Annotated in this window: 49 protein-coding genes and 1 pseudogene; 21 read left to right on the top strand and 29 right to left on the bottom strand. The window is 51.9% G+C overall.

What is annotated here, in order from left to right; translation table 11 throughout:
* A partial coding sequence (locus tag ACE41H_RS25325; RefSeq protein WP_511055615.1) for an Rpn/YhgA-type helix-turn-helix domain-containing protein occupies positions 1-123 on the top strand: 123 nt, incomplete at its 5' end.
* Between the two features lie 311 nt (positions 124-434).
* Here the strand turns inward: ACE41H_RS25325 and ACE41H_RS21045 are convergent.
* From ACE41H_RS21045 to ACE41H_RS21070, 6 genes are all read right to left on the bottom strand, one after another.
* Positions 435-587, bottom strand: coding sequence for a glycosyltransferase (locus tag ACE41H_RS21045; RefSeq protein ID WP_375357523.1), 153 nt, complete (start codon positions 585-587; stop codon positions 435-437).
* Positions 588-664: 77 nt separating this feature from the next.
* Entirely contained in the window at positions 665-1,102 is a 438-nt protein-coding gene (locus ACE41H_RS21050; RefSeq protein WP_375357524.1) for a hypothetical protein, read from the bottom strand.
* A gap of 437 nt (positions 1,103-1,539) precedes the next feature.
* Positions 1,540-2,631 carry a glycosyltransferase family 2 protein gene (locus ACE41H_RS21055; protein ID WP_375357525.1) on the bottom strand — a complete coding sequence of 364 codons (1,092 nt, stop codon included), beginning with the start codon at positions 2,629-2,631 and terminating at the stop codon, positions 1,540-1,542.
* A 198-nt stretch (positions 2,632-2,829) separates the two neighbouring features.
* A complete protein-coding gene (locus ACE41H_RS21060) occupies positions 2,830-4,962 on the bottom strand; it encodes an SGNH/GDSL hydrolase family protein (RefSeq protein ID WP_375357526.1) in 2,133 nt (710 codons plus the stop codon).
* A 108-nt stretch (positions 4,963-5,070) separates the two neighbouring features.
* On the bottom strand, positions 5,071-5,619 hold the full coding sequence (locus ACE41H_RS21065) for a hypothetical protein (RefSeq protein WP_375357527.1): 549 nt from the start codon (positions 5,617-5,619) through the stop codon (positions 5,071-5,073).
* Positions 5,620-6,296: 677 nt separating this feature from the next.
* The gene (locus ACE41H_RS21070) at positions 6,297-6,593 is read right to left on the bottom strand and encodes a DUF6809 family protein (protein ID WP_375357528.1); all 297 of its coding nucleotides are present in this window, start codon (positions 6,591-6,593) and stop codon (positions 6,297-6,299) included.
* Positions 6,594-6,789: 196 nt separating this feature from the next.
* On the opposite strand from ACE41H_RS21070, the gene ACE41H_RS21075 reads away from it, so the two are divergent.
* Complete coding sequence (locus ACE41H_RS21075; protein ID WP_375357529.1) at positions 6,790-7,014, top strand: helix-turn-helix domain-containing protein; 225 nt, start codon at positions 6,790-6,792, stop codon at positions 7,012-7,014.
* Positions 7,015-7,185: 171 nt separating this feature from the next.
* On the opposite strand, the gene ACE41H_RS21080 is transcribed toward ACE41H_RS21075, so the two are convergent.
* From ACE41H_RS21080 to ACE41H_RS21105, 6 genes are all read right to left on the bottom strand, one after another.
* On the bottom strand, positions 7,186-8,277 hold the full coding sequence (locus ACE41H_RS21080; protein WP_375357530.1) for a glycosyltransferase family 2 protein: 1,092 nt from the start codon (positions 8,275-8,277) through the stop codon (positions 7,186-7,188).
* Between the two features lie 1,050 nt (positions 8,278-9,327).
* Positions 9,328-11,244, bottom strand: a complete 1,917-nt coding sequence (locus ACE41H_RS21085) for an alpha-helical endospore appendage domain-containing protein (protein WP_375357531.1) — start codon at positions 11,242-11,244, stop codon at positions 9,328-9,330.
* Positions 11,245-11,356: 112 nt separating this feature from the next.
* Positions 11,357-11,500 (bottom strand): hypothetical protein, encoded by a 144-nt coding sequence (locus tag ACE41H_RS21090; RefSeq protein ID WP_375357532.1) that lies wholly within the window; start codon positions 11,498-11,500, stop codon positions 11,357-11,359.
* Positions 11,493-11,828, bottom strand: a complete 336-nt coding sequence (locus ACE41H_RS21095; protein ID WP_375357533.1) for a YolD-like family protein — start codon at positions 11,826-11,828, stop codon at positions 11,493-11,495. The genes ACE41H_RS21090 and ACE41H_RS21095 overlap by 8 nt, the downstream gene beginning before the upstream one ends.
* A 337-nt stretch (positions 11,829-12,165) precedes the next feature.
* Positions 12,166-13,803: an AIPR family protein gene (locus ACE41H_RS21100; protein WP_375357534.1), complete on the bottom strand. Its 1,638-nt coding sequence runs from the start codon at positions 13,801-13,803 to the stop codon at positions 12,166-12,168.
* Positions 13,804-13,875: 72 nt separating this feature from the next.
* Positions 13,876-14,187, bottom strand: a complete 312-nt coding sequence (locus tag ACE41H_RS21105) for an MTH1187 family thiamine-binding protein (RefSeq protein WP_375357535.1) — start codon at positions 14,185-14,187, stop codon at positions 13,876-13,878.
* A gap of 365 nt (positions 14,188-14,552) precedes the next feature.
* Here ACE41H_RS21105 and ACE41H_RS21110 point away from each other — a divergent pair, with 365 nt between their 5' ends.
* On the top strand, positions 14,553-16,886 hold the full coding sequence (locus ACE41H_RS21110) for a ribonucleoside-diphosphate reductase subunit alpha (protein WP_375357536.1): 2,334 nt from the start codon (positions 14,553-14,555) through the stop codon (positions 16,884-16,886).
* Between the two features lie 53 nt (positions 16,887-16,939).
* The gene (locus ACE41H_RS21115; RefSeq protein WP_375357537.1) at positions 16,940-17,971 is read left to right on the top strand and encodes a ribonucleotide-diphosphate reductase subunit beta; all 1,032 of its coding nucleotides are present in this window, start codon (positions 16,940-16,942) and stop codon (positions 17,969-17,971) included.
* A 78-nt stretch (positions 17,972-18,049) separates the two neighbouring features.
* Here the strand turns inward: ACE41H_RS21115 and ACE41H_RS21120 are convergent, their stop codons facing one another.
* A complete protein-coding gene (locus ACE41H_RS21120) occupies positions 18,050-18,211 on the bottom strand; it encodes a hypothetical protein (protein WP_375357538.1) in 162 nt (53 codons plus the stop codon).
* Positions 18,212-18,273: 62 nt separating this feature from the next.
* Here ACE41H_RS21120 and ACE41H_RS21125 point away from each other — a divergent pair, with 62 nt between their 5' ends.
* Complete coding sequence (locus ACE41H_RS21125) at positions 18,274-19,170, top strand: SDR family oxidoreductase (protein WP_375357539.1); 897 nt, start codon at positions 18,274-18,276, stop codon at positions 19,168-19,170.
* Between the two features lie 14 nt (positions 19,171-19,184).
* Here ACE41H_RS21125 and ACE41H_RS21130 read toward each other — a convergent pair whose 3' ends face one another.
* Positions 19,185-19,964 carry an HAD hydrolase-like protein gene (locus ACE41H_RS21130; RefSeq protein ID WP_375357540.1) on the bottom strand — a complete coding sequence of 260 codons (780 nt, stop codon included), beginning with the start codon at positions 19,962-19,964 and terminating at the stop codon, positions 19,185-19,187.
* Between the two features lie 170 nt (positions 19,965-20,134).
* On the opposite strand from ACE41H_RS21130, the gene ACE41H_RS21135 reads away from it, so the two are divergent.
* A complete protein-coding gene (locus ACE41H_RS21135) occupies positions 20,135-20,632 on the top strand; it encodes a hypothetical protein (RefSeq protein ID WP_375357541.1) in 498 nt (165 codons plus the stop codon).
* Between the two features lie 734 nt (positions 20,633-21,366).
* Here the strand turns inward: ACE41H_RS21135 and ACE41H_RS21140 are convergent.
* On the bottom strand, positions 21,367-22,293 hold the full coding sequence (locus ACE41H_RS21140; RefSeq protein ID WP_375357542.1) for a transposase: 927 nt from the start codon (positions 22,291-22,293) through the stop codon (positions 21,367-21,369).
* A 441-nt stretch (positions 22,294-22,734) separates the two neighbouring features.
* Between ACE41H_RS21140 and ACE41H_RS25330 the strand changes: the two are divergent.
* The 3 genes and pseudogenes from ACE41H_RS25330 to ACE41H_RS21150 form a co-directional block, all read left to right on the top strand.
* Positions 22,735-22,900 (top strand): annotated as a pseudogene (locus ACE41H_RS25330) (RNA-guided endonuclease InsQ/TnpB family protein); the annotation flags it as partial.
* Positions 22,901-23,250: 350 nt separating this feature from the next.
* Positions 23,251-24,186, top strand: coding sequence for a hypothetical protein (locus ACE41H_RS21145; RefSeq protein WP_375357543.1), 936 nt, complete (start codon positions 23,251-23,253; stop codon positions 24,184-24,186).
* 149 nt (positions 24,187-24,335) lie between these two features.
* Positions 24,336-25,280: an ArsR/SmtB family transcription factor gene (locus tag ACE41H_RS21150; RefSeq protein ID WP_375357544.1), complete on the top strand. Its 945-nt coding sequence runs from the start codon at positions 24,336-24,338 to the stop codon at positions 25,278-25,280.
* Here the strand turns inward: ACE41H_RS21150 and ACE41H_RS21155 are convergent.
* From ACE41H_RS21155 to lepB, 6 genes are all read right to left on the bottom strand, one after another.
* Positions 25,267-26,355: a lactonase family protein gene (locus ACE41H_RS21155; protein WP_375357545.1), complete on the bottom strand. Its 1,089-nt coding sequence runs from the start codon at positions 26,353-26,355 to the stop codon at positions 25,267-25,269. The two genes, ACE41H_RS21150 and ACE41H_RS21155, sit on opposite strands and share 14 nt — an antisense overlap.
* Positions 26,356-26,507: 152 nt before the next feature.
* Complete coding sequence (locus ACE41H_RS21160; protein ID WP_375357546.1) at positions 26,508-27,707, bottom strand: MFS transporter; 1,200 nt, start codon at positions 27,705-27,707, stop codon at positions 26,508-26,510.
* Between the two features lie 120 nt (positions 27,708-27,827).
* Positions 27,828-28,160 carry a chaperone CsaA gene (gene csaA / locus ACE41H_RS21165; RefSeq protein ID WP_375357547.1) on the bottom strand — a complete coding sequence of 111 codons (333 nt, stop codon included), beginning with the start codon at positions 28,158-28,160 and terminating at the stop codon, positions 27,828-27,830.
* Positions 28,161-28,335: 175 nt separating this feature from the next.
* Positions 28,336-29,448, bottom strand: coding sequence for a DUF4179 domain-containing protein (locus ACE41H_RS21170; protein ID WP_375357548.1), 1,113 nt, complete (start codon positions 29,446-29,448; stop codon positions 28,336-28,338).
* A complete protein-coding gene (locus tag ACE41H_RS21175; RefSeq protein ID WP_375357549.1) occupies positions 29,415-29,879 on the bottom strand; it encodes an RNA polymerase sigma factor in 465 nt (154 codons plus the stop codon). Before ACE41H_RS21175 ends, ACE41H_RS21170 begins: the two co-directional genes overlap by 34 nt.
* Before the next feature lie 212 nt (positions 29,880-30,091).
* A complete protein-coding gene (lepB, locus tag ACE41H_RS21180; protein WP_375357550.1) occupies positions 30,092-30,637 on the bottom strand; it encodes a signal peptidase I in 546 nt (181 codons plus the stop codon).
* Positions 30,638-30,832: 195 nt separating this feature from the next.
* Between lepB and mprF the strand changes: the two genes are divergently transcribed.
* Positions 30,833-33,475, top strand: coding sequence for a bifunctional lysylphosphatidylglycerol flippase/synthetase MprF (gene mprF, locus ACE41H_RS21185; protein WP_511055614.1), 2,643 nt, complete (start codon positions 30,833-30,835; stop codon positions 33,473-33,475).
* 412 nt (positions 33,476-33,887) lie between these two features.
* Here mprF and ACE41H_RS21190 read toward each other — a convergent pair whose 3' ends face one another.
* On the bottom strand, positions 33,888-34,514 hold the full coding sequence (locus ACE41H_RS21190) for a nitroreductase family protein (RefSeq protein ID WP_375357551.1): 627 nt from the start codon (positions 34,512-34,514) through the stop codon (positions 33,888-33,890).
* Positions 34,515-34,767: 253 nt separating this feature from the next.
* Here ACE41H_RS21190 and ACE41H_RS21195 point away from each other — a divergent pair, with 253 nt between their 5' ends.
* Both ACE41H_RS21195 and ACE41H_RS21200 read left to right on the top strand, forming a co-directional pair.
* Complete coding sequence (locus ACE41H_RS21195; protein ID WP_375357552.1) at positions 34,768-35,205, top strand: disulfide oxidoreductase; 438 nt, start codon at positions 34,768-34,770, stop codon at positions 35,203-35,205.
* A gap of 24 nt (positions 35,206-35,229) precedes the next feature.
* The gene (locus tag ACE41H_RS21200) at positions 35,230-35,736 is read left to right on the top strand and encodes a CcdC family protein (RefSeq protein WP_375357553.1); all 507 of its coding nucleotides are present in this window, start codon (positions 35,230-35,232) and stop codon (positions 35,734-35,736) included.
* A gap of 107 nt (positions 35,737-35,843) precedes the next feature.
* Here the strand turns inward: ACE41H_RS21200 and map are convergent, their stop codons facing one another.
* Positions 35,844-36,590 (bottom strand): type I methionyl aminopeptidase, encoded by a 747-nt coding sequence (gene map / locus ACE41H_RS21205; protein WP_375357554.1) that lies wholly within the window; start codon positions 36,588-36,590, stop codon positions 35,844-35,846.
* Between the two features lie 302 nt (positions 36,591-36,892).
* Between map and ACE41H_RS21210 the strand changes: the two genes are divergently transcribed.
* The 4 genes from ACE41H_RS21210 to ACE41H_RS21225 all read left to right on the top strand — a co-directional run bounded on the left by ACE41H_RS21210 (position 36,893) and on the right by ACE41H_RS21225 (position 40,990).
* On the top strand, positions 36,893-37,594 hold the full coding sequence (locus ACE41H_RS21210) for a GntR family transcriptional regulator (protein WP_375357555.1): 702 nt from the start codon (positions 36,893-36,895) through the stop codon (positions 37,592-37,594).
* A 106-nt stretch (positions 37,595-37,700) separates the two neighbouring features.
* A complete protein-coding gene (locus tag ACE41H_RS21215) occupies positions 37,701-39,062 on the top strand; it encodes a GntP family permease (RefSeq protein WP_375357556.1) in 1,362 nt (453 codons plus the stop codon).
* Between the two features lie 42 nt (positions 39,063-39,104).
* Complete coding sequence (gene gntK / locus ACE41H_RS21220) at positions 39,105-40,652, top strand: gluconokinase (protein WP_375357557.1); 1,548 nt, start codon at positions 39,105-39,107, stop codon at positions 40,650-40,652.
* Positions 40,653-40,747: 95 nt separating this feature from the next.
* Complete coding sequence (locus ACE41H_RS21225; protein ID WP_375357558.1) at positions 40,748-40,990, top strand: hypothetical protein; 243 nt, start codon at positions 40,748-40,750, stop codon at positions 40,988-40,990.
* A 58-nt stretch (positions 40,991-41,048) separates the two neighbouring features.
* Here the strand turns inward: ACE41H_RS21225 and ACE41H_RS21230 are convergent, their stop codons facing one another.
* From ACE41H_RS21230 to ACE41H_RS21240, 3 genes are all read right to left on the bottom strand, one after another.
* A complete protein-coding gene (locus ACE41H_RS21230; protein WP_375357569.1) occupies positions 41,049-41,159 on the bottom strand; it encodes a sporulation protein YjcZ in 111 nt (36 codons plus the stop codon).
* A gap of 111 nt (positions 41,160-41,270) precedes the next feature.
* Complete coding sequence (locus tag ACE41H_RS21235) at positions 41,271-42,095, bottom strand: serine/threonine protein kinase (protein ID WP_375357559.1); 825 nt, start codon at positions 42,093-42,095, stop codon at positions 41,271-41,273.
* Positions 42,096-42,219: 124 nt separating this feature from the next.
* On the bottom strand, positions 42,220-42,891 hold the full coding sequence (locus tag ACE41H_RS21240) for a MerR family transcriptional regulator (RefSeq protein ID WP_375357560.1): 672 nt from the start codon (positions 42,889-42,891) through the stop codon (positions 42,220-42,222).
* 401 nt (positions 42,892-43,292) lie between these two features.
* Here ACE41H_RS21240 and ACE41H_RS21245 point away from each other — a divergent pair, with 401 nt between their 5' ends.
* Both ACE41H_RS21245 and ACE41H_RS21250 read left to right on the top strand, forming a co-directional pair.
* Complete coding sequence (locus ACE41H_RS21245) at positions 43,293-44,246, top strand: L-lactate dehydrogenase (RefSeq protein ID WP_375357561.1); 954 nt, start codon at positions 43,293-43,295, stop codon at positions 44,244-44,246.
* A 123-nt stretch (positions 44,247-44,369) separates the two neighbouring features.
* The gene (locus ACE41H_RS21250; RefSeq protein ID WP_375357562.1) at positions 44,370-44,612 is read left to right on the top strand and encodes a hypothetical protein; all 243 of its coding nucleotides are present in this window, start codon (positions 44,370-44,372) and stop codon (positions 44,610-44,612) included.
* Between the two features lie 91 nt (positions 44,613-44,703).
* Here the strand turns inward: ACE41H_RS21250 and ACE41H_RS21255 are convergent, their stop codons facing one another.
* Positions 44,704-45,630: a transposase gene (locus ACE41H_RS21255; RefSeq protein WP_375357563.1), complete on the bottom strand. Its 927-nt coding sequence runs from the start codon at positions 45,628-45,630 to the stop codon at positions 44,704-44,706.
* A 700-nt stretch (positions 45,631-46,330) separates the two neighbouring features.
* On the opposite strand from ACE41H_RS21255, the gene ACE41H_RS21260 reads away from it, so the two are divergent.
* Positions 46,331-48,082: an alpha-glycosidase gene (locus tag ACE41H_RS21260; protein ID WP_375357570.1), complete on the top strand. Its 1,752-nt coding sequence runs from the start codon at positions 46,331-46,333 to the stop codon at positions 48,080-48,082.
* Between the two features lie 78 nt (positions 48,083-48,160).
* Here ACE41H_RS21260 and ACE41H_RS21265 read toward each other — a convergent pair whose 3' ends face one another.
* Both ACE41H_RS21265 and ACE41H_RS21270 read right to left on the bottom strand, forming a co-directional pair.
* On the bottom strand, positions 48,161-49,312 hold the full coding sequence (locus ACE41H_RS21265; protein ID WP_375357564.1) for a response regulator: 1,152 nt from the start codon (positions 49,310-49,312) through the stop codon (positions 48,161-48,163).
* A gap of 67 nt (positions 49,313-49,379) precedes the next feature.
* Positions 49,380-52,451 (bottom strand): hybrid sensor histidine kinase/response regulator, encoded by a 3,072-nt coding sequence (locus ACE41H_RS21270; protein ID WP_375357565.1) that lies wholly within the window; start codon positions 52,449-52,451, stop codon positions 49,380-49,382.
* A gap of 206 nt (positions 52,452-52,657) precedes the next feature.
* Here ACE41H_RS21270 and pdaA point away from each other — a divergent pair, with 206 nt between their 5' ends.
* The gene (gene pdaA, locus ACE41H_RS21275) at positions 52,658-53,455 is read left to right on the top strand and encodes a delta-lactam-biosynthetic de-N-acetylase (RefSeq protein WP_375357566.1); all 798 of its coding nucleotides are present in this window, start codon (positions 52,658-52,660) and stop codon (positions 53,453-53,455) included.
* Between the two features lie 119 nt (positions 53,456-53,574).
* Complete coding sequence (locus ACE41H_RS21280; RefSeq protein WP_375357567.1) at positions 53,575-54,183, top strand: hypothetical protein; 609 nt, start codon at positions 53,575-53,577, stop codon at positions 54,181-54,183.
* Positions 54,184-54,467 lie beyond the last annotated feature (284 nt).

Raw genomic sequence — 54,467 nt, forward strand, 5'->3', positions numbered from 1 at the left:
GAACAAAAGAAAGCCATGGAAATTGCCAGAAATATGCTGGCTCTGGGCATAGAAGTGTCCATCATTGCCAAAGCCAGCGGCCTCTCCGAAGCCGTGGTCCAATCGCTCAAACCCAACCCTTAATAAGAGCATTCAACGGATCTGCTATAAGAACGATCCCATCGACGTAACACATCTAAAACAGTGTGAGCGGCCTAAGAGATAGGGTATAACGAAAAGAATATATAATGGCTAAACCCGCATAGATTGCGGGTTTTTCTTTTCATGCGCTGGGCTACGCTGGCATCGACGCCATATTAACTGGCGATGACCATACTCCCATGTTACACCAGTCGGGACGTCAATGCTTATTCCCGGTAAATTTGAACATGTGCGGTTTACGAAGAACCGGAATTCCTTGATATGATGCGGGTTTTCGGCGTATAAGATCGTTTTTAATACTTGGCCTCATTCACATCCATCGCTTCATCCGCAGCCAGCCAGTGAATCCAATCCCCTGTCGCTTCATCCAGCCCCCGGTTACGGGCCACCGCGAAGCTGCCCTCCCATGGCATCTCAATCACTTTGGCCCCGAAGGCTTTGGCCACCCTTCAGGTTCATATATACGTCTGAAGGGTGGCGTATAGGCGCAGCTATGTCCCGTTAGACGGCGAGACTAACTAGATTAAGCCAGCTTAATGACACTTACAGCTGAGTTACCAATGTTAGATCCTCCTACAAGATTTCTCAATCCTAAGTTACTTGCTGTAGTGGTAGTAATAATCGCGTTTCCTGATACAGTCGTCTGCGAACCCTGAGTCAAAGAGCCAGAGTTAGTACTGCCGACAGGATTTCCATTAAGGGTCAAAATAGCGCCTATGCCCGTCGTTCCTGTAGCGTTACTTCCGTTCACTCTATAGTCCACGTAATACTGCTGATTCGCAGCCAGACGGATCGTCCCGTTGGGGCCCGGCTGGATGGCGGTTCCATTAAAGTTATACGTGTCCAATGGAATGGGAGCACCAGTTGCTACATTACTTTGCGAAATGGCATGAATTGCAAACATATTATTCGCCGTCACGGCCGGAGCCGTAGGACCTGTCACTCCCGTCATCCCGGTCATGCCTGTCGCTCCGGTCACGCCCGTGACGCCTGTTACACCAGTCGGGACGTCAATTCTTATTCCCGATAAACTTGAACGTGTGCGGTTTACGAAGAACCGGAATTCCTTGATATGACGCGGGTTTCAGGCATTTATGCAATCATTTCCAACGCTTGGCCAAGGACACTTGTGAAAAGGATAAGCCCCGTTGCCCTGTAGTTTTTGTCGTAATGTGTCCTCCTTTTCTTTGCACATGAATGGTAGAGTCACATGCCTGTACATTACCTTTGCGGAAAGCACACTGCTTGTCCATCTGAAAATAAGAATTGCCCGGATAAGGCTCCTCTAAATCTGCGAACCTCGTTCCGGTGCTGATCGGATTTTCCGAACATGACGAAGAAAGGGGCGCAGATCGCCCCTGTCGTTCGGGTTAATTTTGCTGGCTTTTGACAAGTTGCTCAATCCTTGAATGCGATCCTCGTATCAATGTCCATCAGGCTCGCCAGCGTTAGGTACAGATCGGCATCCATTTGCTTTCCGGCAGTGGCGTACAATATTCCGAGGTCCCGGCAAGTCAAGTAGGTTCCATAGCCGGTTACGGCCGGATATTCCTCCGGAGCCGGTCCGAGGCTCAGCGCTTGTCGCAAAGCATAAATGGCCTCGTCCGTGTGTCCCAGGGCACTCAAGCCGATCCCCTTCAAGTGATACAGGTCCGTGAAGTCTGGAAACAGGGGAATGCTGTCCATGCTATGCTCGACCATATCACGATAACGCCCCATGGTTTCCAGCGTAACCAGCCTGTATTTATGCGCACTGGACAGCAAGGTTTTCGAAATTTCCTCCGGGCCTGCCAGGGCTGTATTAAAATGCTCAAGGGCGCTCTCCAACTCGTTCATGCGATACAGCTCAATCCCCAGGTAATAGTGATACTTCCGTTGGCCCGGATGCTCCTCGAGTGACTGCAGGAGAAGCGACCGATTTCGGCTGATTTTGTCCTGACGCACAATGTTCTTGGCAAGATATCCATCATGATACACATGGATATCGACCTGCCCGACTTGCATATCGGGGTTGACTTCCAGCATACTCGGCAAAATCTCTTCATGCACCCTTCCTTCAAAGCGGTATTCCGGCCGGTTCCGTACCATGCGTTGAAGGCAGAGATGTTCCACTCTGTCCCCCTCCAGAACGTTGCAAAAATAAAATTGAATGCCTTCGATCTGTTGCTCCCGGATCGCATCCCGGGTCAGCAGCTCCTTGAGTTTGTTGGCCTCATTCACATCCATCTCTTCATCCGCATCCAGCCAGAGAATCCAATCCCCTGTCGCTTCCTCCAACCCCCGGTTACGGGCCACCGAAAAGCTGTCCTCCCATGGTATCTCAATCACTTTGGCTCCGAAGGCTTGGGCCACCGCCACGGTACCATCCGTTGATCCGGTATCCACAATAATGATTTCATCCACAATACGTATAACACTGCTGAGACATTTCGGAAGATATTCTTCCTCGTTCCTGACGATCATACATAACGAGATGCTTGGTTGATCCATATCCCTCTCCTATCGCGCAGCCCTCAAACAATCTATGGACAGCAGTTCAATTGCATCCTACAGAAGGACGAATGGAGAACCGCCACCCTTCGGGCTTATTTTAACCTCCTTGAAGAGATGTAGTCACTGAATTCGTCCCAGGTATCGGATTACTGTTAAGAGCTAAAGCGACTTGAAATCCTGTACCAGTTGGGGGACTCAACTACCGACCTTCAGATAGCTTGTAAAAGTATAGCTGGCGTCTAATGCGCCGGTGTAGGCATAGGCAATCTGGGTGATGTTCCGGGCGGGGTCGTTGTAGGCTGCAAATTCGCCGGCGAGCAGCGCCGTCGCCCCAGGGTCGAATTCGTTGATATCCGGCCGGAATTTCAGATAGCTGCCATCGGCTCGCTGCAGTGTCACCACCTTCGGGTAGTCCGTCCACTGGGCATTGAAGAAGCGCAAGTTTGCACCGGAAGCCGTCTGGGGAATGTCCGGACGCGTTCTCCATGCCGTAATCTTCTGCTCCATCGGCAGCAGTCCGCGGTCCGCTACCGATGCCGCTGCGATACGAATATCGGCCAAATCATCAATGAACTCTTTAAGCGCCACCGCATAGACTTCCCCAATGCCCACAGATCCCGGATGCACACGGCCATCCCCGCCGATCCACGGCTTGGTGCCATAATCCTTGCCGGGATATTTGCCCCACATTTCATACTCCGTGAGCGTGGGCAGGTAGTGCCGATAGACTCCTTCATATAATTTGAGGTTGCGTAGAGTAAATGTCCCCATTTCACCGGGATTTTTGCGCAGACGGATCACACCCGGCATATTGTTCAGCTTCGTGCGGGCTCTCAGGACACGTGTACGATCCAGGAAAATATCCAGAATATCGTCGCGCTTCTCCACCCGGATGCTGCGGAACGTATTATTGTCCCAGGCGGCTGAACCTGAATAGATACCTTGCCGTCCCCAGTGTGCCTGATCCAAATAGCGGTTGTGGTCCGCGATCCAGCCCACGCCGGAGGCGTTCTGAGGTCCAATGATGATCAGGCTTCCCTGGCCATCATTGCCGCCGATCCAATTGTAATGCAGCCAGAGGCTTTCATTGCTGGCAGGCAGATTTTGTCCAAAGTTCACTTCAAATTCCAATACAAAATCCTTGAGCTGTACGTCAAATTGGAGATACTGGTCTGGCGTGGACAGCCTATAGTCCGTTTCATTCTTGACATAGTTTCCGCTTAGAATCTCGTCAAGCTGGGTATCTCGAATCGCAAGTGCCTGCATGATGGGGTGTTCAAATTCCTTTCCGGCCCGCTTCAGATTCGAAACTTTATTGACATCAATAATGTAATTCCCCTTGGATTTACCGTGCATCCGGGCCGCATACGCCGCCAGGTCCCGGGCGAATTGCGCATTATATGTGCCAAACCGGTTATCCTCCAAAACCATGGCCGGACGCGGGGTGGTCAACCAGGCAATCGAAGGCTTCTTGGTGAAATGGGCATCGATATAATTCGTGATTTGATCCATGTAATACATGAACTCTTTGCCAGCGCTGATGGTCTCATTGTTCATGCCCCAGGCGATGATGAGCAGATCCGCATTCGTATCCTGGACATGATCCACCCAAGGCTGCGAGACATTATTGAAGGTGTCATTGACATCCTGCCATTGCTGGATATAGGTCCCTCCGATGGCCCGGTTGTAAAAGTTAAACGTCACGTTCTTGAACTTCGTAACCAGCATATCGATCAGCCGATGATAATACGCATCTCCATCCGTCAGACCATCCCGTGCCCCTTCGATAAAAAGAGGACCGGTGTTGTAGCTGACTCCAAAACAGTCCCCACTTCCGGGTTCACGGTTGGTGCTGATGCTGTCTCCCCACACACAGACGTTTACAATCTTGCGGTACTGAATCGCTTCCCAGACCGTTTCGAACATCTTCTCATCGTGGACCATCGTATTGTATTTGCCGGTGTACACCTGCAGGGTGTTGCAGATTTGAATGTAATAGTTATCCAGATGACTGCTTTTGATGCTGGCCCCGTCCCCCAGTAAAATCAGCTCCAGCGCGCCGGTCAACTTGCCACTGACCTGATACGTATGAGGCACATCGAAGTACACGTACTTTTTGCCCTGGCTTTTGGCGGCTGCAAACAAGTCATTAAGCAATGTGGTGGCATCGTTCGTGCCTATACTGGCATCTACACCATAGTAGCTTGCAACAACCATGCTGCCTTTGATGCCGGCAATCTCCTGATTCAACCGGTCAAAATTGCGGTTGATCTTCGGATACGCCTCCTGGGGCGTGTCGTTATCCAGAATCGTTTCCATGTCCGCCAATGCACCCACTCCTTCGGTGAAATAGTCATGATGACGTGATGTCCATGCGCTGATATTCAGCCCCCCCTCCAGGAACTGGATAGACTCCTGAAGGGTGGCTGAGTTTGTTTACTGCAATTTAATAACACTTACACTGGTTGAGCCTACAGATGCACTCCCTACAACAGCTTGAAGAGTGAGAACAGGATTTCCGGTAAGACCAACAGTACTAATGAGACCACTTCCGGCAAGCGTTTCTCCAACACCACCGGCAGACATAAAGCCTGTAGTCACTGAATTCGTCCCAGGTACTTCAGTACCGTTGAGAGCGAAAGCGATTTGAAATTGTGCAGCGGTCGTATTGGCGTTCGTCCGGTAGTCTGCGTAATAGATCTGATTCGGGGCCAGACTGATGTTACCGTTGGCATTCGTGATCGCCGTCCCATTCAGAACAGGAGTCTGTGGAAGTGGGACCGCTTGACCAGCAGACACGCTTACCGATCCAAGCGTACCAGGTTTTCTGGCGAACAAATTATTCGCCGTGACGGTCGGCCCCGTAGGACCTGTCACTCCAGTTGCTCCAGTTGCTCCCGTTGCACCAGTAGCCCCGGTGGCTCCAGTTGAGCCTGTTGCGCCCGTGGCACCTGTCTCCCCTGTTGCACCGGTCGCTCCGGTCACGCCCGTGACGCCTGTTACACCAGTCGGGACGTCGATCCTTATCCCTCATAAACTTGAACGTGTGCGGTTTACGAAGAACCGGAATTCCTTGATATGACGCGGGTTTCAGGCATTTATGCAATCATTTCCAACACTTGGCCGAGGACACTTGTGAAAAGGATAAGCCCCCTTGGTCCTTGCCCCTTGCCCCAATACACAAGCTTTCATGTAGCCCGTTACCCTGTAGTTTTTGTCGTTTTATCGTAATGTGTCCTCCTTTCCTTTGTAAATAAATGATAGAGTCATATGCCTATGCATTACCTTTGCGGAATGCACGCCACTTGTCCACCTGAAAATAAGAATTGCCTGGATGAGGCTCCTCTAAATCTGCGAACTTCGTTCCGGCGCTGATCGGATTTTCCGAAAATGACGAAGAAAGGGGCACAGATTGCCCCTGTCATGCGGGTTATTTTTGCTGGCTTTTGACAAGTGACCGACTACCCTTCGCACAGCAAAAATCCGATGCAGATGCACCGGATCAGATCATTTTGATTCTTTTCAACTCAGCTTCTTGTTGATTGGAATTACAACCCCAGAGTGATACTAGCGCCTGCACCAGCATTTGCTATATCATTAATAGTCAGGTGATGTTTCGCCGTGTTTGCAAGAGACGAGGATGGGATGCAGGGCTTCATCGATCAGGTATCCTGCTGTGGAGCAGGCGGGCTCATGCCGGAGAGCACTTCAATCATCATGGCTGCGCCAAGCTTAAAGCCGTGTGTAAACGAGGAGGCCATATCGATTCCCTGAACTTGATGATATAGATCGGTTAAAGCTTCAAGCTCGTCGAAATCTTCTTCGGCAAGCTTCTTCTTCCAGTGATTCAGGGACGCGGTGATTTGTTCGTTCAGCAATCTGTATTCCGGGCTTTGGGAGGCACTTTGTTCATGGGGAGCCAGATCACCATAATAGAGTGATTCCAATACATTTTGCATGCTGCTCCACCTTTCTATGTATTTTTCTTAAGAAAAGCACAGAGGTTTCTTGCCACTTATGTACATTCATACGTTGAGGATCGGATTGGCGAATTACAGAATCGTTGGTACTAGTATTAGTACCGTTCATAAAATCATTATATGTCCCGCATATGCGGGACGTCAAGTAGATATTCAGAAAAGTGAGGAGATTTGAATGGGAAAGAAAGTGGTTGTAAAAATAAAGGAACTAACCAAAGCTAATCAGATTTCATTACGGGAATTATCCAGAATTTCAAATGTAAGAAAAGCTTCATTAAGTGAATTAGCGAACGGCAAAAGAGAAAGCATCAGCTTCAGCCATATTGAAAAAATCGCAGCAGCCCTGAATATTCAGGATATTCGTGAGATCATCGATTTGGTGGATGTTGAGGAATCGTAAATGCTGCCATGGATGCGAATCCGGTAATAATCCTAGATGAATTGAACTCGTCGCTTTACGGGCTTGGCTTCTTGAATATAGGATAATCCCGGTGCAGAATGGCCTGACGAAAAAAGGGGCACAGATCGCCCCTGTCGTTCGGGTTATTTTTGCTGGCTTTTGACAAGTTGCTCAATCCTTGAATGTGATCCTCGTATCGGTGCTCATCAGGCTCGCCAGCGTTAGGTACAGATCGGCCCCCATTAGATTTCCGGCAGTGGCGTACAATATTCCGAGGTCCCGGCAAGTCAAGTAGGTTCCATAGCCGGTTACGGCCGGATATTCCTCCGGAGCCGGTCCGAGGCTCAGCGCTTGTCGCAAAGCATAAATGGCCTTGTCCGTGTGTCCCAGGGCACTCAAGCCGGTCCCCTTCAAGTGATACAGGTCCGTGAAGTCTGGAAACAGGGTAATGCTGTCCATGCTATGCTCGACCATATCACGATAATGCCCCATGGTTTTCAGCGTAACCAGCCTGTATTTATGCGCACTGGACAGCAAGGTTTTCGAAATTTCCTCCGGGCCTGCCAGAGCTGTATTAAAATGCTCAAGGGCACTCTCCAACTCGTTCATGCGATACAGCTCAATCCCCAGGTAATAGTGATACTGCCGTTGGCCCGGATGCTCCTCGAGTGACTGCAGGAGAAGCGACCGATTTCGGCTGATTTTGTCCTGACGCACAATGTTCTTGGCAAGATATCCATCATGATACACATGGATATCGACCTGCCCGACTTGCATATCGGGGTTGACTTCCAGCATACTCGGCAAAATCTCTTCATGCACCCTTCCTTCAAAGCGGTATTCCGGCCGGTTCCGTACCATGCGTTGAAGGCAGAGATGTTCCACTCTGCCTCCCTCCAGAACGTTGCGAAAATAAAATTGAATGCCTTCGATCTGTTGCTCCCGGATCGCATCCCGGGTCAACAGCTCCTTGAGTTTGTTGGCCTCATTCACATCCATCTCTTCATCCGCATCCAGCCAGAGAATCCAATCCCCTGTCGCTTCCTCCAACCCCCGGTTACGGGCCACCGAAAAGCTGTCCTCCCATGGTATCTCAATCACTTTGGCTCCGAAGGCTTGGGCCACCGCCACGGTACCATCCGTTGATCCGGTATCCACAATAATGATTTCATCCACAATACGTATAACACTGCTGAGACATTTCGGAAGATATTCTTCCTCGTTCCTGACGATCATACATAACGAAATACTTGGATTATCCATAACCCACCTCTTTACTAAAGTCCGGTGATTCCACCATTCAGGATTGTGCTTCGCATTAAGAAGAAGAAAAAAGCCGGCTTCTTCCGTCCCAAACCGTCAGGAGACGCTGAAGCCGACTGATGAAATTAGAGTAGCCGATGTATTACCGCTTAAGCCAGCTTAACGACGCTTACAGATGAATTACCAACAGTAGCAGCCTGCCCAATCCTCAATTGTAATGTACTTGACATGGTAGTTGAAATAATGGTGCTTGCGTTCAAAGTTACAATGTCTCCATTACTCATTCCAGCTGAGAGGGTTTCCTGTACAAGGTTACCATCAAGGAACAAAGCGGCAGATACAGCTGTCGGCGCACTCTCGTTCGTTTTGTAATCCACATAATACGTCTGATTTGGAGCCAGAGTGATATTACCAGCTGCGTTTCCTGTGATGGCCGTTCCATTCGTCTGCGTAGTGGTAAATGGAACGACTGAATTAGCCGGTAAAACATCTATTACGGTGTGACGTCCAAGAAAATTATTGGCTGCGACGTTCGGAGCTGTAGGGCCTGTCACCCCCGTAGCACCAGTCGGGAAATCGTGGCTTCTTATTTGACGTGTAGGATTTACGAAGAGCCGGAATCCCTTGATATGACGCGGATTTTCGTGATTTTGTAACCGTTTTCAAAACCTGATCGAAAGCTCTCTGACTTCAATCATTAAGATGAAGCGGCTTACGTAAATTATACAAAATTACAGGACTACGGGGACGCTTGGCGATACATTTGGTATTAATGCTATTCTATGTTTCTTCAAACCTACTGACTGCCTTAATAATAGGCATGGTTATATATAGGTATCGGTAACGCCTGGGGTACCTGTCACGTCCCTTGCGACCTTCGGATGTCGTACTCTTTTATTTGACGTCTCTATCCCTATGTATTGCGTTGTTTTCTGATGTTTGATCAGAGGTACAAGATATTTAAATGGTGTATATTCCCTAAAAAACTTACTGCCCAAGTCTTCTTTATGTATTTACGTTCTCATTCTTATCTTGCAAATACTCAGTAGATTACCAGAATTTTTTTGCGAGTTGTATCGTTTTTTTAGCGATAGTCGGCCTCATCCTGCCATGTATTTTGATCTGTTGGAGAGATGTCTTGTAGCCAGTAAAGAATGACGCTGGACCGGTCTGCCCGGTTGCTCCAGTTGCCCCAGTAGCTCCTGTGGATCCCGTTGCTCCTGTTGCCCCGGTTGCTCCTGTTTCTCCGGTAGCTCCTGTGGCTCCGGTAGCTCCTGTGGCTCCGGTGGCCCCTGTGGATCCCGTTGCTCCTGTTGCCCCGGTTGCTCCTGTGGATCCAGTTGCTCCTGTTGCTCCAGTCGCCCCGGTTGCTCCAGTCGCCCCGGTTGCTCCAGTCTGGCCTGTCGGGCCGGTCTGGCCTGTGGCTCCCGTTGCTCCTGTCGCTCCTGTGGCTCCGGTCGCTCCCGTTGCTCCTGTTTCCCCGGTTGCTCCTGTTGCCCCGGTTGCTCCTGTCGCTCCTGTTGCCCCTGTCGCTCCGGTTTGGCCTGTTGGGCCGGTTTGACCTGTTGCTCCCGTTGCCCCGGTTGCTCCCGTTGCCCCGGTTGCTCCAGTTTGGCCTGTCGGGCCGGTCTGGCCTGTGGCTCCCGTTGCTCCTGTCGCTCCTGTGGCTCCCGTTGCTCCCGTTGCTCCTGTTTCCCCGGTTGCTCCCGTTGCCCCTGTCGCTCCTGTCGCCCCGGTTGCTCCGGTTTGGCCTGTCGGGCCGGTCTGACCTGTCGCTCCCGTCGCTCCTGTCGCTCCTGTTGCCCCGGTTGCTCCAGTTTGACCTGTCGGGCCGGTCTGGCCTGTGGCTCCCGTTGCCCCTGTCGCTCCTGTTGCCCCGGTTGCTCCAGTCTGGCCTGTCGGGCCGGTTTGACCTGTGGCTCCCGTTGCTCCTGTGGCTCCTGTCGCCCCGGTTGCTCCAGTCTGGCCTGTCGGGCCGGTCTGACCTGTGGCTCCCGTCGCTCCTGTTGCTCCTGTCGCCCCGGTTGCTCCAGTTTGGCCTGTCGGGCCGGTCTGACCTGTGGCTCCCGTCGCTCCTGTTGCTCCTGTCGCCCCGGTTGCTCCTGTTGCTCCTGTTGCTCCTGTCGCGCCTGTTGCCCCTGTACCTCCTGTGGCTCCGGTGGTTCCTGTTCCTGTGGCTCCTGTTGCCCCTGTAGCTCCGGTGGCTCCTGTCGCGCCTGTAGCTCCCGTGGTTCCCGTTCCTGTAGCTCCTGTCGCTCCCGTCGCTCCTGTCGCGCCGGTGGCCCCTGTAGCTCCGGTGGCTCCGGTGGTTCCCGTTCCTGTAGCTCCCGTTGCCCCTGTCGCTCCGGTGGCTCCTGTCGCTCCTGTCGCTCCGGTGGTTCCCGTTCCTGTAGCTCCGGTCGCTCCCGTTGCCCCGGTTGCTCCTATTGCCCCAGTATCTCCTTTATCTCCTTTATCTCCTTTATCTCCTTTGTCTCCTTTGTCTCCTTTATCCCCTTTGTCTCCTTTATCCCCTTTGTCTCCTTTGTCTCCTTTATCTCCTGTTGCCCCGGTCGGTCCCGGTGCGCCTCCTCCTGATCCTCCCGTTGGTCCTGGAGGTCCTGGAGGGCCTATTGGGCCTATCGGTCCTGGAGGTCCTACCGGTCCTGGCGGGCCGGGCGGCCCTACAAGATTTGTTGCGTCCAAAGCCGTTTCCAATTTGTTGCTTAACACCCAGTCTTTATTGATCGTTTCCTGCAACGTTTTCCGGACGCTTTCATTGATAGCCAATAAATCACTGATGGAAGCAATCGGTCCTATCACACCAGGCAGGGTTCCCAGTACATATTGAAGCTTCTCACCTTCAGCATTCAGAATATGGCTAAGCCCCAGTTCCTCCATAGCTATGGAAGCTACGATTAAAGATATGGCATCATCTCTTGTAATCGTGATTGTTGGTGTAATGTTTGGCACGTTAGATTGAGACAATAACAATCTCTCCTTTCAGTTGGATTAATCGCAGTCTATTCCGCCTTGGTTCCTGGGGTGCTTGGACATTTTGCTGTTTTTTGCAGTTTAGCCAAAATAGGCTCAAGCTCAACTATTCCGCCACAAAACCCGGCGTGAGCATCCGCGCCCGGCCCTTCAGAAATGGCTTCACCGCATAACGAATGCCGGGATACAAAACAACCCCGCTCCCTGCCGGACCGAGGTTGTGTGACATGTAGCGTGGAGCGTTATGCAATGACCGAAATGATCTCCTCAAGCTTGATCCAGCTGTAATCCTCGTCTCCACGGACAAGCTTGACCTCCCGGAGGCTTGTATTCACGTGGGTCACGATCCCGCGCAGCTCTTCATCGTCAAATGGATTGAACACAACCACTGTAATCGGCACGCGCCGATTGTAGGATTCAATCAGCGCCTGCTCGATCAGCTGCATTTCCTGGTCATCCAGAGTCGGCTTCCCGCGTCTCTCCTGCTCCCTCATATACGCCTGATACGCTTCTCTGTGTTCCGGGAGAATCATGCGTGAACTCTCAAACACACCGTTGGCTTCAAGCTTCTTGCTCATGGTGTCATCCTCCTATGCCGATTGAATGATGGACGTTTGTTTTTATTATATGAGAACACATGTTCTTTATCCAGTGAGAATATTATCCACATGAAAGTTTGTCTATCACAATTGCCTGAATAATTCCAGTGTGGTAACATAACAATAGAAATAAGGGAGGTCGCAACCCTCCCCCAGGACAACGAGGTGTGCCTCACGGCGCGCGTTTGCTTCATCTAGCAGCAAAACCCACCGAAGGCGGTCAACCTTTAGCGGTGGGTTTTGCACTTGTTACGTCTTCTATAGCACAAACAAGCCTCGGGCAGGTCCTGAGGCTTATATTTTTCCTACATTTTATCTATAGATCAAGTTTTTCTAAAAGTAAACCGCTCCTAAAAGTAGAGGACAGTCTTCGTGGATCAATTTCTTCATAGCCGTTAGGATAAAGTTCTCTTAAAACAGCCATAATCTGTTCATTGGCTCGGTTATAAAGTTCCTCTTTATTCTCATCAAAGTGCTGTCTGGTTGTCTCGAAGTTCCTATGTGTAAGTTGATCTAAAGATATACTCAGATCATCCATTAATAGTTTCCCGATTATGGTTGACATAAAGTAGTTACTATAAGGAAGATGAGGAAACTGATTTACCAGGGTTTCCCGTTTTCTTTGTGTATCACAATACCTATAAATTAATACGGCGATGATTAGCTGTGCCGCATTTAGATTATGAAATATATCGTTATAAAACTTGCCAAACAACTCATTCCGTTTATATTTGGCTACGTGGGGCTGCTTCCTCCATATAGCATAGACGGCCTCGGCAGCAACAGAAGAAGGTATATTATCTACAAAGGATACTGTATTGTCTCTCTTACGCTTATATACATACCCGAGTTGTTCTACTCCCATCTCCAGTTCTTTTTGATGTGCCTCATTAGCACGTAAATCTCTCAAATCAACCGGATTTTGACTATTTGTTGCAAATGTAATATCGGAGAGCATTTCATCATGTTCTTCACCCGGCAGTTCGTATAAGCGAATCAAAACAAAACATTGAGAATAGTCAATTTCCGGATTTTCTTTCACCGTTTGAAGTATTGTTTTACTCGTTTGCCCGCCATTAATGATTTGCAGATCCTTTACATGTATAAGTCTGTTCTCTTCAGTAAACTTATTGTAATTAAATTGACTACACACCATTGTTATACCATTGTTAAAGAAATAAAAGTTTGGGCGTTTGTCTGAAGTTAAGGTTTGTTGTATATCCGAATTCACTCTGTTTTTATGAATTCCTAAATGCCTTCTAATATTTTTTTCTAAAAGTGCATCCCCATATTTCTCTAAAAGGACTGACACATCCCGGACATTCATCTTACCTATGACAACTCTTTTGAAATTAAAATCTTCCACAACACTTTTTCCAGGCAATGTCAAAGTTTCACTAACCTGAATTTTCCTTTGCATCTGATTAACAACATCTTTATGGTTATAATGTTCGAACAAAATTTGGTCATTTAACACTTCTTGTATGTGTAGTTCGTTATTTAACATCACACATCTTATATCCGGGATATAACCTTCAAGAATTAAGGTCCTTATTTCTGTTACTTTTTGCTTAAGTAGAGAATTCATTATAATATCCTTATTCGGATTAAAAATGGATTTTATTGCATTAACCACTCTTAAAATGCTGTTTGCTGGAAAATTAGCATCATTCTCAAGTCCAAACTTATACTTTGCTTGAAAAATTACCACAGGAAAGCTTACACTATCTCCATCTGGATCACCTATATAAACTGCGTCAACACCAGCATCATTGCCTCCCTCTGTTAACAAGGAAGTTGCTTCAACCGGCTCAATACTCAAATATGAGGATACACCTAAAATAGTAAATGCCCTGGACACTTTTTTATTTTCATCATTTTCATTAAACCAACTGGGCTGATCATTAACCATTTTCCTTACCCATTGATCAACAATCTGTTTTGCAAGGTCCATACGAAACACTTCCTTCCCAGCCTCATTGTATCCTAATAGTAATGGTTAAATACTCACATAACAAGGAGCGGATCAAACCCCTTTACTCAGCTTGCTCTCAACCGACTGCAGCTTCAGCACACTGGACGATTCCTTGTCACGGCGGTCATCAATCTTGACGGATGTCGAGACGCGTTTCGCTCCTGTCATGAAAGGCGCCTCATGAAGTGCCGCAATGGCGGTGAATACATCGTCCAGCGTGCCTTCGATGATCGTGCTCATAGAGGTAAGCTCATAGGAAATCCCCTTTTGCTGCTGCAACACACGCTGCATTTCCGCGACGTAGGTGCTGAGACTGGTGCTGCCTGTGCCGATCGGGATGACCGTGACTTCCGCGATAGCCATGTTCTTGCCCTCCTTTGCCCTTCCGGCACTTTCCACAGCCGGAATGTTTTACATGTATTTTACCAGCCAGCCTCCACCCAATTCAAATACACAATCTAAAAAATGCGTCTTTCTTCCCAATTACGTCGATTTGGCTCGTTTCCAATCTCTTTCCTTTGCGGATGACTCGTTTCTTTGTTATAATCGTGCCTGTGCCAATTTCATTTTTTCGGTTTACAGATACAATATATTGGGTTAAAGTAAATGAGCAGCACCTAAATATAGTACGGAAGCCAAAATTCGACACAACCCTGAAGCAGAGGCGCATTCCTGGAGTGAGGCGCTATTCTTCAGGGTTTGTGGTGACTGAAAGTGAGGAATCATCCATGCCACAACTCGTAATCAAACCCAATAATCGTCAGCTTGCTTTTGACGAAATGCGGATTTCCGTTTATGCCGACCGTGTACTACAGGGACTGGATAAGCTTGATAAAGACCGCCTCGTGCGTGGTGTGAACACCAAGCTGCGCCGGGAAGAGGTGACAGGGGATGAAATCAGCAATGCGTTCATCATGTCCGCCCTGGAGCTGGTGAGCAAGGACGAGCCGGATTGGAAATTCGCGGCCGCACGTTCCCTGCTGACTTCGCTGTACAAGAAAGCGGCCAATAACCGTCGTTATAAATCCTACCCTGACGAGCCTTATGGCGCGTTCTACCCTCTCATTACCGAAATGGTGAAAAAGGGCATTTACCGCGAAGAGCTTCTGGAATGCTACTCCAAAGAGCAAATCGATGAGCTCGGGGAATGCATTACACCGGAGAATGACTTCTTGTTCGATTACATAGGGCTGTTAACCTTGTCTGAGCGTTACCTTGCCAACGATTTCGACGGCAAGGTCATGGAGCTGCCGCAGGAGCGTTACATGGTCATCGCCATGTATCTGATGCACAAGGAACCTGCCGAGAAGCGCATGGAGCTGGTCAAGGAAGCTTACTGGGCGATGAGCAATATGTATATGACCGCTGCTACCCCTACGATGTCCAATGCGGGCAAAAAGGTGGCAGGCCAGCTTTCCAGCTGCTTCATTGATACGGTAGACGACTCCCTCGAAGGAATCTTCGATTCCAATACCGACGTGGCCCGCTTGAGCAAAATGGGCGGCGGCATCGGCGTGTACCTTGGCAAGGTCCGGGCCAGAGGCTCAGATATCCGTGGTCACAAAAACACAAGCTCCGGCGTCATCCCCTGGATCCGCCAGCTGAACAATACCGCCGTCAGCGTAGATCAGCTCGGTACGCGCAAAGGCGCCATCGCCGTCTATCTGGACGTATTTCACAAGGATATTCTGGCCTTCCTGGATCTGAAGCTGAACAACGGCGACGAGCGCATGCGCGCACATGACGTATTCCACGGCGTATGCCTGCCTGACCTCTTCATGGAGCGTGTGGAAGCGCGTGGTGAATGGAGCCTGTTCTGCCCTCACGAAGTGAAGAAGATCATGGGCTGGACCGACGGGAACGGCCGTCCGCTCGGGCTGGAAGACTTTTATGATGAAGAACAGGGCCAAGGCTCCTTCCGTGAAAAATACGAGGAAGCCGTCAATCATCCGCTGCTGTCCCGCATCACGGTGCAGGCCATCGATATCATGAAGCGTGTCATGAAGTCGCAGCTGGAGACAGGCACGCCTTACATGTTTTATCGGGATACGGTGAACCGTGCGAACCCGAACCGTGCTCATGGAATGGTGTACTCTTCCAACCTGTGCACGGAAATTATGCAGAACCAGTCGCCTACCGTAGTGGAGAAAGAAGAGCTGGTGACCAAGGACGGGCAAACCCGGATCGTCATTTCCAAAATCCCGGGCGATTTCGTAGTCTGCAACCTGAACTCTATCCATCTGGCACGTGCAGTGCCTGCCGGAGTGCTGGAGCGTCTGGTGCCGATACAGGTGCGGATGCTGGATAACGTCATTGACATCAACAACATTGAAGTGCTGCAAGCCCAATATACGAACAGTCAGTACCGTGCGGTAGGTCTGGGCACCTTCGGTCTGCACCATCTGCTTGCACTTGAGGGCATCCGCTGGGAATCCGACGAAGCAGTGCAATACAACGATAATCTGTATGAGAAAATCAATTACCTTGCCGTCAGATCCAGCATGGAGCTGGCCCAGGAAAAAGGCCGCTACGCGAAGTTTGAAGGCTCCGACTGGGAGAACGGGAACTATTTCACCTCCCGTCAATACACGGACGGCACGCGTGAAGGCAAGTTCGTTACGACAGCGGAATGGCAGGAGCTGGCCGAGCAGGTGAAAACGAACGGAGTCCGCAACGCCTGGCTGTTCGCCATCGCGCCAAACGGATCGACCTCGATCATCGCCGGTTCGACCGCCAGCATTGACCCGCTGTACGAGCTGCTCTCTTACGAGGAAAAGACAACCTACAAGATTGCGAACCCTGCGCCGGATCTGAACGAAAAAACGATCTGGTACTACAAAACAGCGTTCCTGGTGGATCAGCATGCCTCCATCAATATGGCGGCCGCGCGCCAGCGTCATATCGACCAGGGCCAAAGCTTTAACCTGTACGTCCGTCCGGACATCAAAGCTACCGAGTTCCTTGACCTTCATCTGCATGCATGGAAATCCGGCATGAAATCGACGTATTATGTCCGCAGCCGTGCGCTGACGATTGAAGAGTGTGAAAGCTGTGCGTCGTAAAGCTTGAGGGCTTAACTATAGATCAAGCCCATTTTAAAAGGAGAGAATCTCCCATGCAGTTGCAAAAGATTTTTAACACGGAAGCCCCTAACCGCTCCACCCGCATCATCGAAGGCGAATGCTCCGGCATTCTGAACTGGAACGATATCCGCATGCCGCATATGTATAAGCTGTACAAGGTGCTGCTGCTTAATCACTGGATCGCGGACGAAATTCCGATGTCCAAGGATGCGTCACAGTTCCCGCTGCTGGATGCGGAAGAACAACGTACTTTTAAAATCAATATCGGGCTGCTGGCGGTGCTGGACTCCATGCAGACGATGTTTGTCGGCGATGTAAAGCGTTACTTTACCGATTCATCCCTGGAGGCCGTTTCGGCGATTATCGGCCAGCAGGAGGTTGTCCATAACCAGTCCTATTCGTACGTGCTGTCCTCCCTGGTCTCCGAGCAGGAGCAAAAGGAGATTTTTGAATATTGGAAGCATGATCCGGTGCTGCTGGAGCGCAATACGTTCATTTCGAAAATTTATCAGGAATTCCGGGACAATCCGAACCCGCAAACCTTCTTCCATTCTCTCGTCGCTGACCTGATTCTGGAGGGCATTTTCTTCTACAGCACGTTTGCCTTCTTCTACAATCTGGCGCGTGACCAGAAGATGATGGGTACGAGCCAAATGATTTCCTATATTCAGCGGGACGAGAACCAGCACTGCTATTTCTTCGCGGAAGTGTTCAAGCAGCTGCTCGCCGACTTCCCTGAGCTGAATACGAAAGAGAATATTGATTATGTCTACAAGACCATTGACCGCGCTGTAGAACTCGAAACGAACTGGGCTTACTACACGCTGTCCGAGGTGCGCGGCATCGACCTGAACGAGCTGTCCGATTATATCAAATACATGGCCAACATGCGCCTGCGCCTGCTCGGACTGGACAAAGCCTATGAAGGCGTCGATGTGAACTGCATGCCTTGGATCAAGCCGTTCTCGGATGAAGCGCTGAACGCGACCAAAACCGACTTCTTCGAAGCCAAATCCCGCAACTACGGCAAGGTTGGCGACGATAACGGGTTCGACGATCTGTAAGCCGGAACCAGCTGTAAGACGGAGCAAGCTTCATACGTTGAATGATATACGTGGTTAACCTTTTATGGAGTAAGTTATTTATATACTGAAAAAAATCCTGCCTTCGTTCTCGGAAGACAGGATTTTTTTATAAGGATTCCTCCGCCAGAGTTTCTTCGCCAGAGTTTCCTCGTCGATCCGCGCTCCCGCTCCCGCCCCTTGTCCCGAATCCACCCGGTCCAGGTTCATCGCTGCCCGCATTGCTCACGTTTCCTGGGCGTACGCATAGACTATGGAGTAAACAGCTCACCCAGGAGGGACCCATGAATCCCGTATACCCATTTTACAAAAAAGAAACGGTCTGCAAGGAACAGGTGTTTACCTTCCCTCCCCAGCAGCAGCAGCTTCCCGGGCTGGAGAGCCTTATGAATCCGCGTCCGATCAGCGAGAATCCCTCTGTGCAAGGCAGCGGCAGGCTGCATGGCAAAACCGCCCTCATCACGGGGGGAGACAGCGGAATCGGGAAAGCTGCCGCTATCGCCTTTGCCAAAGAAGGGGCGGATATAGCGATCGCGTATTTAAGCGAACGTTCCGATGCAGAGGAGACCAGACAGCGAATCGAGCAGCACGGGGGCCGCTGTCTGCTGATCGAAACGGATCTGCGCCACAAGGCCAACTGTATCCGGTCTGTACAAGACACGGTACGGACATTCGGGAAGCTTGATATTCTTATAAACAATCATACTGTTCAATATTCCAGGAATAGTATTCTGGACATTACGGAAGAGCAGCTTTACAACGTTTTTCAGACCAATATCATATCATTCTTCTTTCTGATCCAGGCCGCACTGCCTCATTTATCCCCTGGCTCCTCCATTATTAATACTGCATCCGTTGTGGCTTTTGAGGGACACACGCTGCTGATTGACTATTCGGCCACCAAAGGGGCGGTTGTCTCTCTAACACGCTCCCTTGCAAAATCGCTTGCTTCACAGAATATCCGCGTCAACTGCGTGGCTCCGGGTCCAGTCTGGACCCCGCTGATTCCCGCCTCGCTGCCGCCGAACATGGTCAGCACCTTCGGTGCGGATACAGCACTTGGACGGGCTGCGCAGCCTTATGAGCTGGCCGCTGCCTACGTATATCTGGCAAGCGGGGATTCCTCCTACGTGACTGGAGAATGTATCCACGTCAACGGCGGCGCCATGGCGGCCACCTGAGGAGCGGCCACAGATCAGGGACGGCCACCGGTATGCTGCAGCATTTCGATTTCACGGAGCATGCGGGGCAGATCGGCAAGCGAATCCATGACCAGATGGGCGCCGGCCCGCTTCAGCAGATAGACCGCTTCTTTGCGCTGATCCTCATAGGCCGCCTCTCCAGGCCCGCCGCCTTCCATGCGGTTCATGAAGCCGTCGAGCACGCCGAGCGTCCAGACTCCGGCGTTCCGTCCTTCCTGCATGTCGGCAACCGTGTCGCCAACCTTGACCATATCGCTGAGCGGATAGACCTGCATACGGTGCGCATTTTCATAGACCATCCACGGAAAAGGCCGGCCACTGCTGACCTCGCAGGGCGTCACCGTACAATCCAGCACATGATCCTCCAACGAGCGGCGCGGAAGACTGCCCAACAGATCACTGGTAAAAGCCGAGGTTGCCCCGGACTGGATACGGCGGTCGCGGATTTCCTGCAGCGCTTTGTCCAGACCCCTGCAGGGGGTAGAGGATTGCAGCAGGGAACGAAGCACAGGAACAAGCTCCGCACATATATGATCGACATCCACTCGCCCCGGTTCAGTGCCAAAGCGGTCTATCCAGCTCGCCCGCACCTCCGAGAGCCGCAAAGTGCCGGCGATATGCTCCCGGATCGTCAATCCCAGGCCCCGCCTGATATTCTGCTGACTGACATCAATACCCATCCAGCGGAATAAATCCTTTATCCCCTGTGAGAGTCCGTGGCCTCCGGGATCCAGCAGTGCGCTTTCCAAATTGAATATGACAGCCTGTATCATGCTTGCCCCGCCTTTCATCGCTGTACGTAAAATTCCTATGAGGACCATCCTACACAATAAATGTTAAAAGAAATGCAGCGAACGGTCAGCCTTCTGTAATCTTCACGTCCCGGCATTCCTGGCAAACCTTGCGCCGGTATTCATTTATGTATGCTCAGGAGGAATCTTGAATGCGAAATATGAACAATACCCGGCCCAAGCTGCCCTGGCGGATGGCCGTTGGCCACTATGCGCTGAACAAACTTGCCTGCGGCGGCCTTGCCTTTACCCTGCTGAGCCTGCTCTCGTTCCTTCCGCCGCTACTGCAGATTCCACTTGCAGCCCTGACCGGGCCGGACTATAACGACGGCTGGCCCATTCAGCTATGGGCCTATGGCTTCGGCCTTCCGGCCGCCCTGGCTGCGGATGCAGCTGTGGAAGGCCTGTACATGCCGGATAAAAGCAAAAAAGCCGCCCTGTATTTCACAACCGGGTACGGCCTGTTTCTGATGCTTGCTTATTTTTCTGTGCCCCGCCTCACCGGGATCTCGACGGCAGACGTGTATGCCGGCATGATCGTTGCCGCCATTTACATGGCTTGCCGCAGACGATGGATGCGGGAATCCTTTATACCGATTATGCTCGCTTTTGTACTGCCCTTGATCTGCATGACTATAGGGCAACCATAATAACACAACGGCCGATTCAGGGTTACGGGTTGGATTGGAGCGATTGAACCACGGCTTCAGAGAGCCCGCTCGCTTTAGCGACGATGAGAACCTCCATGCTTCCTCCTTCCGTCATGAAAATCTAACCATTTTCCACTGGATCATACGCTATAATTCAGTGAAAAGAGGTGAATCCTCAACCCAACTTTCGCAGAGCCCAAATCCACTTCAACCTTCGTAGCTACTGGGTTCTGAGAAACTCGAATCCCCTTCTAGTGCTGGACAGTCAAGCCGCCAGCCGATCGTGGCAAGACATGTGATACTCGCTTTTCAGGAGCTTTGCACGATTATCCCGTTGGATCAGGTCAAGAAAAACAGAAAACCCGGAACCGAAAATACACTTTAGGCACGCTAAAGAAAATAACGGATCAAAATGAGACACGAAAATGCCTGTTGTTACGCTATTTAGGACCATCGAATGGGTCTATTATCTTTTGGATCGTGCCTTATGGAGAAGCAGATCGGTTCGAGGTCATGAGACGTTCTTAGGAGAAGGCAGAGCGTTTAGGTGATGGGAAACCGACCGAAAGAGAAGGAGAGAGCTAAGCAAGGCATCGGAAAAATAAAAAGACCCTGGTCCTCGTTGCCGCTTGAACCTGAATTTTTCCGATTTCCTCGTTCATACTAGCCCAGACTAGCCCACACCGATCAAGCGACGTACCTTATGCTCACCTTTCCTCGTTCAAACCCTGCGATCAGGCCGCAGCCGCAAGAGGCTGAACCGGTTGGCGTGCGATCAGTCGGCGGTAAGGGATCGCCGGAATCGTCACGGCCATGTACAGCAACTTCTGCCACATCGTTCCTTCCGCTCCGGACAGGTGCGTTTCTTCCCCTTCGGTCAGGCGCAGTCGGCGGCGTCCGGTGTACTCGTTGAGATACGCCTGCAGATGCTTCGGACCCAAAGCTACATACGTACTCTTCAGCGATTTCCACGCCTCTCTCACCACTTTCCGCAAGGGCGTATACAGCCGATAGGCTTGAAGGAACGATTGTACCGCCGATGCACGGACATCTACCTGTTCGTTGATGAATGCAGCGAGTTCGTGACGATTTGCTCTTTGCCCCTCTCCCTTCTTCTGCGGAACCAGGCGGATTTTGACCTGCTCCGGCTCGCCCGACTCCGTGACCGTGCACCCGGCTACGACCGCCGAAGCATGCGGATGAGAAAACTGAGGCCGAGACGGATTACACCCATACCGGTCGCTGTTCACCTTCACGTCTCCGCAGAGCAGCTCCCGGGCATCGAACTCCCCGATGGCATGGCGGATTCGATGCAGCATAGACCAGGCGGTCTTGTAGGTGACCTGGATCACCTGGCTCAGCCGCATCGCCGAGATGCCATCGGGGAGCAGGAACAACTCCAGCGCCTGGAACCACTTGGTCAAGGGAAGATGAGTTCGTTCAAAAATCGTGCCAACCAAAGCCGACGTTTGATGCGCACACCTGGCGCACTCGAACAAAGGGATGCGCCGGGAAGTCAGACGGCTGCAGCGGGTATGGGCGCAACGCGGGCAGACGAAGCCGTTCGGCCACTTCATCGCGATCAATGCCTCCATACAGGCCTGCTCGTTGTGATAACGACTGCTAAGGGGTTGAAGTTCCGTTTCCACTTGGACTTCCATGTCTGCTCGCCTCCGAATCCATAATCCACGAACATAAGTTCTTTTTCTCATTATACCAAACATGTGTTCCTATTTCAAGCCTAACATCCCATTTGATCTGCCTCTTTTTTCTTATCTCGTTTCTCTTTATTCCTTCCCCTAAGCCCCCCGAACCTCCAACCCCCGCATTCTGATCAAAAGGGATAATGGTGCAAGGCTGTATGGAGAGGCACCAAGCACCAAGCACCGGGCATCAGGCAACAGACACCACACACCAGGCACCACCCTATAGACACCCATCTCACTCTGGCCACTAGACTCTGAGGGGGCGAATCCCCTTCTTGCAAGAAAGCTAGCAAAAAGCTGTCTGCTTTGATTCAGCGTCAATCCCAGCAGCAGATCTGCGTTTTACCCCGTTATATCAGGGCCTGTTTGCCGATTTCATGCTGCGAAAGTTGAGCGAAAGAATTAAATCAGCGCACACTCAATGACTTGTATTATCAAGAGCTGTGAAGTCGTTTCCGTTTGAAAAGTCAAATGGCGCAATCGGTGATCAAAACCGTCATCGCCCGCTATACATTCTGCTCGATCCAACGGGCACGATTGGAACCTGGTCATATTCAAACAACTTCAGATGAGACAAACTCCATCGGCTAACCAAGGCACTCGTTGAAACGTATCCGAAAGGGACTCTTTTTGTAATCGAAAATTTAAAGCATGTCCGTTCAGCAACGGAAAAAGTATGTGTTCGCCATCGTTATGTGTTGGTTTCCCGGGCGTTTCACCAGTTCCGTCAAATATGTGTGGACGAACACCCTGAGATACATCTAAAATTAGGTTATTCAGGCTTCGCCTACTGAAATTCGTCTCTCACTTTCATCAAGTTTTGCAAGATAATTGTTTCACGCAGGCTTTATTTTGAAAACGTTGTAGTGGATGTGCATTAGTGATCTATAGTATAGAAAGGAGGGGCTGCCGTTGACCCCCTTGGAACAAACCGCCTTTTTGCCGGATCATCCGGCTGGCGCTCTGACTGTGCTGATTGCAGCGGCTGTCATGGTATGGCTGTATGTGCACAGTGCCGTGCAGCTGCGTCTGTCCCGCAGGCGGCGGCTGGACGAGCTTCAGGAATCCTTATATCTGTACGGAAGGCTCGCCGGACCACTACATGCCGCCGTACACGGACAGCATGAGCAAAGCGGCGGGGATATCGCGCTCGTGAAGGCGCTGCAGGAATGCAAGTCCGCACCGTATCTGACTCCTTACCTGCAGGAGGAAATTCAGAACTGCCTTGACCGCAGGGACAGCTCCAGAGTCTCGCTGCTTCATAGATCTCTGGAACGGGAAATGAACAAACTGATTGAGCAACGGCGTCTGCTGCTCAAGGAAACCCATGCTCCCGGCTGGGGCTCGGCTCTATGGAATTTGCTCCGCCCGGCCGCTGCTCCTGCTGCCGTCGCAGGCTTTGCCCTGCTGACCTGGCGGCTGGTATCGGAGCTGCAATTTCCTGAAGCTCATTCACCCGGCATGACACTTTCGGTCGTATGGATGAGATACGTATCCGGCCTGCTGGCCGTCGTGTACGTATACCGGCTGCTAAGTCTGCCGCGCCAGAACGGAATCGATGTAACGACCTCCCGCCTGTCGGCCAGTGTGCTGTCATTCCTTATCGCTGCAGTCGTGCTGTTCCAATGGATCGGCCCGCACGCTTCGCCTTACATCCTGGGGGCGCAGCTCATCCTGTTTTTGAGCGGATTTATGTTCACCCGCGAACGTCCGCGCAGCAAGCGCCCATACGCGGGCACCCCTGAGCAGGCCGGACAAGCCCGGCAAGCCTCTCAGGCTGAGGGGCAGAAAAGCCAGGACGCTGATACGGATGCGGCAGAGACGGCGTCAACCACCCTGCACAGATAAACCGGCTAACAATGCAACAAGCGCTGCGTTCGTGAAGACGCGGCGCTTGTTTTTTTCGCTTGCCGATTGTGTCTGGACTTATTGAGGGTTATTATTTATACAAATGTAAATCAATTATATAAAATTAAACTTTTATAGATGGAGGAAGTATGGAGCTTGATATTTCTGCAAAATCATTGCCGGTATACGAAGCGCTGGCCAGTGAGGTACGGCTGAACGTGATCCGGCTACTGGCGGACTCGCCCATGAACATCCGTGAATTGGCGGAAGCTCTGGGGCTAAGCAGCGCAATTATGACCATGCATGTCAAAAAACTGGAGAAAGCCGGTTTGATCATGACCAAAATGCTCCCCGGCCGCGGGGGCGTGCAAAAGGTATGCTCACTGGCCGTAGGCAACATCCATATCACCCTGCCGCTGCCGGAGCAGGACACCCGCCAGTTTCATCAGACCGAGCTCTCTGTGGGCCACTATACGGATTTCGATATCGAACCGACGTGCGGCCTGGCCACCGTGGAGAAAATTATCGGGGAGTTTGACGAGCCCCGTTATTTTCTGGATTCAGAGCGGGTGAACGCCAAAATTTTATGGTTCGGCCAGGGGCATATTGAGTACAAAATCCCTAACTTCCTGCTCGCCAGCCAACAGCCGGAGGAGCTGGAAATCACCATGGAGCTCTCCTCGGAGGCGCCTTCCACCAACGACAACTGGCCTTCGGATATCTCTTTTTATCTGAATGACGTGAAATTGGGGGTCTGGACCAGTCCGGGTGATTTCGGGGACAACCGGGGCAAATATACGCCGGCCTGGTGGCCGGATGCCATCAACCAGTACGGGCTGCTCAAGCGGCTGCGCGTGACTGCGGACGGCACGTATATGGACGGAAACCGCATTTCGGATGTAACGCTGAATGAAGTGGTGATTGCCCGCAAGCAATGGAAATTCCGAATTGCCGTAACCGATGACGCTGAGCATATCGGAGGGGTGACCCTGTTCGGAACAGGCTTCGGCAATTACAATCAGGATATTGTGTTCCGGCTATACTACACGAACATCAGCAACAGCGGCAGAACAGGCCACGTCAGTAGCCATTAGCGAAGGATTTTGCATTCGCAGGCTTTTGCACCGGTTCTATGCATACCGGGCCTGGAATCTCCAGTACATATCCCGTATGCTGCAGCCGGCCGCTGTCCCCGTCGATGGAAAAGGATACGAGATTACCGCCGTCCTGGTTGGCAGCAATCAGATACCCGCCGGGAAGCAGGTTGAAATTGCGCGGTGTGGCGCCCGCGGTTTCCACCCAGTCGATTGCCGCCAGCTTCCCGCTGTCTTGATCGATCCGAAACGCCGCGATGCTGTTATGTCCGCGATTGGAGACATACAGATAACGGCCGCAAGGGGTTACACGAATATCCGCAGCCGTATTGTCCTGCACCGCTACTCCTTCCGGCAGGATGGACAGATGCTGCAACGGCTGAAGGTCGCCGGTTTGCTCATTATAAATAAAAGCCGTGACCGTATTGTTCAGCTCATTGGCCACGTAAGCAAATTTATGAGTCGGATGGAACACCAGATGGCGGGGACCTGAGCCCGGCGGGAGCTCCGCTTCACGATGCGTCACCAGCTTCCCTTCCTCCAGACGGTAGACGACGATTTGATCCAGACCAAGATCGCATATCATGACATATCGTCCTGACGGATCAGGCACGATGGAATGGGGATGTGGACCTTCCTGCCGGTCCTTGCGGATACCTGAGCCGCTATGCTTCACCTGTGCCAGCAAATTCCCCAGCCCGCTGTCCGGCAAAATGCCATAAACGACCGCATTGCCGCCAGAATAGTTGGAGGCCAGCACATAACGTCCGTCAGAGGTCACGGATACATAACAAGGATCGGCTCCTTCTGTCGCCTGCCGGTCCTGCATATGCAGTTCACCCGTCCCGGTATCCACCGCATATGCATATAAATGCCCCTCAGCCGTTTCACTTACCGCATACAAACAGGAGCCGTCCGGACTCAGCGCCAGAAACGACGGTCTCTCGATCCCTTCAGTCCCGCTTACGATTCTCATCTCGCCGCTTTCTCCGTCAAGGGCACACAGAAAAATCCCAGTTTCCGTGCGGGAAGCGTATGTACCCGTATAGAATAAATACTCCTGTTTCTGCTCCATTCTTGTCTCCCCTCTCAATTCAAGCATTGCCCATCCTACATTATTACCCATGTTGCCATAGAAATAAGACCGTATTTTTGTGAAAAGGCGGTCCTTCTATCCGAAGAAGCCGCCTTTCTCTATTGTAGTCAATATTGGGTCTGTACTACCTTTTATACAGCTGGCTCCGCTCTCCGGCCCGCCTTCCAGTTCACGGCCAGAACCAGGCTAATCATGAGGATGGCCGCCCCGAAAATGTAGGGCAGATTAATATGCACATCGAACAAAGTTCCTGCCAGGGCAGGCCCGACGATATTGCCGATGCTCATATAAGCATTGTTCATGCCTGCAGCTACACCTTGTTCGTCGCCCGCCATTTTGGATAAAGCCGTATTGATCGCCGGGCGAAGCAGTGCCGTGGCCGTGAAGAAAATCAAAGCCACGCCAAGCACGTAGTAAAAATTTCCCGAGAACAGCATCAATACCAGCGAAATCGCCGAAAACAGGAACGATCCGGTAATGACAGCCTTTTCTCCAAAACGGCTCAGCACCGGGCCGATGGCGACTGCCTGGATGATAGTGCCGATCAAGGCCCCGATCGTAATGACCATGGCGATGTCCCGTTCATCGTAATGAAACTTGCCTGTTACAAAGAAAGGAAACATCGTCTCAAAGTGGGACAGGCCGAATGTCAGTGTAAATATCATAATGAGCAGCGCAAAGTACGGCTTGCGAAACGAAAGGGCAAACTGCTTGATCACGTTCTCCCGCTTAAGCATCGTATTGCGGTGCCTCAGCTGGTCCTCAAGCGACAGCGTTTCAGGCAGCAGGAACAGGGACACCAGCGTAGCCACAAGGGATACAGCGGCAGATACATAAAAAGGGGCCCTTACTGAAATATCCGCCAGCAGGCCGCCTACGCCCGGTCCGATGACAAAGCCCAGCGACATTGCCGAGCCGAGCAGGCCCATTCCTTTACCGCGTGTCTCCAGCGTGGTAATATCCGCGATATAGGCCATCATTGGCGGAATCAGAAAAGCCGCCCCGATGCCTCCGATCAGACGGGAAACGTAAAGCATCCACATCGAAGTACCCAAAGCAAAGATAACGGATGAGACCGTCATAATGATCAGACCCAGAATAATCAGCTTTTTGCGCCCGTATTTGTCGGACCATTCCCCGCCGATAGGGGAAAATATAAACTGTGTAAGCCCGAAGACGGCAACCAGGTAGCCTCCTGCTTCCCCGCTGCCCCCCAGCATGCTCATAAATTCCGGCAATACAGGGATAATCAGACCTATCCCCAGCATGGCAATGAACATGTTGATCATCAGAATGATCAAAGGGCCTTTCCCTAACTTTGTTGCTGACATAATGCGGTTTCTCCTCCTCGCGCGCATCTCTCTGTTTATTATGGAAAGAATGCCTTACTTGGAGATCAAACCTCCAAGCTCTTATATATTAATGGAGCGTCTGCCAAAAGACAAACAAAATTATCCAATCGTTGTGCCGTCCGGCAGCGGGTAATCCGGCGTCAGCAGCACCACGTCTCCTTCACCTGGCATGCCGCCCAGCACCAGCACCTCCGACTGGAAGCCGGCAATGTTGCGCGGCGGGAAATTCACAACGGCGACCACCTGCCGTCCGATCAGTTGTTCCGGTTGATACCGTTTTGTAATCTGGGCGCTGGACCGCTTGATCCCCAGCTCTTCCCCAAACTGTATTTGCAGCTTGTATGCCGGCTTGCGCGCTTTGGCAAAGGGTTCGGCGGCAATAATGGTCCCGATCCGGATATCCAGCTTCAAAAAATCATCGATTTCTGCCATGGCTTGTCCTCCTTTAAGGATAATTCATCCAGCATAATGCATTATAGCACATACGTTCGCCTTCTTGGAAGGGAAATGTACGGTGTCGAATCTGGAGCTGATTGGCAGTTGACCATTAAAGCGGGGGAGTGAACAAAAAATGTTCTGCCATGAATTTTTCCATGGCAGAACATTTTTACTGTAGTGTAAAATTCACCTGATCTTCCACGACTGTCCCCATGTGATCTTCCAGCCTGAAGGTCAGCGGCTGCGGGTATGGCTTATCTTCAATCAGCACAACGGTTTGCAGGCTGCTGTCAGCATCTTCCCGTAAGTTTTGTTCCGTCTGAAGACGATGGGTTTTCCCGTTGCCATCCGTAAAGCTTGGGACAAACTCAAAGTATTCCTCCGGGTACCTTTTGTTCCCGTGTTTCATTCTAAACGTGATCGCCACATTGATGCCCTGCTTTTTAACTCCTGTCAGGTACAACCGGTCATCCGGATTGTTCACCAGTCTTTTTTCGTCCGTATTTACGATCATTTTAAAATCCGGGGTAAGCTTATATTTCATTCCTCCGAATTGAAGCTGCAGCGGAGCATCTTTCCTGTACCAGCTGCCCCCAAAATAGATGACACGCCCTTGTCCGTCAGGGCCAACACGCTGATACAGATATTGAACGTCATGCTCCCGATCTGTACCTCCGGCATAAAGAAGAGGATCGAGGAACCAATCAATAGGCTTAATTTCGCTGCTCAGCTCGCTTACATATACATCTGTTCTGAGCGGCGTCTGTGCATATTTCTCCAATCTAAACTCTTTGTCGCCAATCCGGAACGTCTGCTGAAGCACAGATTCTTTCTCCAATGACACAAAAACGCTTTTATCCAGATAAATAGCTGTTTCAAACCAGCGGCCGGATTTCAAATTCCCAGCAGACTCTTCCTCCTGAATATATCCGGTCAAGATAAAATCGTCCGGCACCTCTTCCTCCCCGTAAAAGTCAAACACGATATACCCTGCGCTTTTGCCTGGCGGCTCTACCCTTTGATACGCCACGTTGCCGTAGATACCTGTACTCGGCTGTCCATTCGGCAGCAGCAGCTGCAGCTTGTCATTGGCCAGGATCAGCTGGTTGGAGGTGAGCTGATTATCCGTCCTGTAAAATATAATCACCCGCTTGTTATCCGCCAAAATGCCGTCAATGCCAAGGACATATCCGCTGTTTTCAAGCTGCATACCAACGGGCTGATACAGGCCGTGTTCAACGGCATCCTTTATCGTTCGGTCCTCTTCCGTAATCTCCAGCACGTATTCAGGCAGCTCTGCCAGCTCAGTCGCTTTCCCTTCATCTGCTTTAACCCCTTGTACAACCAGGTTTTGATCGTGCCCTCTGGCTTCTCCAGCACCTGCGCAATCTCTGCAATAGTCATGTCCTGATAATATTTCAGGATAAGCACCTCCCTGTACTTGGGCTTCATGCGGGCAAGCGCATGCTGCAAATCCAGCTTGCTGTCGCTGATCATTTCCGCACGGTCGCCTTCCTCGCCTCCGGACAGGGGCTGCCATCTTTTGCGCCGCTTGAGCTCATCCCTGCAGTAATTCATTAAAATGCGCATCGGCCTCACTGTGAAGATAACTGTAGGCGATGCCGTAAAACCTCCGCTGATGTGCCGAAACGAGCTGCTGAAAGGCGTCTTGATCCCCTTTACAGGCCGCCTGAGCCAACCTTTTTTCTTCATCTTTCACGGCCTCCTTCTCACCTCCCCGCATGCTTTCACCGGCCGGGTTCACATGCTATATGAATAAGACCTCCGGGGACCGGATTTAGTTTTAAAGTCAGCGCATAAATTTCAAAAGCACACAAAAAAGCACAGGTTCGAGCCCTGAATGGCCGATCCTGTGCCAGTTCCCGCAAAGCATTCAGCTTTCCGCCAGCTTGAATATGAACCTGTCAAAATGTTGTTCCAATCACATGATCCAGCGGGATGAAGCCGATCGAACGGCTGTCATTGCTGTTATTCCGGTTATCCCCCATGACAAAAATATATCCCTCGGGCACAACCCATCTCCGGTCTTCCGTCTCCTCCATGGTTTCCTTAATATAAGGCTCATTCAGCAGATTTCCGTTCAAATAGACCGCATGATTCTTCACTTCGATCACATCGCCGGCCTTGCCGATCACACGCTTGACATAAATGCTTTTATTCTTCTGCTCATCAAACATCCGGAATAAAGGCTGCTCCCATAAATCATTGATCAAGCTGCGCTTTTCCTCGACACGGCTGTCAATGATCACAATATCACCGTGCTTCAACGTTTCAGGGAAGGTGTTGGGAATTTTGGAGACATACAGCTTCTGCTGATCATGCAGCGTCGGCTCCATCGAATGTCCTTCCACAGTATAAGGCTGGGCAATGAATATGCCGATAAACAATGTGACAGCGATGGCAGCGCCGAACGTTCCCAACCAACCCAGCAGGCTCTTCACCAGTTTCATCAGGGCAAAACCTCTCTTATAATCATGTAGAAATATGATAATGCAAGCACGGAATTTCGTAATTAAAAGTTGATTCTGGTATATTCTTCTTATCAGTATACGTCGGCCTCCAATGTCCGGTCAATTTGCAGGAGCGGACTGAGACATGACCCTGTCTTCCATTACATTCAAAAATTTTCAGGAGAGTGAATCTATTTGCTTACAGCACTCAAGCAGCTCAAATCATTCCGGATTGTGCAACTCATACTGGCTGCTTACCAGAAACGAATCGTCAGGATGCTGATTCCCCTGATTATTTTGGCCCTGGTCATTTGGCTGGGAAGCCGGGAGCTTCATAATATGAACATCGGTCGCATGCTGTTCGAGCTGCGGCGTCTTTCACCGTGGACTATACTGGAGATTGCGCTTTTTTCACTGCTTGCCGCCGGCGTAATGAGCTCCTATGACCTGGTCGTCCGCAGACATTTCCGGATGCCGATATCCATCGGGGCAGCGTTCCGCTACGGCTGGATCGCCAATACCTTCAATAATGCCTGTGGATTCGCGGGATTCACCGGTGCAGGTCTGCGCGCATTTCTTTATAAAAAAAGCGGCGTCCCTCTTAACGTCATCACGGCCGCCGTCATTTTTCTCTCTCCTGTCGTGATTACGGGGCTGTCCCTGCTCGCCTGGACTGTGCTGGCCCGCCTGTTTCCCGGGGATCAGCTGCTGCACGCCTATCCCTGGCTGCGGTGGGCCATGTGGGGAATGGCTCTCTATCTGCCGGTGTTCCTGCTCGTTCAGCGCTCGCGCCTGTTCGGCAAATGGTTCAATCAGGGCAAAGGCACCATGCCCTGGACAACCATTTTCGCCTCTTTGGCCGCTTCCTTGCTGGAATGGCTGTTCGCCGCGTTGGCCTTCGGCCTTGTTGGCACCCGCGTTCTGGACGGCGTACCGCTGGAGGCTCTGATCGGCGTCTATGTCATTGCCGCTACAGCCGGCCTGATCAGTATGGCACCCGGCGGCATCGGTGCTTTTGACGTAACGGCCCTGCTCGGCCTGCAGCTTCTGGGGGTGCATCCCGATCTTGCACTGACGGTGCTGCTGCTGTTCCGTTTCTTTTATTTTATCGTCCCTTGGCTCATCGCCCTCGTGATGACCGCAATTGAGATCATCCCGAAGCGGGAACGGATCGGTGAACTGGCTGGCTCTAGCTGGAGCTATTCCCTGAATAAATGGCAGCAGATTTGGGCATGGCCCGGGCAGTTCCGCTTTCTGGCTGACCTGGGGGTCTGGGCGCTAAGCAAGCTGGTACTCGCTTCAGGGCTGCTGCTCCTGCTGTCTGCGGCTTTGCCTGGCCTGCTGTACAGACTTCGTTTCGCTGAGAAGCTGTTGACCCTGCCCATCATGCAGCTCTCCCATGATATCTCGGTTATCATCGGTATCATGCTGATCGTGCTGTCACACGGGATTTCGCTGCGTATCCGGCGGGCGCTTCGCCTTACGCTTGGGCTGCTGTTCGCAGGCGCGATTTTTACGTTCATCAAGGGTTTCGACTTCGAGGAAGCCTTCTTCCTGCTGTTTGTCGCCTTGATGCTGTACCTTTCCCGTTCACGCTTTTACCGTGAAGGCGCTCCGGTAAGCCGTACTAATTTGTTGATCTGGGGAGGGCTTACCGTGCTGGTGACTGTGGCGTATCTCCTGATCGGAGCAGGCGGCTACAGCTACTTTCTGCATCGTCTGCCCTTGCGCATGAGCACAAATCTGCTTTTTGACCGCCAGCATTTTGGCATCAAAGGCCTGCTCAGTTTGATGTCCGCCTGGGTGTTTCTGACCATGTACCTCATGATGCGTCCCAAACGCGGCGTCGAAGAGCTGCCGGATGCGGCCGAAATGAACAGGCTCCGTGAATTTATCGCTCATGAGCAAGGAAATTTGCTGACCCACATGCTGTTTCTGGGAGATAAACAGTTCTATTGGGCACAAGAGGGCAAAGTTCTCATTCCTTACGCCAGAAGCCGCAACAAGCTTGTCGTGCTCGGCGACCCCCTCGGTCCAATGGACAAGGCCAGCGCAGCCATCCAGGAATTCCAGGGTTATGCTGACAGATACGCGCTTGCGGTGGTGTTTTATCAGGCATCCCCGGCCTATCTCCCGCTTTACCATGAGAACGGCTACCGCTTTTTCAAGCTTGGGGAAGAGGCGCTGGTGCCGCTGGAATCCTTTACTTTATCGGGCAAAATCAATACGCCGCTGCGTACGGTGAGAAACCGGTTCGGCAGAGAAGGCTACTCATTTCAAATGGCTTATCCCCCGTTTGACGACAGCCTGCTGGCCCAGCTTCGGGCCGTGTCGGACGTGTGGCTTGAGGGGCGAAAGGAAAAAGGCTATTCGCTCGGCTGGTTTAACGAAACCTACCTTCAGTTGGCGCCGCTTGCGCTCGTGCTGGACCCGCAGCAACAGGTCATCGCCTTCGCCTCCCTTGCCCCGGCTTATGATAACAAACAGACAATATCCATTGATCTGATGCGCCATCTGCCGGATGCGCCGAACGGAACTATGGATTTTCTGTTCACTCATGTGATGGAGTGGGCACGGGATGAAGGGTATGTGACCTTTAACCTTGGCATGGCCCCGCTCTCCAGTGTAGGCCAGAGCGAACGCGCCCTGCGTGAAGAAAAGCTGGCGCGGCTGGTGTTTCAGTACGGCGGCCACTGGTACGGCTTTGAGGGCTTGCGCCGATACAAGGAAAAGTTCTCCCCCGCCTGGGAGCCGCGCTATCTGGCTTATCCTGCTTCGGTGTCCTTGCCCATTCTTACGGCTGAGCTTATGTACCTGGTGTCACGCAAAATGGATTAGGCTTCCGGCCTGCGTTCCTCCATGCATGAAACGTGGAGCATTAGTGTGTGGTGTGTGGTGTGTGGTGTGTGATGTGTGGTGTGTGGTGTCCGTTGCCTGCTGCCTGGTGCCTTTCCATGCAGCTTTGCACGATTATCCCTTTTGATCAGAATGCGAGGGTTGAGGGTTGAGGGTTGGGGGTTGGGGGTTGGGAGGCCTTAGGGGAAGGTTTTTCTTGACCTGATCCAACGGGATAATCGTGCAAAGCCCTTAAACAGCGAGTCACATGTCTTGCCACGATCGACTGGCGGCTTGACTGTCCACCACGGATGATTAGGTTGAGGGCAGCTCCTGTTAGAAATCTTTCAACACAAAAGTTAAAGGGGCTCAGCCCTCAGGCTTGCCCCTATCATTTTTGATCGATATGAAGTTCTTAGAAGCTGCCGCGAACAATCGTCTCGGACAGCGGCAGACGGCCTGACGGATGAGCAGGTTCCTTCGCCTTGCCTACGGTAATCAGCATAACCGGCAGATAACGGTCCGGAATGTTAAATCCCTCAATCAACTGCTCCGGGTTAAATCCGCTCATAGGGCAGGTATCATAACCCAGTGATTTTGCTGCCAGCATGATGTTCTGAGCTGCCAGCGAAGCGTTCCTGATCGCGGAATCCCGCGCCACTTGAGGACTCTGATAGGCACCGTTAATCTGGCCAACCAATGCGTCACGGATGTCCGCCTTGAGGAAGCCTGCTTCCACAGCCTGGTCATAAATGACCGTATTGCGGTTCGCCTCCAGATCGCCCAGTACAGCAACTGTCAGGCAGCTCTCGGCAACCTGGGACTGGTTGTACGCAATCGGAAGCAGCTTCTGCTTGTCGGCTTCGGATTCAATGACAAGGAACTTCCAATGCTGAAGGTTCCAGGCGGAAGGAGCCTCGCCGGCCGCCTTCAAAATCATCTGCAGGTCCTCTTCCGGCATTTGAACACCAGTCTCATATTTCTTCACCGAATGTCTTTCGCTAATGACACGAAGTGTTTCGTTCAGCTCAACTTTGGACATGGTTTACACTCTCCTGTTCTCCTTTTGTTTATGTAACAAAACGATTGCTTTCATTTCCATAACCAATTGTAATTATAAAAAGTTACAGTTCAAACTGTCAATAAATCGTCAAACTTTCTTTTTGTGCGATGCAGAACCAAACCACTGTTTTTCCTCATTCGCTTATAGTATGATCAATATAACTAAAACTATGAATTGGATCGTGAGATCCCATACAAGAGATGCAATTTCCTGAAAGAAAAGGAGAACGTTCATGTTCGGAAAAAAGTCTGATTTGATGTTATTCTTCGCATGGATCGTCGCGTGTGTGGCGACACTGGGCAGCCTTTTTTTAAGCGAATACCTGGGGTACGAGCCCTGCAAGCTGTGCTGGTTTCAGCGCATACTGATGTACCCTCTCACGCTCTTGCTTGGCGTTGCCTACTTTAGAGGTGATACAGGCATCCGCATCTATATCCTTCCTTTGTCCGTGATCGGCGGCCTCATTTCTGCCTACCATGTGACGATTCAGCGAATCGCCGCCGCCCGCGCTGCCGCCACTCCCAGCACCTCCTGTGGCCGAGTGTCCTGTGAGACGGATTATCTGAACTGGTTCGGCTTTGTTACGATTCCGATGCTGGCGCTGATTGCATTCATTCTGATTATTGCGGCCATGATTGTGATCAGCAGACAGGAAAGAAGAAGATGGTAATCCCATTAGAGAGGGGTTCTTCAGTTGTTACACATCAACACTGCTTACTTACAGTACGGAGCGACTGTCGGCATGGTGATTATGGCCGTACTTGCGATCTTTATTCGCATGAAGGCCAGCCACCGTCCCATAAATGCAAAAAAAATCATTATCCCTCCGCTTGGCATGAGTACGGGATTTTTAATGTTCATCGTAAAAGAATTCCATATTCCGCTGTGGTGGGGAATCATTTCATTTCTGGTGGGCTGGTTTATCTTCTCCTACCCGCTCATCCGCAGCACCAGGTTTGAGATGGTGGACGGACAGATTTTTGTTCAGCGCTCACGGGCCTTCTTCTTTATTTTGATCGGCCTGCTGGCTGTCCGCATGCTGCTGCACGAGTTCGTCCAGCAGTATATCACCATTCCTCAGACGGCTTCTGTGTTTTTTACGCTGGCATTTGGCACACTGCTGCATTGGCGCCTTTATATGTATATGCAGTATCGCAAACTGTTCCCTGCCGGAACACCGGACAATCCGGTCAACTCATAAGTGTCAGCCCCGCTTGGCAAGAAACAAGCTGCACAAACGATTTAAGGGTGCCTCAGGTCAAAGATCCTTTGATTTGAGGCACCCCTTTTGGTTGTTGGGAGACGCTGTTATTGCTCTGTCAGCAGGACCGGCCCGTCAGCGGTAATCGCAAGCGTATGCTCGTATTGGGCGGATAATCCCCCGTCCAGCGTGCGTGCCGTCCAGCCGTCCTCGTCAATCTTGCAGCGGTAGGTTCCGGTATTCAGCATCGGCTCGATGGTGATGACCATGCCCTCCTTCAGACGGGTGCCGCGATGCGGAGGACCGTAGTGAGGATAATGCGGCTCTTCGTGCATACTTTGACCGATTCCGTGTGCGATGAAATCGCGCACCACCGAGAAGCCCTGCGCTTCCGCATATACTTGAATAGCGTGGGAGATATCCCCAACCCGATTGCCGACAACAGCCTGCTCGATACCTTTATATAAAGATTCCTTCGTTACGTCGAGCAGCTTCTGCGCCTGCTCGGACACCTGTCCCACCGCATAGGACCATGCGGAGTCAGCCAGCCAGCCGTTTAAATTCACGACCATGTCGATGGTGGCAATGTCGCCTTCCTTCAGCGGAGTATGGTTAGGAAAACCGTGGCAGATTACATCATTCACGGAACCGCAGGTTGCATACGGATAACCGTTATACCCCTTCTGCTCGGGAGTCGCCCCGTTTTTCTTCATAAACGCTTCGGCAAAAGCATCAATTTCCAGCGTCGTAATCCCGGGACGGATCATCTTCGCGATCTCCCGGTGACAGGCGGCCAGAATTTCACCGGCCTTCTTCATATTTTCTATTTGTTCCTTCGTTTTCAAAATAATCATGGTGAGTCTCCTTACCTGTGGATTAGCGCCCGTAACGCCATAACGCAAGCCGCCGGCATCCGGCTCTCTGTATACTCATTTTAATGCAGCTTATGCGGCCGATATACTACCTGCTATTGTATCGTGAAAAGAGATAAAAGGAAAACCGCCGCGACCAAAGAATTTTCGGGACTGTATCGATCAACTTCTTAAAATTTTATTGTTACCGTTTACAAGAATTTAAATTTGTGTATATAATGATCGTGATTTGTATACCTGTATACATGTTGACAAACTTTATAACAGACAGGAGCGTGAGCGTTGTGGATTATCCGGCAGCTTGGCTGCAAGGCGCTTCATTGGGTGAAAAAATCGCCTGTGAGCTCCGGCTGCAGATTATCCGGGGACACTATGCTCCAGGGACGGTTTTATCCGAGAACCAGATCGCTGCCGATTTCGGGACAAGCCGCTCCCCGGTAAGAGAAGCCATGAAGGTGCTGTCCGGCGAAGGATTAATCCGTCTTGAGCGAATGGGTGCCGTCGTCATTGGCATGTCGCCTGCTGACATGGAGGAGCTGTTTGATGTACGACTGCTGATCGAGCATTTCGTTGTCAAACGTCTCGTTCGTAAAGATACAGCCCCCATCGCAGCCGCGCTGGAACGCCTTACGGACAAGATGGAGGTCGCCTTCAAGCATTGGGATACTGCCGAATTTTCGCTGCAGGACTTTCTGTTCCATGAAACGTTAGTGCTGGAAGCAGGCCATACGCGGATTCTGCATACGTGGAACGGCATGAGACAGCTCATCCTTACCGTGATGCTCGCCGCGACGGAACAGCGTTTCTCTATGAAGAGCACTGAGTCGGTTGTCACTATTGCCAAGCACCGGACGATTGCAACTGCTTTAATGGACAGGGACGAGGAACGGCTGGTGTCTCTCGTAGACGATCATTATAAAGACACGCGTAATGCGGTCAATGACAGCGTGCTTTCCCCTTTTCGCGGCTCGGTGCTGCAGGACTGATTTCCTTGATCTGCAAAATGAAAACATATTTCCGTTGGCGGAAATGTTTTCGTTAGCTAAAGTTGTCGACAAGTATACAAATTAATGATTTCAAGGAGGTTTACCTATGCAAGCATTATTCGGGCTCAGTCATAACACCAGTTTATTGATCTGGGCGCTCATCACGATCGTTCTGCTGATTTTGCTCATTGCCAAGTTTAAATGGAATCCGTTCGTTTCCCTCCTGCTCGCGGCCTTCTTCCTCGGGCTGATGAACGGCATGCCGGCGCCTGATGTGATCACCTCTGTAACAAAAGGCCTCGGAGGAACGCTCGGCTCCATCGCCATCGTCATCGGTCTCGGCACGATGCTCGGCAAAATGATGGCTGAATCCGGCGGGGCGGAGCGCATTGCCACAACGCTGATCGACCGCTTTGGCGAAAAACGGGTTCATTGGGCCATGCTTCTCGTTGCCTTTATTGTTGGCATTCCTGTATTTTTCGAAGTCGGTTTAATCCTGTTGATCCCTATTCTGTTCACCGTTGCACGTAAAATGAATATGTCGCTGATTAAAATCGGGATTCCCATGCTTGCCGGTCTGTCCACAGTACACGGCCTGCTGCCACCCCATCCCGCTCCGATGATTGCGATTGACTCGTATCAGGCGGACATTGGACGCACCCTCCTGTACGCGCTGATTGTCGGGATCCCGACCGCGATTATCTCCGGACCGGTATTCGCCAACTGGATCAGTAAAAGAGTTCACGTGACACCAAACCCTGAGCTTGTCGACCAGTTCACCAACAAAAACGAGCGGCCGCTGCCGGGCTTCGGTATTACATTGTTTACCATCCTGCTGCCGGTTATTCTGATGCTCAGCGGTTCGGTCGCCATGATTGCAGACCCTGGCCAGACCAGCAGTTTGACCATTTTCCTCGAATTTATCGGTGACGAAGTTGTTGCTTTGCTGATTGCCGCCGTCTTTTCTTTCTTCACACTGGGTTATGCCCGCGGCTTCAACAAGAATGACCTGGCCCGCTTTACCAGTGAATGCCTTGCGCCGACCGCTTCCATCATTCTGATCATCGGGGCTGGCGGGGCCTTCAAGACGGTCCTGATTGACAGTGGTGTCGGCAAAGCGATCGCGGAAATGGCTACAGGGGCGAACGTTAATGTTATCGTTTTTGCGTATCTGGTGGCTGCGCTGATTCGTGTCGCCACAGGCTCGGCCACGGTCGCCATGACCACTGCAGCGGGCATTGTCGCTCCCGTGCTTGCGATGACGCCAGGCGCCAATGTGGAGCTGGTCGTGCTTGCAACCGGCGCCGGCTCGCTGATTCTGTCCCATGTCAACGACGCTGGCTTCTGGATGATCAAGGAGTTCTTCAATATGACGGTGCCGCAGACGCTCAAAACATGGACTGTCATGGAAACGATTCTCTCCCTCGTTGCTTTCATTTTGATTATGCTGCTGAGTGTGGTAGTTTAACTAAAGGAATCATACAGCTGCGGAACAGAGAGGAGAGTCATAATGGCAAATGTTAATCATATGATCGGTGTGGATATCGGCACAACGAGCACCAAAGCGGTATTGTTTGCAGAAAATGGTACCATCAAGGCGGAGCATAATGTCGGTTATCCCCTGAACACTCCGGTGCCGGCTGCAGCGGAGCAGGACCCGGATGAAATTTTCCAGGCAGTGCTGACGACCATCCGCGAGGTTATGATCAAAAGTGGAGTGCCGCCGCAATCGGTCCTGTTCGTTTCCTTCAGCTCGGCCATGCACAGTGTGCTGGCCGTCGATGAAGACGGTGTACCGCTGACGGCATGCATGACCTGGGCAGATAACCGCAGCGCTCATTGGACCGAAGTACTGAAAAAAGAGCTGAATGGGCATGCGATCTATCTGCGTACCGGAACGCCTGTCCACCCCATGTCGCCTCTTACCAAGCTGATGTGGATTACGCGGGATCTGCCGGATATTGCGGCAAAAGCGCATAAATATATTTCCATCAAGGAGTATGTGTTTGCGCGGCTATTCCAGGAATACGTTGTGGATCACTCCATCGCTTCAGCCACGGGCATGATGAATCTGGAGAAGCTGGACTGGGATGAAGAGGCTTTGGCGGTGGCCGGGGTCACCCGCAAGCAGCTATCTACGCTTGTGCCTACGACGCATATCATGAACGGCTTGAATCCGGTCTATGCCAAGGAAACCGGCCTGCCCGAATCGACGCCGTTTGTCGTGGGTGCCAGTGACGGCGTGCTGTCCAACCTGGGCGTCAACGCCATTAAGCCTGGGGTCGTAGCCGTCACCATCGGCACAAGCGGGGCTATCCGTACCGTGGTCGATAAGCCTGTCACCGATCCGAAGGGACGTTTCTTCTGTTACGCACTGACGGAAGATCAGTGGGTGATTGGGGGGCCCGTCAATAACGGGGGGATTATTTTCCGCTGGATCCGCGACGAATTTGCCGCCTCTGAGGTCGAAACCGCGAAGCGGCTCGGACTGGATCCCTACCATGTGCTGACCCAGATCGCAGAGCAGGTGCCTCCGGGCTCGGACGGGCTGCTGTTCCATCCTTACCTGTCCGGCGAACGCGCGCCGCTGTGGGACCCGAACGCCCGGGGCTCCTTCTTCGGCCTGACCCTGCGGCATAAAAAGGAGCATATGATCCGGTCCGCCCTGGAAGGCGTATTGTTCAACCTGTACACGGTCATGCTGGCCATGGAAGAGGTCATCGCCAGACCTTCCGTCATTCATGCTACGGGCGGCTTTGCCCGTTCCGAGCTGTGGCGGCAGTTAATGGCTGATATTTTCGATCAGGAGGTTATCATTCCCGAGAGCCTGGAGAGCTCCTGTCTCGGCGCCGTGATCCTTGGGCTGTACGCGCAAAAGCGAATCGACTCCCTGGACGCGGTCGGAAGCATGATCGGAACGACACATCGTCACGTGCCGGAGAAAAAGCATGTTGACGTGTACCGTGAGCTGCTGCCGATTTACATCCGGATTTCACGGAAATTTGAAGAAGAGTTCAAGATTCTGGCTGATTTCCAAAACAAAATGCTGGCAGAATAGTTGCAACCGCTTTGTCCTTCGTACGTATTAACCTTTAATAACGACAATTTGGTTTCCATACCGATCATGGACTCAATACCAAGGAGGACAAAACGATGCTTAAGAAAATATTGCACCGCCTGCTGCATTCCGCTTCCCATTCTTCACATTCTTCCCACCGGCGCCATCACAGCAGCTCGGACATGCGGCATTACAAACGCCACTCCAGCAGTGATTACCATAAAAGGCATCACGGAGGTTATGTCGGGAAGCTGTCTTCATCCGATCTGAAGTACGGACACAGCCGCCACGGACACGGACATTACAAGAACAGGCACCGCAGCTTCTCCAGCTCCTGAGTCTGGATATACCTTGAAATAGAAAGAACAGGCCCTGCAATGGCCTGTTCTTTCTATTTCAGTACAGCATTAATGTACGGGAGATAATGACCAGTAGAATAAATAAAACCAGAATAGCTCCGGCCGAGTACCCTCCGCCGTATCTGACACCATATTCTGTACTTTGCAGTTTCAATGTTAAATCCCCCTTCCTGTTAATCACTCCGTCGGTCTTTGTCTTTAACACAGAATCATCTTATGTACACGATCGTTCCGGTGTAATGGGTAGCACCCCATTGTTTCATATTTCCTTCTGCAGCAACCGGGATAACCGGCGCAGATCCTGAAGGGCCGCAGCCGAATCCTCATATCCGGGTGCGAGCTGCAGCAGACGCTCCAGGAACCGACGGGTCTCCGGGTGCAAATCCAGCTCCTCCTGCCACCCGGAAGGCTCTTGACCGGGGGCCGGGTCGTAAGCGGAATACAGCATAAACAACATAAAATGCCCGATATCATACAGATCGCTGTACATTTGGGCATCCCGCCGCTGCGGATCGCGCATTTGCATCATGGAGCCGGGAAACACCTCCTGCGGGTCCTCCCCCATGGCGAGGGCCAGTCCGAAATCGATCAGACAGGGCTCTCCGGCCCGTTGAATCACATTCGGGATGCGGATATCCATATGAACGAAGCCCTGCTCATGTACATAGCGGACCCGCTCCAGCAGCTCCAGCGTGTACAGGACACACTCCGTTTCCGTGAACCTTTGTTCTTGCCCAAAAATCAAATCCTCAAGCGTGCTTCCCTCTATATATTCGGATACCAAATATGCCTTGTTCCGTCCCGGCCCGATCCACTCGATATACCGGGGAATGCAACGATGGCTCAACTGCTGTAAAATATCCGCCTCCCGCCGCAGCAGCTTGACGGCACGGGCCCGCTTGCTTGGCTTGGCCTGTTTGACGGCTGCGCTCAGGCCGGTCTCCCTGTCCGTGCACAGATAGGTGAGCCCGTAGCTGCCGATCCCGAGAAGTCTGACCACCTTGTATCTGCCGCCGATCACTTCGTCGGGCTGATGCGGATAATCCATCCAGGCTTCACGTACTCTGCGTAAATATGCCAGCAACACCTTTCCTCCTTGAACAGACGGGCTTCAAGCCCGCCATCACAGCCCATTATATCATGGACATGTCGCAGGGAAAGTGGGTGCCATTAGTGGACACCAGCAGTAGAGGCCATAGTGAAGGTCATTACGCCTCTCTGCTCTTTCGCGGGAGCAGGCCGAAAATGCTGAACAGCGGACTCCGCGCCTTCTTCCTGCGTCCCTGGTAGCTGCGCAGATTCGTAATGAGCTGCCGATCCCTTTCCTCCTCCGTTTTCTCCTTGATCCAGCGCCGCTGCTCCTCCAACCGGGCTGACAGGTCGCTATGCGTCTCCAGCAGCTTTTCCTGCTGCTCCTCCAGTTCAGCAATACGGCGGTGGAGTTCCTCCCATTGCAAAGGCGCGTCTATCCGCTCCTGATCGGAAGCGGCTTCCTCAACCGCAACCTCAACCGCAACAGGAGCATGCTCCGGTTCATGAGACGGCCCCGGCTTTTGCAGCACGGAAGCTGCCGTAACCTCTTCCACCAGCGCCATGAGATCAGGCGATGCCTCCTTCGGGAACGGCAAAGGCTCCTCCTGGTGTCTGAGTTCGGTCAAAACATTCTCAACCGCTTCCGCCATCGTCATGTTATTTTCCCGCATCAGGGACTTCAGGTGACGAAAGCTTTCGATGTCCTGCTCTGTATATATTCTGGATTGGTTGACCGCCCGCTCGAAGACATAACCCTTCTCCTCCAAAGCTGCGGCATATTTCCGCAAGGTGCTTGCGCCGACTCCCAATGTTTTGGCAATTTCCGTTGTGACTCCAGTTTCCTGCATACGCCATACCTCCTGTAATTTGAATTAAACAGGGCGACATTCCAGCATGACGGTCGCACAGCCCTGGTGGCTTGCCCCGCCCTTTTCTTATGCTATTCCATTTCGTCGGTTACACATAAAACTCCTTTGACGTAAATATTCTATTATTGCGGATTGCTGAGAGCTTTTGTCGGGATGGCTGCCGGCCTTGAGGGGCTTGGCCTAAATCAGATTTTCCGGTTATGGCGCTATGTGTATGTGAATTTTTCGTTAAACAAATTGCAGGAAACCTGTCTTATTCATGAATAAACCGTCTATTCGTTTGCGGGGACAAGCAAAATATGTAATGTTATGTAACGTAAAATTCCGCTTGCGCATATTTTATGGTATCACTTTATGGAGCGAGACAGGGGGAATCCATGATGAGAGCAACATCAAGGAAGGTAGCGGTGGTGGGGGCCGGGATGGTTGGTTCAGGCTGCGCTTACTCCATGGTCAATCAGTCGATTTGCGATGAAATCATGATCATAGACCGGAATGATGACCGTGCGATCGCACAGGCGCTCGACCTGTCGCATTGCATGGATTTTACACATACAAGAACAAAAGTATATCCGGGCACCTATGCGGACTGCCGCGACATGGATGTCATCATCCTCACCGCCGGAGCCAATCCCAAACCCGGAGAGTCCCGCCTTAGCATAGTGGAGGCAGCCGCTTCAATCACGCGTAGCATCGTCACCCCCATCATGGCTTCAGGCTTTGACGGCATATTTGTGATCGCCGCCAACCCGGTCGATATCGTGACTTATCTGGTCAGGGATATTTCGGGCCTGCCCCGTGCCAAGGTAATCGGAACAGGAACCTCCATCGATTCCTCCAGATTGAAGACGCTGCTGTCCGGGGTTTTCAACGTTGATCCACGCAGCGTTCACGGTTACGCACTTGGCGAACACGGAGAATCCCAGTTTGTCGCCTGGTCCCACGTCACCATCGGCGGCAAACCGCTGCTCCACATTCTGCGCCAGCACCGGGAACGCTTCAGTCATGTCGATCTGGACGATATCGCCCGCAAGACGAAAGATGCAGGCTGGGAGATTTTCACCCGCAAAGGCTTCACCCAGTTCGGGATCGGTAACGCCCTTGCCTATATTACCCGCAGCATTTTGAACGATGACGGCAAAATTATAGCCATATCTGCCGTTCTTGACGGCGAATACGGCCAACGTGATGTATGCGCAGGTGTTCCGGCGATTATAGGCAGCGAGGGCATCCAGGAAGTAATCGAGCTGGAACTGACGCCTGAGGAGCAGGCGAAATTCGATCACTCCTGCCGGATTATTTCAGAGCATATCCGAGCAGTTAAAACAATTTGACATTCCCCAAGTATCATTTAATCCATGTTAGAATACAACTAATAAATAGGAGGGGGACCAGCTTTTTTTAGCTAACATCCTACCCCTGAATGCCAACTTCAAACAGACCCGGAGCCGCTTGGTATGACTTCCTTTGATCGTGGCAAGACATGTGATACTCGCTTTTCAGGAGCTTTGCACGATTATCCCGTTGGATCAGGTCAAGAAAAACAGAAAACCGGGAACCGAAAATACACTTTAGGCACGTTAAAGAAAATAACGGATCAAATGAGGCACGAAAATGCCTGTTGTTACGCTATTCAGGACCATCGAGCGGAGCAAGGCACCGAAAAAAATAAAAAGACCCTGGTCCTCGTTGCCGCTTGAACCTGAATGTTTCCGCTGTCCTCGTTCATGCTAACCCACATCGTTCAAGCCACGCACATCATGCTCACCTTTCCTCGTTCAAGCCCTGCGATCAGGCCGCAGCCGCAAGAGGCTGCACCGGTTGGCGCGCAATCAGTTGGCGGTAAGGGATCGCCGGAATCGCCACGGCCATGTACAGCAACTTCTGCCACATCGTTCCTTCCGCTCCGGACAGGTGCGTTTCTTCCCCTTCGGGCAGGTGCAGTCGGCGGCGTCCGGTGTACTCGTTGAGGTACGCCTGCAGATGCTTCGGACCCAAAGCTACATACGTACTCTTCAGCGATTTCCACGCCTCTCTCACCACTTTCCGCAAGGGCGTATACAGCCGATAGGCTTGAAGGAACGATTGTACCGCCGATGCACGGACATCTACCTGTTCGTTGATGAACGCAGCGAGTTCGAGACGATTGGCTCTTTGCCCCTCTCCCTTCTTCTGCGGGACCAGGCGGATTTTGACCTGCTCCGGCTCGCCCGACTCCGTGACCGTGCACCCGGCTACGACCGCCGAAGCATGCGGATGAGAAAACTGAGGCCGGGACGGATTACACCCATACAGGTCGCTGTTCACCTTCACGTCTCCGCAGAGCAGCTCCCGGGCATCGAACTCCCCGATGGCATGGCGGATTCGGTGCAGCATTGCCCAGGCGGTCTTGTAGGTGACCTGGATCACCTGGCTCAGCCGCATCGCCGAGATGCCTTCGGGCAGCAGGAACAACTCCAGCGCCTGGAACCACTTGGTCAGGGGGAGATGAGTTCGTTCAAAAATCGTGCCGACCAAAGCCGACGTTTGATGCGCACACCTGGCGCATTCGAACATGGGGATGCGCCGGGAAGTCAGATGACTGCAGCGGGTATGGGCGCAACGCGGGCAGACGAAGCCGTTCGGCCACTTCATCGCGATCAATGCCTCCATGCAGGCCAGCTCGTTGTGATAACGACTGCTAAAGGATTGAAGTTCCGTTTCCACTTGGACTTCCATGTCTGCTCGCCCCCAAATCCATAATCCATAATCCATAATCCATAATCCACGAACATAAGTTCTTTTTTTCATTATACCAAACACACGTTCCTATTTCAAGCCGAACCTCCCACGTTAGCTGCCTCTTTTTTTCATATCTCGTTTCTCGTTTCTCTTTATTCCTTCCCCTAGGCCCCCCGAACCTCCAACCCCCGCATTCTGATCAAAAGGGATAATCGTGCAAGGCTGTATGGAGAGGCATTAGGCATTAGGCATTAGGTACCAGGCAACGGACACCAGACACCACGCCCTATAGACACCATCCTATAGACACCCATCTCACTCTGGCTACTAGACTCCGAGGGGGCGAATCCCCTTTTTGCAAGAAGTTAGCAAAAAGCTGTCTGCTTTGATTCAGCGTAACCCCAGCAGTAGATCTTCGTTTTACCCCGTTATATCAGGGCCTGTTTGCTGACTTTTTGAGTTAACGTTGACGTAGTGAATTTTTATACTGAACCAATTGAGTATACTTACTTTTCCACCTTCAATATCCTTTTTATCGTAATAAACCTACTCTGGAATAAGCGAGCTTCCTGCCACGCTCAACAAGGAAAATGTTTCATCATGCACAGGCCTGTTGATTAACTATAAAGCATCGTTCCTGATTAAAAGCAGGCAAGCGCCGGAACACTAACCTTACCACTTGAAGGGGGAATGGATGTTGCTGCTTGAAGCCGTATATCACCATCCGAAACGGAACTGGGCCTTTGGTTATGATGAGGAGACCGTCTACTTGCGTCTGCGGGCGAAAAAGAATGACCTTACTGCCGTCCACGCCCTGACCGGGGACAAATATGATTGGGAGCAGACCCGTGAGGTGATCCCCATGTACAAGCTTGCCAGTGACGACAGATTTGACTATTACGAATGCCGGGTTAAACCCCGTTTTCGCCGTTTACGGTACGGCTTCATGCTGGAGGACGGGGACGAGCGGGTTTGGATGAATGAGAACGACTTTGTGACGGAGGAGCCGCAAAATCCCGAGCGGATGTTTCAGTATCCGTTCCTTAATCCGATTGATATTTTAAAATCTCCCGCCTGGGTCAAGGATGCCGTATTTTATCAGATATTCCCGGAACGCTTTGCGAACGGGGACCCGTCGAACGATCCGGAAGGGACGGAGCCGTGGGGAGGAGAACCGCGCAGGGACAACTTTTTCGGAGGGGACCTGCAGGGCGTGATCGATCACCTGGACTATCTGAACGAGCTGGGGATTAGCGCCATTTACTTTACCCCTGTCTTCCTGGCAACAACCAACCACAAATACGATACGGAGGATTATATGAAGGTGGATCCCCATTTCGGGGACCTGGAGACGCTCAAAGGTTTGGTGAACGAATGCCATCGCCGGGGTATCCGCGTGCTGTTCGATGCGGTCTTTAACCATTCGGGACGTACTTTTGCCCCTTTCGTGGATGTGCTGGAGAAGGGAGAAAAATCGGCGTATAAAGACTGGTTCCATGTCCGCCAATTTCCGCTGCGGGTCGTGGATGGAGTGCCAACGTATGATACCTTTTCCTTCGAGCCGATGATGCCCAAGCTGAACACGGAGCATCCTGAGGTCAAAAAATATTTGCTGGGCGCAGCGGAATACTGGACCCGCGAAATCGGCATCGACGGCTGGCGGCTGGACGTGTCGGATGAGGTGGATCATGCCTTCTGGCGTGAATTCCGGAAAACGGTCAAGGCTGCCAATCCGGAGGCTTATATTCTTGGAGAGATGTGGAATGAATCCTCCGAATGGCTGCAGGGCGATCAGTTTGATGCGACCATGAACTATCCTTTTACCTATGCGGTCCATGACTTTTTTATCAAGCAGGAGCTGGATGCCGAAGGTTTTGCCTTCCGGATCGGCAAGCAGATTGCCCGCTACCCCAAGCAGGCAGCCGAAGTGGCGTTCAATCTGCTGGACAGTCACGACACCCCCCGTATTCTGACGCTCGCCGGAGGGGATAAGCAGAAGATGCGTCTGGCTGTGACCTTCCAGTTCACCTACATCGGCACCCCGTGCATTTATTACGGGGATGAGATCGGTCTGGACGGAGGACCTGATCCCGGCTGCCGCAAATGTATGCAATGGAATGAGGCGAAGCAGGACCGCGAATTGCTGCATTTCTACCAGGAGCTGATTGAGCTGCGCCGGTCCCACCCTGCCCTGAGAGCAGAGGGCGCGATCACGTTCCTCTCCGCCGAGGCCGACGGTTCAGCCATCGCTTATGAGCGCCGCGGCGCGGATGAAGTGCTTATCGTGCTCCTGAACAGGGACACGAAGCCGCAATCCCTCTCCTGCCCTGTCCGTGAATCCGGCTGGCAGCTCCTGTTTGGTCAATGCAGTTGGACAACCTTGGGCGGTGTGCTGAACGCCAGGCTTCCCGGGTACGGGTATGCCGTGCTGCGTGTGCCTCTCTCGTAAAGCCATAGGCATTGGATACACAAAAAAGTGGATGTCCCGAGCCCATACCATCGCATCGGAGACATCCACTTTCTCTGTTCAGGTTAATGCTTGCGGAGGACGCTGCAAAAACAGCCGCTCAAACAACTGCCGGGTAGAGGGCTCGGGATGAATGCCCAGATCGTCTTCCAGCAGCTTGGTAAAGCTGCTGTAATGCTCCTCCGCCGCTTTGTCATCCCCCATGCGGGCGTACAGCTCCAATAGCTGGCAGCAGACCTCCTCCGAATAGGGCTCCTTGTGCTGCAGGGCCTGCAGCCGCTCAGCCGCCCGCCGCAAGTGGCCTGCGCGCATTTCATTTGCTGCAGCGTCCATTATGCCTTTTATATACTTCCTGCGCAGCTTCTCTCGCTTGGAGTAGGCCCAGGGATAATCATGCTCTTCCAAATAGTTGCCACGATACAGGCCCAGGACCTGATCCAGACGGGCCGCGTCCGGCCGCCCGGACGCGTAAATTTCCGTCATGCCCCGCTCGAATTCCTCCACATCGGTCGTACAGCTGCCGAGGATAAGCCTGTACCTGTCCAGACTGAATTCCAGCCTGGTGCCGTACACCCATTCCTTGATCGCCTTGCGGATTTGATATATCGAGGTATGCAAATGGACCACAGCTTTTTCAGGTATGTAATCAGGCCACAGCACATTCAGCAGCTCCTGCTTGCTGATCCACTCCCGTCCGTTTTGCAGCAGATAGGCAAACAGCTCCTGGGATTTCAGCGTTCGCCATTTAAAATGTGCGCCATCTATATGGCCGGTAACACTGTCCGTAATCTCAAGCCTTTGAAAACAGAGCACATTGGGTTCTTTGATGGGGGCGGGATCTTTGCTTTCTTTGGCTTTTCCGGCTATCCGGTCGATCGTCTTGGACAATCGCTGGGGATGCACCGGCTTCAGCAAATAATCCAGGGCCTGCAGCTCAAACGCCTCAATGGCATATTCCGAATAGGCAGTCACGAACACCACATGAGTGTCGATGTCCAGCTGTTGAATGAGTTCAGCAGCCTCCAGTCCGCTAATCTCGGGCATGCCGATATCCAGAAAAACGATGTCCGCCCGTTCGGATGCCAAATATTCCAATGCCGCCGTGGCGGAATTGAACATTCCCGCCGCCTCGACACGTCCGTCCGCACGCAGCAGCCTTTCCAATTGGATTAAAGCCGATCTCTCATCATCAACCAGAATGGCCTTCATCATGTTAGCGTCCCCACCTTTTGCATAATCAAGCAGTCTCGTTTGTAAGTGAAGTTTCCAGTGCCTGGCATCAGGCAGGCGGATGATACGGAATCTGAAAGCTCACGATCGTCCCGTCGTCAGGCTCGCTGCTAATCTGCAGGCCGCTGCCGTAGAGGGAAACGAGCCTGCGATGGATATTGCGCAATCCTACCCCAGCCGCTTCCCCGGTATTGGACAGAATCTGCTCCACTTGATCGTGCGGCATCCCCACTCCGTTATCTTCCACGACGACAAGTATGCCCTTCTCCCGGGTCCGTATCGAAATTTTGATCATTCCGCCGTTCGCGCGCTGCATAATTCCGTGCCGTATTGCGTTCTCTACGATAGGTTGAATGGATAAAGGAGGAATTAAAGACTTGGCCTGTTCCGCGATATCAAATTCAACCTGAAGCCGTTCCTCGAAGCGGGCGCGTTCCAGCGACAGGTAAGAGCGCACCAGCTCCAGCTCTTTATGCAGCGGAACCGTCTGATCGCGATTGTGGAAATCAAAGCTGCTGCGCAGATATTGGCTGAGCTCCATCAGCAATACGATAGCCTGCTCCGGATTCTCCGCACATTGGGCGATAATGACATTCAGCGCATTGAACAGAAAATGCGGCTTGATCTGCGCCTGCAGAAAAGCCATCTCCGAACGAATCGCCTCCTGGGTCGATTCCCGCAAATTCAGCAGGGTACGCACACGTGCGCGCAATTCTTCGGCATCCACCGGTTTGCGCAAAAAATCATTCGCCTCCGCCAGCAGGCCTGCATGAATATCACCGGGGAGATTGCGGGCGGTAAGCAGGAGCACAGGCAGCTCAGCCATCGAGAACCTTTTGCGGATTTCCCGGCACAAATCCAGTCCCGATACTCCCGGCATCATCCAATCCGTAATGACCAGATCGATATGCTCGCTGCCGATGTGCTCCAGCGCTGACCGGGCATCCCGAACAGCGATAACCCTGCTTTCCTCCGATTCCAGCAGGCTTGTCAGCACATGCAAATTCACACTATCATCATCGACCGCCAGGATCGTATATTTATTTCTTTGGCCGAAGCGTGCCATTCTCTCTGCAACCTTGCTGCCCTCCGGCAGGCACTCTTGCTCTCTCCTATCCGGCTCATGAGCTAAAATGGCATGTTCTGTGGCAAAAATGGCATGTTCTGCGGCAACCGGGAGCGTAAAAGTGAACACAGCGCCTGCCCCGAGCCGGGACTCAACCCAGATGCGCCCGCCATGAAGCTCGATCAGTTGCTTCGTCACGCTCAGTCCAAGTCCGGTTCCGTTGACAGCCATGTTCTCCGTGTGCTCTCCCCGTTTGAAGGAATCAAAAATAACTTCATGAAGCTCCGGCGGGATGCCGATGCCTGTATCCTCCACCTTGATTTCAAGACTCCCGCCGTGAACGGCTGCGGACACCTTGATTTGCCCGCGCTCTGTAAACTTGACCGCATTGCCGAGCAAATTGTAAAGCACCTGCATAAGCCTGTCCTCATCGGCCAACACATAAGGCAGATGGTCCGGCAGCTCAGTTACAAAACGGACCTCCCTGGTGCCGGCGGTATGCCCCAGCACTTCCAGCACGGAATGTACCGCCGCCTTCAGGTTTACAGGAGTGGGGTGAATGACAAGCCTGCCGTTCTTCAAATTGGAGAAATCCAGAATATCATTAATCAGAAAAGACAAACGTTTCCCCACAGACACGATCAGCTGCAAATTACGCTGCTGCTCTTCATTTTCCCGGTCATCCCTCCGGTCAATCATGCCTTGTGCAATATTAATCATGCCATGCAGCGGGGTTCGCAACTCATGCGACGTATTGGCCAGAAACTCATCCTTCAATCCATCAAGCGTCAGCAAACGCTGCGACAGCAGCTCGACCTCCGCGAAGGTGACGGCGAACCGTTTGGCCAGCAGCAAAGCCTGTGAAAAAATAAAGATCAGCGTTTCAAAGGATACCACGCCCCGCATATCGATCCATCCAAGCAAATAAGCAATGCATAGAAGAACCACCATCATAATGCTCAATATGGCCAGTGCCATTAATGTAGTGTCCTGCTTGCTTTTGCCAAATCCTTTAATCAGGACGTATACCACGTACCCTACCCAGCACACATGATACATAAGCAGCAGCGGCTCCGCACGGGACATCAGCACCATCGGCACCAAGGGAACCAGAACAGTCCATACGATGGTTGCCGCCGTCGAAAGACTAAGAATCCTCGGATTCACAATTCCGGATGAATATACATTTACATAACGGACCAAAAAGAAAAACGCGAGCACAGAGGACACCCATTGGGTGCTGACAACCCATTCGTATTGCATTCCGGGAATGGCCCCGATCAGCTTTTCTCCCTGACTCAGCACGTACAGCAGCGTTGCAAAGCAGAAGCAGCCCATATAAAAGAGTGAGGGCTCCCTTGTGCGAAATCTGTAAAGCAGCAGGAAAAATGCGGAAGGAATAAAGAAGCCTGCCCCCAGAATCAGGTCGGTGGCCAGACTGATGTCCCGCGCGTTGCGGATGGAGGCATACTCGCCGAACATGATTGGTTTGACGATTCCACCTGAATAGTAATGATAATTGGATACATGAATCATCACTTCAACCGTTGATCCGGTCACCCTGAAATACCCGTTATAAGGTCTGTTGCCCGGAACAGAGGACTGATCATTCTCTCCCGGTATTCCTCTCTCTCCCACTTTGGCGCCATTGATATAAATACTGCTCGCCGTCCGGATATTGATCATACGTATGCCGAAAAGCTCATTGGCCTGCTCCGGAATCCGGATCAGCAGACGGTAGGTTCCGTATCCTGTACCGCTGTTCCCGGGCATATATGGATTCCAGGTATGCGGAACACTTGCATAGCTGTGCGGGTGTTTTTGTCCGTCCATGCTCCAGGTGCCGGGATTCAGAAACTGTCCTGGGTAAAACTCCCATTCGCCATTTAGCGCCACAACTCCGTTTACACCGAAATCCCAATCGCTCAAATCCAGAACACCTTGATAGGCAAGACGCTGTTCCTCATTCGCGACCGATTTGTTGAAAAGATAATAAGCAGGAAGAACTACGGTTAATAAAAAGAAGCCTGACAGGATGATCCACTGTTTTCTCATAGCCCCCATGCCCTTCGTTGTAAATATGTCACTTCATGAAGAGACCCGGTCCTCCCGACCGGGCCTCTCCTGCAATGATTATACCGTTTATTCATGTCCATGGGCATCCCACAAATCAGTTCACATAATTTATCCAGCACCTGAAAATGCTAACAGGAAACGGAACCACTGCAGGCTCCGAAAGTTTGGAAATAGGGGGATATGGAATGCCGCGTCTGTTGAAGCTGATTTTGTGTATAACACTTGCCTTTATGGTCGAAGCCGCCGCTTCTGAAGCTGCACCTGTTATGGCCTCTTCTGTTCAACCGTATCATTTCGGGTTCAAGAAAAGCAAAAATGGAGAGCTGCCGTCCATTGCCCAGGAAGGCTTTATGAATATCCTGCAGGCGAATGGAGCGATTTTTCTGGGGGACACGGAGCAGAAGGAGCTGTATCTGACCTTCGATAACGGCTATGAGAACGGATATACGGGAAAGGTGCTTGATGTGTTGAAGGCCAAGAAGGTACCGGCCGCATTTTTCGTTACCGGGCATTTTGTACAGGACCAGCCTGAGCTGCTGCGCCGTATGAGTGAAGAAGGCCATATCATCGGCAATCACTCCTGGAGCCATCCTGATATGACAACACTGTCGCCGGAGCAAATCCGCACAGAGCTGGACAAGGTGCGCGAAGCGGTCGCAGGTGTAACCGGCCAGCAGGCGATGAGCTTTGTAAGACCTCCGCGCGGCATATTCAGCGGCAGGGTACTGGAGACGTGCAAGCAGCTCGGATACACCAACGTATTCTGGTCCGCCGCCTACCGGGACTGGGAGACAGACAGGCAGCAGGGCGCCGCACATGCCTATCAGCAAGTCATGTCACAGCTGCACCCCGGAGCAGTCATTTTGCTGCACTCGGTATCCAGAGACAATGCCGAAGCCCTCTCCTCCATCATTGATGATGCGCGCAAGCAAGGGTACAACTTCAAAAGCCTGAATGATTTGAACGTAAAAATTTACCGTTAGCCTGGTCCTGGGCAGTCCTTATTCGAAAAGGTATAGGGCTGCTTTTTTTCCTGCTTTGCACAGGATTAATGCAACAACCTGCCGGTTCGTTCCGTCTGGAAGAAAAAGGGGGTGATCTTGTGAGCAACGTTTTGCACAAGCCGCTTTTGCTCCTGCTGGTGGCGGCGGTGCTTTCAAGTGTGCTGTTGGTCGCCAAACCAACGGTCGTGTATGCATGCTCCTGTGCGGAATCACCGCCGGATGAAGCCAAAGCGCAAAGCGCGGCTGTATTCAGCGGAAAAGCCTTGTCTGTCAAGCAAAAGATGGCTCTCATCTTGTCAACGGATGATCCGGTCAAAGTCACCTTTCAGGTGGATCGGGTGTGGAAGGGCAAAGTAAGCAGCACCACCGTCATAACCACAGCTATGTCATCCGCAAGCTGCGGATATGAGTTCACAGAGGGGCAGGATTATCTGGTCTATGCCCGCTATGACCAGGAATCCGGCGTGCTGTACACCACCTTATGCGACCGCACGGCCCTTATATCCGAGGCTGCGGGCGATTTGCAAGAGCTCGGGCCCTCAGCGGAATCCGCCACACGAGAGAATGCAGCATCCCCGCTGCCAGAGTATTCCACTCCCTCTGCACCTCATAAATCGTACACCGCCCAATGGGCTGTCTCGGGATTGATCGCCATCGTAATCTTAACGGCTGTTTGCCTGTACAGAATAAGAACTCCGCGCAATTAACACGTAATTTTGTTAAATCAACTCTCGCAGCATGAAATCGGCAAACAGGCCCTGGTATAACGGGGTAAAACGGAGATCTGCTGCTGGGATTGACGCTGAATCAAAGCAAACAGCTTTTTGCTAGCTTTCTTGGAAAAAGGGGATTCGCCCCCCCTCAGAGTCTAGTGGCCAGAGTGAGATGGGTGTCTATAGGGTGGTGTGTGGTGTCTGGTGCCCGGTGCTTGGTGCTTGGTGCCTCTCCATACAGCCTTGCACCATTATCCCTTTTGATCAGAATGCGGGGG

This window comes from Paenibacillus enshidis (genome assembly GCF_042136365.1).
Lineage (GTDB): Bacteria > Bacillota > Bacilli > Paenibacillales > Paenibacillaceae > Paenibacillus > Paenibacillus enshidis.

Coding starts and splice junctions, on each gene's coding strand:
- gntK (WP_375357557.1), top strand. CDS start 39,105: ATGGCAAATGTTAATCATATGATCGGTGTGGATATCGGCACAACGAGC.
- ACE41H_RS21135 (WP_375357541.1), top strand. CDS start 20,135: ATGCGAAATATGAACAATACCCGGCCCAAGCTGCCCTGGCGGATGGCC.
- ACE41H_RS21100 (WP_375357534.1), bottom strand. CDS start 13,803: ATGGACCTTGCAAAACAGATTGTTGATCAATGGGTAAGGAAAATGGTT.
- ACE41H_RS21255 (WP_375357563.1), bottom strand. CDS start 45,630: ATGGAAGTCCAAGTGGAAACGGAACTTCAATCCTTTAGCAGTCGTTAT.
- ACE41H_RS21240 (WP_375357560.1), bottom strand. CDS start 42,891: ATGCAGGAAACTGGAGTCACAACGGAAATTGCCAAAACATTGGGAGTC.
- ACE41H_RS21250 (WP_375357562.1), top strand. CDS start 44,370: ATGACTTCCTTTGATCGTGGCAAGACATGTGATACTCGCTTTTCAGGA.
- ACE41H_RS21140 (WP_375357542.1), bottom strand. CDS start 22,293: ATGGAAGTCCAAGTGGAAACGGAACTTCAACCCCTTAGCAGTCGTTAT.
- lepB (WP_375357550.1), bottom strand. CDS start 30,637: ATGAAACTGGTGAAGAGCCTGCTGGGTTGGTTGGGAACGTTCGGCGCT.
- ACE41H_RS21075 (WP_375357529.1), top strand. CDS start 6,790: ATGGGAAAGAAAGTGGTTGTAAAAATAAAGGAACTAACCAAAGCTAAT.
- ACE41H_RS21110 (WP_375357536.1), top strand. CDS start 14,553: ATGCCACAACTCGTAATCAAACCCAATAATCGTCAGCTTGCTTTTGAC.
- ACE41H_RS21105 (WP_375357535.1), bottom strand. CDS start 14,187: ATGGCTATCGCGGAAGTCACGGTCATCCCGATCGGCACAGGCAGCACC.
- pdaA (WP_375357566.1), top strand. CDS start 52,658: ATGCCGCGTCTGTTGAAGCTGATTTTGTGTATAACACTTGCCTTTATG.
- map (WP_375357554.1), bottom strand. CDS start 36,590: ATGATTATTTTGAAAACGAAGGAACAAATAGAAAATATGAAGAAGGCC.
- ACE41H_RS21095 (WP_375357533.1), bottom strand. CDS start 11,828: ATGAGCAAGAAGCTTGAAGCCAACGGTGTGTTTGAGAGTTCACGCATG.
- ACE41H_RS21195 (WP_375357552.1), top strand. CDS start 34,768: ATGTTCGGAAAAAAGTCTGATTTGATGTTATTCTTCGCATGGATCGTC.
- ACE41H_RS21270 (WP_375357565.1), bottom strand. CDS start 52,451: ATGAGAAAACAGTGGATCATCCTGTCAGGCTTCTTTTTATTAACCGTA.
- ACE41H_RS21175 (WP_375357549.1), bottom strand. CDS start 29,879: ATGAAGAAAAAAGGTTGGCTCAGGCGGCCTGTAAAGGGGATCAAGACG.
- csaA (WP_375357547.1), bottom strand. CDS start 28,160: ATGGCAGAAATCGATGATTTTTTGAAGCTGGATATCCGGATCGGGACC.
- ACE41H_RS21150 (WP_375357544.1), top strand. CDS start 24,336: ATGGAGCTTGATATTTCTGCAAAATCATTGCCGGTATACGAAGCGCTG.
- ACE41H_RS21080 (WP_375357530.1), bottom strand. CDS start 8,277: ATGGATAATCCAAGTATTTCGTTATGTATGATCGTCAGGAACGAGGAA.
- ACE41H_RS21215 (WP_375357556.1), top strand. CDS start 37,701: ATGCAAGCATTATTCGGGCTCAGTCATAACACCAGTTTATTGATCTGG.
- ACE41H_RS21120 (WP_375357538.1), bottom strand. CDS start 18,211: ATGCGGGCAGCGATGAACCTGGACCGGGTGGATTCGGGACAAGGGGCG.
- ACE41H_RS21050 (WP_375357524.1), bottom strand. CDS start 1,102: ATGACCGGGATGACGGGAGTGACAGGTCCTACGGCTCCGGCCGTGACG.
- ACE41H_RS21160 (WP_375357546.1), bottom strand. CDS start 27,707: ATGTCAGCAACAAAGTTAGGGAAAGGCCCTTTGATCATTCTGATGATC.
- ACE41H_RS21225 (WP_375357558.1), top strand. CDS start 40,748: ATGCTTAAGAAAATATTGCACCGCCTGCTGCATTCCGCTTCCCATTCT.
- ACE41H_RS21265 (WP_375357564.1), bottom strand. CDS start 49,312: ATGATGAAGGCCATTCTGGTTGATGATGAGAGATCGGCTTTAATCCAA.
- ACE41H_RS21055 (WP_375357525.1), bottom strand. CDS start 2,631: ATGGATCAACCAAGCATCTCGTTATGTATGATCGTCAGGAACGAGGAA.
- ACE41H_RS21070 (WP_375357528.1), bottom strand. CDS start 6,593: ATGCAAAATGTATTGGAATCACTCTATTATGGTGATCTGGCTCCCCAT.
- ACE41H_RS21155 (WP_375357545.1), bottom strand. CDS start 26,355: ATGGAGCAGAAACAGGAGTATTTATTCTATACGGGTACATACGCTTCC.
- ACE41H_RS21115 (WP_375357537.1), top strand. CDS start 16,940: ATGCAGTTGCAAAAGATTTTTAACACGGAAGCCCCTAACCGCTCCACC.
- ACE41H_RS21130 (WP_375357540.1), bottom strand. CDS start 19,964: ATGATACAGGCTGTCATATTCAATTTGGAAAGCGCACTGCTGGATCCC.
- ACE41H_RS21190 (WP_375357551.1), bottom strand. CDS start 34,514: ATGTCCAAAGTTGAGCTGAACGAAACACTTCGTGTCATTAGCGAAAGA.
- ACE41H_RS21125 (WP_375357539.1), top strand. CDS start 18,274: ATGAATCCCGTATACCCATTTTACAAAAAAGAAACGGTCTGCAAGGAA.
- ACE41H_RS21245 (WP_375357561.1), top strand. CDS start 43,293: ATGAGAGCAACATCAAGGAAGGTAGCGGTGGTGGGGGCCGGGATGGTT.